Origin of the sequence: Cytobacillus sp. FSL K6-0265 (assembly GCF_038003465.1) — a bacterium.
GTDB lineage: Bacteria > Bacillota > Bacilli > Bacillales > Cytobacillaceae > Cytobacillus > Cytobacillus stercorigallinarum.
Genome location: NZ_JBBOPE010000001.1, coordinates 1,553,203 through 1,610,873 on the forward strand (window position 1 = coordinate 1,553,203; position 57,671 = coordinate 1,610,873).

Annotated in this window: 62 protein-coding genes, 1 tRNA gene and 1 other annotated feature (2 of these 64 only partly in view); of the genes, 43 read left to right on the forward strand and 20 right to left on the reverse strand. The window is 35.4% G+C overall.

The window, feature by feature from the left end; genetic code table 11:
- The 5 genes from MHH73_RS08025 to MHH73_RS08045 all read left to right on the forward strand — a co-directional run.
- Positions 1-973 carry the 3' portion of an ABC transporter ATP-binding protein gene (locus MHH73_RS08025; protein ID WP_341066043.1) on the forward strand. Its footprint begins 17 nt before the window's first position, so 973 of the gene's 990 nt are visible here — the last part of the coding sequence; the start codon falls outside the window, past its left edge; it ends in the stop codon at positions 971-973.
- Positions 974-998: 25 nt separating this feature from the next.
- Complete coding sequence (gene opp4A / locus MHH73_RS08030) at positions 999-2,717, forward strand: oligopeptide ABC transporter substrate-binding protein (RefSeq protein WP_341066046.1); 1,719 nt, start codon at positions 999-1,001, stop codon at positions 2,715-2,717.
- A gap of 38 nt (positions 2,718-2,755) precedes the next feature.
- Positions 2,756-3,721: an oligopeptide ABC transporter permease gene (opp4B, locus tag MHH73_RS08035; protein ID WP_191814894.1), complete on the forward strand. Its 966-nt coding sequence runs from the start codon at positions 2,756-2,758 to the stop codon at positions 3,719-3,721.
- Positions 3,722-3,730: 9 nt separating this feature from the next.
- Positions 3,731-4,645: an oligopeptide ABC transporter permease gene (gene opp4C, locus MHH73_RS08040; RefSeq protein ID WP_191814896.1), complete on the forward strand. Its 915-nt coding sequence runs from the start codon at positions 3,731-3,733 to the stop codon at positions 4,643-4,645.
- 364 nt (positions 4,646-5,009) lie between these two features.
- A complete protein-coding gene (locus MHH73_RS08045; RefSeq protein WP_341066050.1) occupies positions 5,010-5,756 on the forward strand; it encodes a YjbA family protein in 747 nt (248 codons plus the stop codon).
- A 41-nt stretch (positions 5,757-5,797) separates the two neighbouring features.
- Here the strand turns inward: MHH73_RS08045 and trpS are convergent, their stop codons facing one another.
- Positions 5,798-6,790 (reverse strand): tryptophan--tRNA ligase, encoded by a 993-nt coding sequence (gene trpS / locus MHH73_RS08050; RefSeq protein WP_341066051.1) that lies wholly within the window; start codon positions 6,788-6,790, stop codon positions 5,798-5,800.
- 62 nt (positions 6,791-6,852) lie between these two features.
- Positions 6,853-7,051, reverse strand: a binding site (T-box leader).
- 513 nt (positions 7,052-7,564) lie between these two features.
- On the opposite strand from trpS, the gene MHH73_RS08055 reads away from it, so the two are divergent.
- The 6 genes from MHH73_RS08055 (at position 7,565) to MHH73_RS08080 (ending at position 14,733) form a co-directional block, all read left to right on the forward strand.
- Positions 7,565-9,199, forward strand: a complete 1,635-nt coding sequence (locus MHH73_RS08055) for a peptide ABC transporter substrate-binding protein (protein ID WP_341066052.1) — start codon at positions 7,565-7,567, stop codon at positions 9,197-9,199.
- 174 nt (positions 9,200-9,373) lie between these two features.
- Entirely contained in the window at positions 9,374-10,306 is a 933-nt protein-coding gene (locus MHH73_RS08060) for an ABC transporter permease (RefSeq protein WP_341066053.1), read from the forward strand.
- 6 nt (positions 10,307-10,312) lie between these two features.
- Complete coding sequence (locus tag MHH73_RS08065) at positions 10,313-11,227, forward strand: ABC transporter permease (protein WP_341066055.1); 915 nt, start codon at positions 10,313-10,315, stop codon at positions 11,225-11,227.
- 11 nt (positions 11,228-11,238) lie between these two features.
- On the forward strand, positions 11,239-12,306 hold the full coding sequence (locus MHH73_RS08070; RefSeq protein WP_341066056.1) for an ABC transporter ATP-binding protein: 1,068 nt from the start codon (positions 11,239-11,241) through the stop codon (positions 12,304-12,306).
- Between the two features lie 3 nt (positions 12,307-12,309).
- Positions 12,310-13,245 (forward strand): ABC transporter ATP-binding protein, encoded by a 936-nt coding sequence (locus MHH73_RS08075; RefSeq protein ID WP_191814906.1) that lies wholly within the window; start codon positions 12,310-12,312, stop codon positions 13,243-13,245.
- A 273-nt stretch (positions 13,246-13,518) separates the two neighbouring features.
- Positions 13,519-14,733, forward strand: a complete 1,215-nt coding sequence (locus tag MHH73_RS08080) for a putative glycoside hydrolase (protein ID WP_445662518.1) — start codon at positions 13,519-13,521, stop codon at positions 14,731-14,733.
- A gap of 84 nt (positions 14,734-14,817) precedes the next feature.
- On the opposite strand, the gene MHH73_RS08085 is transcribed toward MHH73_RS08080, so the two are convergent.
- Positions 14,818-15,003, reverse strand: a complete 186-nt coding sequence (locus tag MHH73_RS08085; RefSeq protein WP_191814910.1) for a hypothetical protein — start codon at positions 15,001-15,003, stop codon at positions 14,818-14,820.
- A 245-nt stretch (positions 15,004-15,248) separates the two neighbouring features.
- Between MHH73_RS08085 and MHH73_RS08090 the strand changes: the two genes are divergently transcribed.
- From MHH73_RS08090 to pepF, 5 genes are all read left to right on the forward strand, one after another.
- Entirely contained in the window at positions 15,249-15,824 is a 576-nt protein-coding gene (locus MHH73_RS08090) for a GNAT family N-acetyltransferase (RefSeq protein ID WP_191814912.1), read from the forward strand.
- 562 nt (positions 15,825-16,386) lie between these two features.
- Positions 16,387-16,782: a transcriptional regulator SpxA gene (spxA, locus tag MHH73_RS08095; protein WP_095369795.1), complete on the forward strand. Its 396-nt coding sequence runs from the start codon at positions 16,387-16,389 to the stop codon at positions 16,780-16,782.
- Positions 16,783-17,502: 720 nt separating this feature from the next.
- Complete coding sequence (gene mecA, locus MHH73_RS08100) at positions 17,503-18,153, forward strand: adaptor protein MecA (protein WP_191814914.1); 651 nt, start codon at positions 17,503-17,505, stop codon at positions 18,151-18,153.
- A gap of 101 nt (positions 18,154-18,254) precedes the next feature.
- Positions 18,255-19,394, forward strand: coding sequence for a competence protein CoiA (locus MHH73_RS08105; protein ID WP_341066059.1), 1,140 nt, complete (start codon positions 18,255-18,257; stop codon positions 19,392-19,394).
- Positions 19,395-19,503: 109 nt separating this feature from the next.
- A complete protein-coding gene (gene pepF / locus MHH73_RS08110) occupies positions 19,504-21,327 on the forward strand; it encodes an oligoendopeptidase F (RefSeq protein ID WP_341066061.1) in 1,824 nt (607 codons plus the stop codon).
- Positions 21,328-21,997: 670 nt separating this feature from the next.
- On the opposite strand, the gene MHH73_RS08115 is transcribed toward pepF, so the two are convergent.
- The 4 genes from MHH73_RS08115 to MHH73_RS08130 form a co-directional block, all read right to left on the reverse strand.
- Positions 21,998-22,870 (reverse strand): ClpXP adapter SpxH family protein, encoded by an 873-nt coding sequence (locus tag MHH73_RS08115; protein ID WP_191814921.1) that lies wholly within the window; start codon positions 22,868-22,870, stop codon positions 21,998-22,000.
- A complete protein-coding gene (locus MHH73_RS08120; RefSeq protein WP_191814923.1) occupies positions 22,867-23,274 on the reverse strand; it encodes a globin domain-containing protein in 408 nt (135 codons plus the stop codon). The genes MHH73_RS08115 and MHH73_RS08120 overlap by 4 nt, the downstream gene beginning before the upstream one ends.
- Before the next feature lie 275 nt (positions 23,275-23,549).
- Positions 23,550-24,197 carry a lytic transglycosylase domain-containing protein gene (locus tag MHH73_RS08125; protein ID WP_341066065.1) on the reverse strand — a complete coding sequence of 216 codons (648 nt, stop codon included), beginning with the start codon at positions 24,195-24,197 and terminating at the stop codon, positions 23,550-23,552.
- A gap of 33 nt (positions 24,198-24,230) precedes the next feature.
- A complete protein-coding gene (locus MHH73_RS08130; protein WP_341066066.1) occupies positions 24,231-24,812 on the reverse strand; it encodes a CYTH domain-containing protein in 582 nt (193 codons plus the stop codon).
- A 163-nt stretch (positions 24,813-24,975) separates the two neighbouring features.
- Here MHH73_RS08130 and MHH73_RS08135 point away from each other — a divergent pair, with 163 nt between their 5' ends.
- The 4 genes from MHH73_RS08135 to MHH73_RS08150 all read left to right on the forward strand — a co-directional run bounded on the left by MHH73_RS08135 (position 24,976) and on the right by MHH73_RS08150 (position 28,159).
- A complete protein-coding gene (locus tag MHH73_RS08135; RefSeq protein WP_191814929.1) occupies positions 24,976-25,350 on the forward strand; it encodes a UPF0738 family protein in 375 nt (124 codons plus the stop codon).
- A gap of 112 nt (positions 25,351-25,462) precedes the next feature.
- Complete coding sequence (locus MHH73_RS08140) at positions 25,463-26,101, forward strand: GTP pyrophosphokinase (protein ID WP_191814931.1); 639 nt, start codon at positions 25,463-25,465, stop codon at positions 26,099-26,101.
- A gap of 28 nt (positions 26,102-26,129) precedes the next feature.
- A complete protein-coding gene (locus MHH73_RS08145; protein ID WP_095369785.1) occupies positions 26,130-26,924 on the forward strand; it encodes an NAD kinase in 795 nt (264 codons plus the stop codon).
- 347 nt (positions 26,925-27,271) lie between these two features.
- On the forward strand, positions 27,272-28,159 hold the full coding sequence (locus MHH73_RS08150) for an RluA family pseudouridine synthase (RefSeq protein ID WP_341066069.1): 888 nt from the start codon (positions 27,272-27,274) through the stop codon (positions 28,157-28,159).
- On the opposite strand, the gene prpE is transcribed toward MHH73_RS08150, so the two are convergent.
- Positions 28,156-28,890, reverse strand: coding sequence for a bis(5'-nucleosyl)-tetraphosphatase PrpE (gene prpE / locus MHH73_RS08155; RefSeq protein ID WP_341066071.1), 735 nt, complete (start codon positions 28,888-28,890; stop codon positions 28,156-28,158). The two genes, MHH73_RS08150 and prpE, sit on opposite strands and share 4 nt — an antisense overlap.
- 134 nt (positions 28,891-29,024) lie before the next feature.
- Here prpE and MHH73_RS08160 point away from each other — a divergent pair, with 134 nt between their 5' ends.
- The 3 genes from MHH73_RS08160 to MHH73_RS08170 all read left to right on the forward strand — a co-directional run bounded on the left by MHH73_RS08160 (position 29,025) and on the right by MHH73_RS08170 (position 32,796).
- A complete protein-coding gene (locus MHH73_RS08160) occupies positions 29,025-30,872 on the forward strand; it encodes a monovalent cation:proton antiporter family protein (protein ID WP_341066073.1) in 1,848 nt (615 codons plus the stop codon).
- 162 nt (positions 30,873-31,034) lie between these two features.
- On the forward strand, positions 31,035-31,808 hold the full coding sequence (gene fabI / locus MHH73_RS08165) for an enoyl-ACP reductase FabI (protein ID WP_191814942.1): 774 nt from the start codon (positions 31,035-31,037) through the stop codon (positions 31,806-31,808).
- Between the two features lie 514 nt (positions 31,809-32,322).
- A complete protein-coding gene (locus tag MHH73_RS08170; RefSeq protein WP_341066076.1) occupies positions 32,323-32,796 on the forward strand; it encodes a CotO family spore coat protein in 474 nt (157 codons plus the stop codon).
- A gap of 51 nt (positions 32,797-32,847) precedes the next feature.
- Here MHH73_RS08170 and MHH73_RS08175 read toward each other — a convergent pair whose 3' ends face one another.
- A complete protein-coding gene (locus MHH73_RS08175) occupies positions 32,848-33,384 on the reverse strand; it encodes a CotY/CotZ family spore coat protein (RefSeq protein WP_191814947.1) in 537 nt (178 codons plus the stop codon).
- A gap of 132 nt (positions 33,385-33,516) precedes the next feature.
- Here MHH73_RS08175 and MHH73_RS08180 point away from each other — a divergent pair, with 132 nt between their 5' ends.
- The 7 genes from MHH73_RS08180 (at position 33,517) to MHH73_RS08210 (ending at position 37,197) form a co-directional block, all read left to right on the forward strand.
- Entirely contained in the window at positions 33,517-33,873 is a 357-nt protein-coding gene (locus MHH73_RS08180) for a DUF1360 domain-containing protein (RefSeq protein WP_191814949.1), read from the forward strand.
- A gap of 316 nt (positions 33,874-34,189) precedes the next feature.
- Positions 34,190-34,657 carry a YhcN/YlaJ family sporulation lipoprotein gene (locus MHH73_RS08185; RefSeq protein WP_191814951.1) on the forward strand — a complete coding sequence of 156 codons (468 nt, stop codon included), beginning with the start codon at positions 34,190-34,192 and terminating at the stop codon, positions 34,655-34,657.
- Positions 34,658-34,670: 13 nt separating this feature from the next.
- The gene (gene spoVAC / locus MHH73_RS08190; RefSeq protein WP_191814953.1) at positions 34,671-35,144 is read left to right on the forward strand and encodes a stage V sporulation protein AC; all 474 of its coding nucleotides are present in this window, start codon (positions 34,671-34,673) and stop codon (positions 35,142-35,144) included.
- Positions 35,144-36,154, forward strand: coding sequence for a stage V sporulation protein AD (spoVAD, locus tag MHH73_RS08195; RefSeq protein WP_191814956.1), 1,011 nt, complete (start codon positions 35,144-35,146; stop codon positions 36,152-36,154). Before spoVAC ends, spoVAD begins: the two co-directional genes overlap by 1 nt.
- A gap of 18 nt (positions 36,155-36,172) precedes the next feature.
- Positions 36,173-36,529, forward strand: a complete 357-nt coding sequence (gene spoVAE, locus MHH73_RS08200) for a stage V sporulation protein AE (protein ID WP_095369774.1) — start codon at positions 36,173-36,175, stop codon at positions 36,527-36,529.
- Positions 36,530-36,632: 103 nt separating this feature from the next.
- Positions 36,633-36,788 carry a YjcZ family sporulation protein gene (locus MHH73_RS08205; RefSeq protein WP_191814958.1) on the forward strand — a complete coding sequence of 52 codons (156 nt, stop codon included), beginning with the start codon at positions 36,633-36,635 and terminating at the stop codon, positions 36,786-36,788.
- Positions 36,789-36,942: 154 nt separating this feature from the next.
- Positions 36,943-37,197, forward strand: coding sequence for a stage VI sporulation protein F (locus MHH73_RS08210; RefSeq protein WP_191814961.1), 255 nt, complete (start codon positions 36,943-36,945; stop codon positions 37,195-37,197).
- A gap of 73 nt (positions 37,198-37,270) precedes the next feature.
- Here MHH73_RS08210 and MHH73_RS08215 read toward each other — a convergent pair whose 3' ends face one another.
- A complete protein-coding gene (locus MHH73_RS08215) occupies positions 37,271-39,562 on the reverse strand; it encodes an ATP-dependent helicase (RefSeq protein WP_341066079.1) in 2,292 nt (763 codons plus the stop codon).
- A gap of 130 nt (positions 39,563-39,692) precedes the next feature.
- Between MHH73_RS08215 and MHH73_RS08220 the strand changes: the two genes are divergently transcribed.
- Positions 39,693-39,935, forward strand: a complete 243-nt coding sequence (locus MHH73_RS08220) for a hypothetical protein (protein WP_341066080.1) — start codon at positions 39,693-39,695, stop codon at positions 39,933-39,935.
- A 4-nt stretch (positions 39,936-39,939) separates the two neighbouring features.
- On the opposite strand, the gene MHH73_RS08225 is transcribed toward MHH73_RS08220, so the two are convergent.
- From MHH73_RS08225 to MHH73_RS08240, 4 genes are all read right to left on the reverse strand, one after another.
- The gene (locus MHH73_RS08225; RefSeq protein WP_341066082.1) at positions 39,940-40,617 is read right to left on the reverse strand and encodes a DUF421 domain-containing protein; all 678 of its coding nucleotides are present in this window, start codon (positions 40,615-40,617) and stop codon (positions 39,940-39,942) included.
- 153 nt (positions 40,618-40,770) lie between these two features.
- Positions 40,771-41,196, reverse strand: coding sequence for a GNAT family N-acetyltransferase (locus tag MHH73_RS08230; protein ID WP_341066084.1), 426 nt, complete (start codon positions 41,194-41,196; stop codon positions 40,771-40,773).
- 8 nt (positions 41,197-41,204) lie between these two features.
- Positions 41,205-41,714, reverse strand: a complete 510-nt coding sequence (locus MHH73_RS08235; protein ID WP_341066086.1) for a YjcG family protein — start codon at positions 41,712-41,714, stop codon at positions 41,205-41,207.
- A 142-nt stretch (positions 41,715-41,856) separates the two neighbouring features.
- Positions 41,857-42,579, reverse strand: coding sequence for an alpha/beta hydrolase (locus tag MHH73_RS08240; RefSeq protein WP_191814973.1), 723 nt, complete (start codon positions 42,577-42,579; stop codon positions 41,857-41,859).
- Between the two features lie 267 nt (positions 42,580-42,846).
- Between MHH73_RS08240 and MHH73_RS08245 the strand changes: the two genes are divergently transcribed.
- Positions 42,847-42,919, forward strand: a tRNA-Val gene (locus MHH73_RS08245).
- A 258-nt stretch (positions 42,920-43,177) separates the two neighbouring features.
- Here MHH73_RS08245 and MHH73_RS08250 read toward each other — a convergent pair.
- Positions 43,178-43,690: a DUF3231 family protein gene (locus tag MHH73_RS08250; protein ID WP_191815055.1), complete on the reverse strand. Its 513-nt coding sequence runs from the start codon at positions 43,688-43,690 to the stop codon at positions 43,178-43,180.
- Positions 43,691-44,071: 381 nt separating this feature from the next.
- Positions 44,072-44,395, reverse strand: coding sequence for a DUF378 domain-containing protein (locus tag MHH73_RS08255; RefSeq protein ID WP_191814975.1), 324 nt, complete (start codon positions 44,393-44,395; stop codon positions 44,072-44,074).
- Between the two features lie 184 nt (positions 44,396-44,579).
- On the opposite strand from MHH73_RS08255, the gene MHH73_RS08260 reads away from it, so the two are divergent.
- Entirely contained in the window at positions 44,580-44,771 is a 192-nt protein-coding gene (locus MHH73_RS08260; protein WP_341066088.1) for a hypothetical protein, read from the forward strand.
- Positions 44,772-45,060: 289 nt separating this feature from the next.
- On the opposite strand, the gene MHH73_RS08265 is transcribed toward MHH73_RS08260, so the two are convergent.
- On the reverse strand, positions 45,061-45,213 hold the full coding sequence (locus tag MHH73_RS08265) for a hypothetical protein (protein WP_191814979.1): 153 nt from the start codon (positions 45,211-45,213) through the stop codon (positions 45,061-45,063).
- Between the two features lie 143 nt (positions 45,214-45,356).
- Here MHH73_RS08265 and MHH73_RS08270 point away from each other — a divergent pair, with 143 nt between their 5' ends.
- Positions 45,357-45,929, forward strand: a complete 573-nt coding sequence (locus MHH73_RS08270) for a hypothetical protein (RefSeq protein ID WP_341066090.1) — start codon at positions 45,357-45,359, stop codon at positions 45,927-45,929.
- A gap of 286 nt (positions 45,930-46,215) precedes the next feature.
- Here MHH73_RS08270 and MHH73_RS08275 read toward each other — a convergent pair whose 3' ends face one another.
- Positions 46,216-46,404, reverse strand: a complete 189-nt coding sequence (locus MHH73_RS08275; protein WP_095369762.1) for an alpha/beta-type small acid-soluble spore protein — start codon at positions 46,402-46,404, stop codon at positions 46,216-46,218.
- Between the two features lie 251 nt (positions 46,405-46,655).
- Here MHH73_RS08275 and MHH73_RS08280 point away from each other — a divergent pair, with 251 nt between their 5' ends.
- The 7 genes from MHH73_RS08280 to MHH73_RS08310 all read left to right on the forward strand — a co-directional run bounded on the left by MHH73_RS08280 (position 46,656) and on the right by MHH73_RS08310 (position 53,205).
- Entirely contained in the window at positions 46,656-47,933 is a 1,278-nt protein-coding gene (locus MHH73_RS08280; RefSeq protein WP_341066092.1) for an ammonium transporter, read from the forward strand.
- Positions 47,934-47,986: 53 nt separating this feature from the next.
- Positions 47,987-48,964: a DUF294 nucleotidyltransferase-like domain-containing protein gene (locus MHH73_RS08285; protein ID WP_341066094.1), complete on the forward strand. Its 978-nt coding sequence runs from the start codon at positions 47,987-47,989 to the stop codon at positions 48,962-48,964.
- A complete protein-coding gene (locus tag MHH73_RS08290) occupies positions 48,964-49,683 on the forward strand; it encodes an exonuclease domain-containing protein (RefSeq protein ID WP_341066096.1) in 720 nt (239 codons plus the stop codon). Before MHH73_RS08285 ends, MHH73_RS08290 begins: the two co-directional genes overlap by 1 nt.
- Before the next feature lie 159 nt (positions 49,684-49,842).
- Entirely contained in the window at positions 49,843-50,787 is a 945-nt protein-coding gene (locus MHH73_RS08295) for an ABC transporter ATP-binding protein (RefSeq protein WP_341066097.1), read from the forward strand.
- Complete coding sequence (locus tag MHH73_RS08300; protein WP_191814989.1) at positions 50,738-51,472, forward strand: ABC transporter permease; 735 nt, start codon at positions 50,738-50,740, stop codon at positions 51,470-51,472. The genes MHH73_RS08295 and MHH73_RS08300 overlap by 50 nt, the downstream gene beginning before the upstream one ends.
- A 5-nt stretch (positions 51,473-51,477) precedes the next feature.
- Positions 51,478-52,599: a sensor histidine kinase gene (locus MHH73_RS08305; protein ID WP_341066100.1), complete on the forward strand. Its 1,122-nt coding sequence runs from the start codon at positions 51,478-51,480 to the stop codon at positions 52,597-52,599.
- A 3-nt stretch (positions 52,600-52,602) separates the two neighbouring features.
- Positions 52,603-53,205, forward strand: a complete 603-nt coding sequence (locus tag MHH73_RS08310) for a response regulator transcription factor (protein WP_191814993.1) — start codon at positions 52,603-52,605, stop codon at positions 53,203-53,205.
- Positions 53,206-53,209: 4 nt separating this feature from the next.
- Here MHH73_RS08310 and MHH73_RS08315 read toward each other — a convergent pair whose 3' ends face one another.
- Complete coding sequence (locus tag MHH73_RS08315) at positions 53,210-53,458, reverse strand: helix-turn-helix domain-containing protein (RefSeq protein ID WP_318245488.1); 249 nt, start codon at positions 53,456-53,458, stop codon at positions 53,210-53,212.
- A 209-nt stretch (positions 53,459-53,667) separates the two neighbouring features.
- Positions 53,668-55,098 (reverse strand): carbon starvation CstA family protein, encoded by a 1,431-nt coding sequence (locus MHH73_RS08320; RefSeq protein ID WP_341066101.1) that lies wholly within the window; start codon positions 55,096-55,098, stop codon positions 53,668-53,670.
- Positions 55,099-55,326: 228 nt separating this feature from the next.
- Here MHH73_RS08320 and MHH73_RS08325 point away from each other — a divergent pair, with 228 nt between their 5' ends.
- Complete coding sequence (locus tag MHH73_RS08325; protein ID WP_191814997.1) at positions 55,327-56,094, forward strand: protein-glutamine gamma-glutamyltransferase; 768 nt, start codon at positions 55,327-55,329, stop codon at positions 56,092-56,094.
- A gap of 95 nt (positions 56,095-56,189) precedes the next feature.
- Entirely contained in the window at positions 56,190-57,635 is a 1,446-nt protein-coding gene (locus MHH73_RS08330; protein ID WP_341066104.1) for a UDP-N-acetylmuramoyl-L-alanyl-D-glutamate--2,6-diaminopimelate ligase, read from the forward strand.
- A 3-nt stretch (positions 57,636-57,638) separates the two neighbouring features.
- Here the strand turns inward: MHH73_RS08330 and MHH73_RS08335 are convergent, their stop codons facing one another.
- A protein-coding gene (locus tag MHH73_RS08335; protein ID WP_341066105.1) for a glycerophosphodiester phosphodiesterase crosses the window boundary here: on the reverse strand, positions 57,639-57,671 show its final stretch. The gene runs 762 nt beyond the window's last position; only the last 33 of its 795 coding nucleotides appear in the window; the start codon falls outside the window, past its right edge; it ends in the stop codon at positions 57,639-57,641.

Below are 57,671 nucleotides of genomic sequence, written 5' to 3' on the forward strand. Positions count from 1 at the left end.
TGAGAAGCGAGAAGTGTTATTAGAAGTAGAAGATTTAAAAACATATTTCCCGATTAAAGCAGGTTTTTTTCAAAGAACGGTAGGACATGTTAAAGCTGTAGACGGCGTTAGTTTTCAAATACATAACGGCGAGACGTTTGGACTGGTTGGAGAATCGGGTTGCGGTAAATCAACGACAGGTCGAACGCTTTTAAAACTGATGAATCCAACTGATGGAAAAATTATTTTTGATGGACAAGATATTTCAAATATGAAAGGAAAGACATTAAGAGCAATCCGCAAAGACTTTCAAATGGTCTTCCAAGATCCTTATGCTTCACTTAATCCGATGCAAATGGTCGGGGACATCGTCTCAGAACCGCTCGTTAACTTTAGAGGGAAGTCAGTGAAGGAATTAAAAGAGGAAGTCATGGAACTACTCAATAAGGTCGGACTTCCGTCAGATGCTTATTATAAATATGCGCATGAATTCTCTGGTGGTCAAAGGCAAAGAATTGGCATTGCGCGGGCATTAGCCCTACGTCCTAAGCTGATTATTGCCGATGAACCTGTATCTGCACTTGATGTATCGGTGCAATCTCAAGTATTAAATCTCTTAAAAGAACTACAAAATGAATTTCAATTAACGTTTTTATTTATCGCTCATGATTTGAGTGTTGTTAAACATATGAGTGATCGAATTGCAGTCATGTATTTAGGTGGAATTGTAGAAGTAACTGATAAGAATAGTATTTTTGCAGAACCCCTTCACCCCTACACCCAAGCTTTAATCTCGGCTATCCCGGAGCCAGATCCGAGAAAGAAGAAACAGAGAATCATCTTAGAAGGTGATGTACCAAGTCCGGCTAATCCTCCAACGGGTTGTCCGTTTCATCCACGCTGTTCACATGCCATGAAAGAATGCATGGAAGTGAAACCGACTTTAAAGGAGGTGAAGGCTGGTCATAACGTAGCTTGTCATTTATATAACTAAAATAAAATCATTTAGGGGGAGAACAATGAAAAAGAAATCTTTTTGGTTAATTTCGTTTTTACTCGTATTCTCTATGTTTCTAGCAGCTTGTAATAGCGGGAACGAAACGAGTGGGAAGGAAGAAGGAGATAAAGAGGAAGCTAACACTGGTGAACCGGTTGAGGGCGGGAAAGTAACGTTAGCAGTAACAACTGCGCCTGAAGGGGTATTTGAGTATGCTTATTATCGGAGTGCAGTTGATGCACAAATCTTGGAATTTACCGGTGGTAGTATTTATCAAGTAAATGATGACCTTGAGTATGAACCAGATCTTGCTTCATGGGAAATTAGTGAGGATAAGTTAACATACACTTTCAAATTTAAGGAAGGTGTAAAATGGCATAATGGTGAAGAATTGACAGTAGAAGACTGGCAATTCGCATTAGAAACAATGGCTGATCCAGATTATGATGGCGAGCGTTTTAATTATGTAGAAGGCATTAAAGGCGCAAAAGCGAAAAAAGATGGGAAAGCAGACTCAATTGAGGGCATTAAAGTGATTGATGACTATACAATCGCAATTACATTTGAAGAAATGAAGCTAAACAACCTTGAGAATTTATGGTCCTATCCAATGCCTAAGAAGCATTATGAAGGTATAGCTGTAGCTGATTTAGGTGAATCAGAGCAAGTAAGAACAAATCCAGTAGGTCTTGGACCATTTAAAGTAAAAAGTGTGAAACCAGGTGAGTATGTAGAGTTAGAGAAATTCGCAGATTACTATCAGGGCGAACCAAAGTTAGATAGTGTCGTAGTAAAAGTGATTGATGCTTCCGTAGCAAATGGAGCACTTCAAAACGGCGAAGTAGATATTATGGAAGTGATTCCGAACCAAGTGGAAGAACTCGAAAAAATGGATCATATCACTGTTGAAGAGACAACGGGTGTTGGTTATTCATACATTGGTTTAAGATTTGGTCATCGAGATCAAGAAGCACGTACGAATAAAGATGATATTGATAAGTTTAAAAACAAAGACCTTCGCCATGCTCTTTTATATGCAATCGACCGTCAAGCAATGATTGATGCATTCTTGGCTGGTAAAGGTAAAGTATTTAATACGGTTATTCCATCCACTTTCTGGATAGCAGCAGACGAATCTGAGTTAAATCAATATGAGTATAATCCAGAAAAAGCAAAAGAATTACTAGCAGGAGCGGGTTATAAAGATGTAGATGGAGATGGGTTCGTGGAAGATCCAGATGGAGAACCATTTTCTATTTCCTTTGGGCATTATGCAGGAAATGCAACTTTTGAAGGACGTACACAAGCGATTATGCAATCATGGAATGATATCGGTGTGAAAACGGAATTAGCTACAGGATCATTAATCGAATTTAACCTATATAACGATATGAAAACAGAAGATGATGAAGCATTAGAAGCATTCTTTGGTTCTTGGAGCACAGGTACTGATCCAGATCCATCAGGTTTATGGGCAAATAATGCCGAATGGAACTTTGGTCGTTGGGTAAATGAAGAAAATGATAAATTATTAAACGAGGCTTTAAGTGAAAAAGCGTTTGATAAGGACTATCGTAAAGAAGTGTATGTAGAGTGGCAAAAATTATTTAATGAGGAATTACCAGCAATTCCATTATGGGAAAACTTAGATTTATATGGAATTAATAAACGCTTGCAAGGTGTTCATATAAATGCTGAAGGTTTCCAATCAAATACTCATGAATGGTATGTTACAGAATAAGCGTCACGCGAACTTTTAATTGATAAGGAGAATGGAACATGCTGCAATATTCACTTCGCAGAATATTAGGTATGATACCGTTGTTATTCCTTACTTCCATTGTGGTTTTTACCCTGGCAAAGTTTATGCCAGGGGACCCTTTTGGGGGTGAAATTGACCCATCAAATACAAATCCAGAATATATTGAAGAAATGAGAGAAAAACTGGGATACAATGACCCTATTCATATTCAATATATCAGATGGGTAACAAATTTCGTACAAGGAGACTTCGGACACTCGACAGCACATAAAATACCTGTCTTTGATTTAATTGTTGACCGTTTACCGAATACGATATTTTTGGCGATCGTATCACTGATAATTACATATATTTTTGCTTTTGCTATGGGGATGTACTCCGGTAGAAGGCCATACACATGGGGAGATAATCTAATTGCAGGTTACAACTATGTAGGACTAGCTATTCCTTCATTTGTTGCCGGAATCATAGCTATTTACTTTTTCTCCTTTCAATTAGGATGGTTTCCATTTGCAGGATCCGTTGAAGTTGGACTACAACCTGGTACTTGGGACTATTATATAAGTAGAATGCATCATGTACTCCTACCAGCCTTAATTCTTGGTCTCATGGGGACAGCTTCGTATACGCAGTTTTTACGAAATGATGTAATAGAAAACAGCCGTAAAGACTTTGTACGTACTGCTCGAGCAAAAGGCACAAGTGAATCCGCTATTTATAATAAACATATTTTACGGAATTCGATGATCCCATTAATCACTTTTTTAGGTTTTGATATTGCGACATTAATAGGTGGTGCGGTCATCACTGAAACAATTTTTACTTATCCAGGTATAGGTTTATTGTTTTTGGAATCAGTCGATAGACGAGATTATGCTGTATTAATGACGATTACCATGCTGCTTTCATTTTTAACGTTATTAGGTAACTTAATTGCGGATTTACTGTACGGCATTGTTGATCCGAGAATTAGGTTAGGATAGGGGGCAAATATGGTGAAAGCATCTTTAAATACAGACGGTCAAGTTTTAATAAAAAACAAGCAAAAGCAGTTCTCTCCTTGGAAATTAGCGCGGAAAAAATTTCTCAAGAATAAAATTGCAATGACTAGCTTATTTGTTTTCGTCTCATTTGTGCTGATTGCGGTTTTCGGCCCATTATTTACGACACATGATATAACACGAATCAATTTCATGTCGATGAATTTGCCACCTTCTGCGGAGCATTGGTTCGGAACAGATACGAATGGTAGAGATATCTTTACACGTATGGTATATGGAGCGAGAACATCACTTTTAATTGGTTTATCATGTATGACATTTATTATTGTTATCGGAACGATAGTCGGCGCAATTGCTGGATACAATGGTGGAAAGATTGATCAAATATTTATGAGAATAACTGACTTTGTACTAAACTTTCCATTTCTAGTCTTTGTAATTGTTCTTAATACAATCTTAGTGGGGAAAGTCTCTGGCGTTTGGACGCTGATATTAGTTATCAGTTTATTAAGCTGGGGTGGGGTTGCCCGGATCGTTCGCAGCCGATTTTTATCAGAAAAGGAAAATGAATATGTTTTAGCAGCGAAATCAATTGGAACAAGACCTATCAAGATTATTGGAAAGCATATCTTACCTAATGTAGCGTCGACAATCATTGTTCAAGCAACTTTAATGTTGGCAGTTACTATTGTGGCAGAAGCAGGTTTAAGTTTTTTAGGGTCTGGTGTCCCAGCTAATATACCAAGTTGGGGTAACATGCTTTTTGAAGCGCGTGATTCTGACGTATTAAGGAATAAAACTTGGATTTGGGTACCGCCCGCTGCAGCTATTACAATCACAATACTAGCAATTAATTTCATTGGAGAGGGCATTAAAGACGCTCTAAATCCTAAGTCTAGAAGGTAAAGGCTTAGCAGGTAAGTCTGAAAAAGAATGCAATTGACCTTTTAAGGTAATTGCATTCTTTTTTTTGGGGGAAAATCGATCATGTGATTCGTAATGAGTGTAAAGTTTATGGAATTTAGCTATTAACTATTTATTCTAAATTATATTAATATTTATCTTAATGAATAATAAATGAATATTATAACAATTACTTCCATTTAAAATACACTTTATATAGATTGAATAATTCTATATAAAGTACAAATTGCATTTTTGAATGAGATAGAAAAGAATAATAATGGATTAGATTGTAAAAGAAAGGAATAAAATCAGAGTTGTTTGCCCATACTTATTGACAAATAATCATGCGAGTGGGGGTTAGGAAATGTTATATCTTCATGATGTTTGGGTGAACTGGTTTGAAGGGGAAGAGAATGGTTACAATGTTTGTCAATTTCATGAATGGCGAAAAGATGATGCAGTTGAATTATTGGATCAAGTACCGCTACTAAGAATTACACCAGCACTATTTCATTATATTGAAAATGATCTATCTGAATTACCACAACAACTATTGAATGATGTGTATCAAAAAGCGTATTTAAGAAAAAATCATGAAAGAGTGCAATTAGATTATTGTTTTGTCATTACTGATGGGACAAACATTATGGCCGTTGATACAATAGGGTATCATATTCCAATTCGAAAGAGTAGACTGATACCAAGACAAGAACAACTTACATATGAAATGATTTCAAACCATGATGAAATGGAATATACTTTTGAACAAAAGCCGAGTCTAAAAAGTTTTCACATTCTTTCACCTGACCCAGAGTTAATGAAAGGGCTCACAAGAAAGGAAAGACAGCTTAAACAATTAATGTTTATGGCACTCGATCAACTTCATAGTTCAGAAAATGAGGCGGAAATTCGCTATTGGTTTACAGAATGGATGCCTGAAGAGTATAAAAGTATTCAATCAATGGGTTTCCATGATGCATGGATGAATTTATATGAAGATAGCAAGGTCGGCTGGTCTAAAAAACATGAAAGATTTTGTGAGAATATCATTAAAGGTCAACCGTTTTTTGAGAAGTTATGGGAAATGGAAAATGGTTCAAAGGTAAATTAACTCAGAAAGGGACGCTCAATTCATTTGAACGTCCCTGTTTTTTATTTCCTTTTTCTACCTAATCCCATAGCGTTTTCCATCTTTTTCACCATTTTACCTGCCACTTTGTTGGCATTGTCTGCTCCTGCATCTAATATCTCATCTAATTCTGCTGATTCCATGAGATGATGATATTTATCTTGAATAGGTTTTAAGTGGTCAATAATTACTGCTGCCAAATCCCCTTTGAAGTCACCGTATCCTTTTCCTTCATATTTATTTACGATATTTTCGATTGATTCGCCTGAGAATATCGAGTAAATCGTTAATAAATTGGAAACGCCAGGCTTATTCTCTTTATCAAAAGCGACGATGCCATCAGAATCGGTTACAGCGCTTTTAATTTTCTTCTCTATTTGTTTTGGTTCATCCAAAATAGAGATAAACCCTTTTTTATTTGCGTCAGACTTACTCATTTTTTTCGTTGGGTCTTGAAGTGACATTATTCGAGCGCCAACCTTTGGAATACTTACTTCTGGAATTGTAAAGATATCATTGTATTTCTTGTTGAATCTTTCTGCTAAATCTCTCGTTAATTCTAAATGCTGTTTTTGATCTTCTCCAACAGGGACAATATCTGTACCATATAATAGAATATCACCAGCCATTAATGGTGGGTAGGTTAATAAGCCGGCTGAGACAGCTTCTTTCCCAGCAGATTTATCTTTAAACTGAGTCATTCTTTCTAACTCACCGATATAAGAGATACATTGTAACATCCATGCTGCTTGTGCATGTGCAGGTACTTCAGATTGAACGAATAGAGTTGCTTTTTTTGGATCTAAGCCTACCGCAACATAGAGTGCTGCTAGACTACGGATATTGTTTCTTAGTTGTAAGCGATCTTGTGGAACAGTGATCGCGTGTTGATCAACGATACAAAAGTAGCAATCATATTCATTTTGTAACTCGACAAACTGTCTTAATGCCCCAATATAGTTTCCAATCGTTATTGTTCCACTGGGTTGAATACCAGAAAAAAGTGTTTTTTTCATCATAATCCTCCTATGTGCTATGAGAAATGAACATATAAAAAGACCACTCATCCCTAAAAAAATCTAGGGACGAATGGTCCGCGGTGCCACCCTAATTATTCACATATGTGAATCTCTTAAAGACAGATAACGTTAGTCTAACGTGAATCGATATATTCATGCTCAAAAAGTCCATTCGATTTAATAGGTTGCTTATTCTCACCTACCATAAGCTCTCTTAAAACCATCTTAAATGTACTACTCTTTTCTCACAGCAATTTGTATTATTTATTTGTAATCATAATATAATATATGTAGAAGTAAATCAAGTGAGCATTATAACAGCAAAAAAAAAATTATTTGTTATATACCAATTTAAACTTATGAAAACCCTTACATAACAATAATAATACACGTTTCGACATTTTTTTTGAAAAAATATAGATAATTTAGATTATTTAAAACGGGCTTGAAATAAACTTTTAAAGAAACTATAATAAAACCTACCAAACGACATCTTTACAAACAGATTACATTTTGTTCGTTTTCAGGTAGATGGAATGATGAAAAGGTGAGTTTATCGTAGTCTAATAGATACAAATTTTAATATTCAAGTGGAATTATCTGAATAGAGGGAATTTGTTCTATCGAAAATAAACTTACTTTCCTTTACATGCATAAAGGAATCAACTCTTTTTTTATCATAAATTGTTTGATTTTTTCATTAATCTACTCTATGTGAACAATTGTTATTTCTGTGAAGAATCGTTTGAATTAAAAATAGGGGGTTTCACCGTGAAAAAAAGATGGTCAATCTTTTTAAGTATGCTACTTTTAGCTAGCATGGTTTTAGCAGCCTGCGCTGGCGGAGGCGATGACAATGCAGATGGTGGCGATGGAGGTAGTGATGTACCTCAAGAATTAAAAGTGAATATTAATACTGAACCACCTTCACTACATCCTGGCTTAGCACAAGATTCAACTTCAGGTACAGTCTTGCGTCAAGTAATGGAAGGTTTAACGCGTATCGGTCAAGAGGATAAACCAGAAGCAGCGATGGCTGAAGATTGGGAAATTTCAGAGGATCAAAAAACATACACATTTAACATTCGTGAAGATGCACAATGGTCTAATGGCGACCCTGTAACTGCAGAAGACTTTGCTTATGCTTGGAAATGGGCATTAGATCCTGCAAACGAATCAGTATATGCTTACCAACTTTACTATATTGAAGGTGCAGAAGCAGCTAATACTGGAGATGGAAGCTTAGATGATGTTGGTGTAAAAGCAGTTGATGAGAAAACTCTAGAGGTTACTCTTGCTAACCCGACTCCATACTTCTTAGAACTAACGGCATTCTATACTTATTTACCTATTAACAGCAATATTGCCAAAGAAAATAAAGATTGGGCTACAGATGCTGGTGAAAACTATACAACAAACGGACCTTTCCATTTAGCGGAATGGGCTCACAGTGATCAAATCACTCTTGAAAAGAGCGATACTTACTGGGATAAAGATACTGTAAAATTAGACAAAATTGAAATGTACATGATTAATGATCCAAATACAGAATTATCTATGTTTGATAATGGTGAATTGAATTGGGCTGGTTCTCCAACAGGTACACTTCCTACAGATGCAATTCCAGCATTGAAGGATTCTGGAAGACTAACTACTCAACCAATCGCAGGTATTTACAATTATAAATTTAATACAAACGTAGAACCACTAGATAATGTGAATATCCGTAAGGCTTTAGCTTATGGTATCGACCGTCAATCATTGATTGATAACATTCTTCAGGCAGAACAACTTCCAGCAATGGCGATTGTCCCACCTACTATGTTCCCTGAAAGTGAAAAAGGGTACTTTGCAGACAATGATGTTGAAGCAGCAAAAGAATTTTTAGCTAAAGGCCTTGAAGAAATGGGATTAAGTGATGTTTCTGAGTTACCTGAATTGAAACTTTCTTATAACACAAATGAAGGCCACCAAAAAATTGCTCAAGCGGTTCAAGATATGTGGGTTGAAAATTTAGGTGTTAAAGTAACATTAGATAACTCTGAATGGAATGTATTCTTAGATACAGTTAAAAGTGAAGACTATCAAATCGCACGTATGGGCTGGTTAGGCGACTTTAACGACGCGATGAACTTCCTAGAAATGTACCGTGATGCTGATGGCGGTAATAACAATACGGGTTGGGAAGATCCAGAGTACCAAAAATTACTTGATCAGTCTCAAACTGAAACAGATCCGGAAAAACGTCAACAGATGTTAAAAGATGCAGAAGCAATTTTAATGGATGCAATGCCTGTTGCACCAATTTACTTCTACACAAACAGCTGGGTTAAAGATGAGAACTTAAAAGACGTTCAAGTTTCTGGTTTAGGTGATGTTCAATTTAAATGGGCACACTTTGAATAATTTGTATCTTTAAATGCAAGGTATATGGGATTATTCATCCTATATACCTTCGTTCTTGTAAGAAATGATTATCCTACTAGTGGAATTTCATACAAAAAATTCTAAACTATGATTATGACAATCTTAGATTAGTGCCCTTGAATTCAACTAAGTAATTATTGGAGGTGTTGGACAATGACGAAATATATTGGAAAACGTCTGTTATATATGATTCTTTCTTTATGGTTAATTGTAACAGCGACATTTTTCCTTATGCGCATTGCACCAGGGAACCCTTTTGCTTCTGAAAAGAATTTACCACCAGAAATACAAGCAAATTTAGAAGCACATTATGGCATGGACCAGCCATGGTATAAACAGTATTTTGATTATCTCGTAAACGTAGTAACTTGGGACTTTGGCCCATCTTTTAAATACAAAAGCCAATCGGTGAATGATTTAATCTCTGAAGGATTTCCTGTATCGTTTGTACTTGGTGCAGAAGCAATATTAATTGCATTAGCTTTTGGTGTTTTGTTTGGCGTTATCGCTGCTTTAAGACAAAATAAATGGCAAGATTATACAACGATGGCTGTTGCTGTTTTAGGTATATCTGTACCTTCATTTATTATGGCTGCTTTTTTACAGTATTTTCTAGCTATAAAATTACAAATATTCCCTGTTGCCCGTTGGGAATCATTTATGCACACCATATTGCCAGCTCTTGCACTTGCAGCAGGACCGATGGCATATATCGCAAGACTTACACGATCTAGTATGATCGAAGTATTAGCAAATGATTATATTAAAACTGCTAAAGCAAAAGGTTTAAGTGGTGGAGTAATTACAGTTAAGCACGCAATGAGAAATGCTCTTCTTCCGGTAGTTACTTATTTAGGCCCATTAACTGCGGGTGTTTTAACAGGTAGCTTTGTTATCGAGAAAATTTTCGGTATTCCAGGGTTAGGTTTCCACTTCGTAACAAGTATTACAAATCGTGATTATACAGTAATTATGGGTGTAACCGTGTTCTATAGTGTTCTATTACTATTAGCTATTCTCCTTGTAGACATTGCGTATGGAATCATCGACCCAAGGATTAAACTAGCTGGGAAGAAAGGAGAATAATCAATCATGCAAAGTGCGAATGATAAATTCAAAGTTGTCGGCACACATTTAGATGATGCTGAAAAGATTTCGAAGCCTAGTCTTTCTTATTGGAAAGATGTCTTCATTAGATTCCGAAAAAATAAGCTTGCTATGTTTGGTATAGTACTACTTATTATTCTCATCTTCATGGCAATCTTTGGACCATATATGACAGAATATGATTATGCATCAAATGATTTAGCGAATAAAAATCAGCCACCTTCTGCTGAGCATTGGTTCGGTACAGATGATCTTGGGCGAGATATGTTTGCCAGGACTTGGGAAGGTGCAAGAATTTCTATCTTTATTGGTGTTGCTGCTGCATTAATCGATTTATTTATCGGTGTTGCTTGGGGCGGAATTGCCGGATACAAAGGCGGTAGAACGGATGAAATAATGATGCGTGGAGCCGATGTATTATCTGGGATTCCTTATTTGTTACTAGTTATCTTGTTAATGGTTGTATTAGGACAAAGTCTAGGTACGATGATTATCGCCATGACGATAACCGGTTGGATAAATATGTCCCGGATTGTTAGGGGACAAGTATTAAGCTTGAAAAATCAAGAATTTGTTCTTGCTTCTAAAACTTTAGGTGCCAATACGACAAGAATTATGGGTAAACATTTAATTCCGAACTCAATGGGTCCAATTTTAGTTACAATGACATTAACAATTCCTTCTGCGATCTTCACAGAAGCTTATCTTGGATTCCTAGGATTAGGTTTAACACCACCTTTAGCGAGTTGGGGAACAATGGCCAATGATGGTTTACCAGCTTTAAGATATTACCCATGGCGTTTATTCTTCCCTGCGATCTTTATTTGTTTAACAATTTTTGCATTCAATGTAGTCGGTGACGGTCTACGTGACGCACTCGACCCAAGAAGCCGTAAATAAGGAGTGAGAACATGGAAAAAATTCTCGAAGTAAAAGATCTAAAAGTCTCATTCCAAACTTATGGAGGGACGGTACAAGCTGTTCGTGGTGTTAGCTTTGACCTTCATAAAGGTGAGACGTTAGCCATTGTTGGTGAATCAGGTTCTGGTAAAAGTGTCACTTCACAAACACTAATGAAACTAATTCCAATGCCTCCAGGGCAAATTACTGGTGGAGAAATTCTTTTCTATGGTGATGATATTGTACCTAAAACAGAAAAAGAAATGGAAAACATCCGAGGTAAAGATATTAGTATGATTTTCCAAGATCCAATGACTTCATTAAACCCAACAATGAAGGTTGGTAATCAAATTATGGAAGGTTTGATTAAGCATCAAGGGTTATCTAAAGCCGATGCTAAAAAACGAGCAATAAAATTATTAGAGCTAGTTGGTATACCAATGCCAGAAAAACGAGTAAATCAATATCCGCATGAATTTTCAGGTGGTATGAGACAGCGTGCAATGATAGCTATTGCCTTGGCTACGAATCCTAAACTACTGATTGCTGATGAACCTACAACCGCTCTTGATGTAACTATTCAAGCTCAAATTTTAGAGTTAATGAAAGAGTTACAAGCGAAAATGGAAACATCTATCATCTTTATCACTCATGATTTAGGCGTTGTTGCGAATGTAGCTGATCGTGTAGCTGTTATGTATGCTGGTCAAATCGTTGAAATTGGAACAGTAGATGAAATCTTTTATGATCCAAAGCACCCATATACGTGGGGACTGCTTGCTTCTATGCCAAGTGTCGATAATGATACAAAAGATGAATTAGCTGCCATTCCTGGGACACCACCGGATTTAACAAATCCGCCAATTGGTGATGCATTTGCTGCAAGAAACAAATATGCATTAGCCATTGATTACGAGGAAGAACCACCAATGTTCCAAATATCTGAAACGCATTTTGCGAAAACTTGGTTGTTACATCCTGATGCGCCTCATGTGGAACCACCTGAAGCCGTGAAGTTGCGTCAACGTCAAATGTCCTCCAATTTTGATAAACCAATCATTGTGAAGGAGGGTATTTAAGTTATGGCAGAAAAATTACTAGAAATAAAAAATCTAAAACAACATTTTAATGTTGGTAAATCAAATATGGTTAAAGCTGTTGATGGTATTACCTTTGATATTTACAAAGGTGAAACGCTTGGTCTAGTTGGTGAGTCAGGTTGTGGGAAATCCACCACTGGTAGAACAATCATCCGTCTATATAATGCAACGGATGGACAGGTCCTATTTAATGGCGAAAATGTTCACGGTAAAAAATCAAACAATCAACTAAAAGCATTTAACCGGAAAATGCAGATGATTTTCCAAGACCCTTATGCATCCTTAAATCCCCGTATGACGGTTGCGGACATTATTGCTGAAGGTATTGATATCCATGGGCTTGCAAAATCGAAAACAGAGCGTATGGAGCGCGTTTATGAGCTACTTGAAACCGTAGGCTTAAATAAAGAACATGCTAACCGTTATCCACATGAGTTCTCTGGTGGACAGAGACAGCGGATCGGTATTGCTAGAGCGTTAGCTGTAGAACCGGAATTCATTATTGCTGATGAACCAATTTCTGCTCTTGACGTTTCTATTCAGGCACAAGTTGTTAACTTAATGAAAAAGCTTCAGCGTGAAAAGGGGCTAACTTATTTATTCATTGCTCATGATTTGTCAATGGTTAAGTATATTAGTGATAGAATTGGAGTAATGTATTTTGGCAAGCTAGTTGAATTAACAACAGCGGAAGAGTTGTATAGCAATCCTCTTCACCCTTATACACAATCTCTATTATCTGCTATCCCTTTACCGGATCCAGAGTCAGAAAGAACTCGTCAACGAAAAACATATGACCCAGCTGTTCATCAATATAGTGCGGATGATAAGGTTGAAATGCGTGAAGTTCGTCCTGGTCATTTTGTTTACTGTTCTGAAAAAGAATTTGCACAATACCAAAAAGAATATAAAAGTTAACTTAAAAACGATCTCTTATTGAGGTCGTTTTTAAATTGATTGAACTTGCTTGAAATCTGCTCCTTCCTAAAGAATCAAAAAAAATATTAGTTATGAAAACTAAGAATATTATAAATATGTTTAGTGCTTTCACTCACTAAAATGTATGAATATAGTATACAATAGTTTGTATGAAATTACTATCGCAAAAATTAAAATATTTCTTATTATTACTAATTTCTTTTGCATTGTGTTTAACTTCTAGTAGAATAGGAGATAAGAAAAAGAAAATAAATGGATGAGGAGGGAAAAATAGTGAGGGTAATTAAAGTAGCATTTTTCTTACTATTATTAAGTGTAGTTCCACAATTAGACCATGCGAATGCTGAACAGCAAAGTTACCAGCTTCATGCACAGAAAGAATATGCTGGTTTTTTAATGGAATTACCTGAACAAATGAAACGGTTTACATACGATTCAGGCTACGACTTTACCTACCCAGATGCTATTAGAGGTATTTATGTGACTGGACCATCGGCAGGAGGAGCAAATTTTGAGCGGTTAACTAATTTTGTTGATGGGACAGAATTAAATGCGATGGTTATTGATATTAAGGACGATTGGGGAAACCTTACATACCAACCGGAAGATGATAGTAAATATAAAGAGATTGTTGAGCCATATATAAAAGATACGGAAAAGATGCTGTCGACATTAGAAGAAAAAGAGATTTACCCTATTGCGAGGGTCGTTGTTTTTAAGGATTCAACACTAGCTAAGTTAAAGCCGGAATGGTCGTATAAAGAAGGAAATAAAGTATGGACAAACGGAAGAGGAGAAGCTTTTGTTAATCCGTTTATGGAAGAAGTGTGGCAATATAATGTCGATATTGCTATAGAAGCAGCTAAAATGGGATTCCAGGAAATTCAATTTGATTATGTGCGTTTTCCTGAAGGTTTCGAGCATATGGCTGATTCATTGAAGTATAGTAAAGGAAAGTATACAAACGGTAAAGATGATGTTCAGTTAAGAGTAGATGCTGTTACAGATTTCGTTAAGTTTGCGAAAGAACAATTAGAGCCGTACGGTGTCAAAGTATCTGTTGATATTTTTGGTTACACCGCTACTTTACCAGAGGCACCTGGGATTGGCCAGAACTTCTCAAAAATCTCAGAACATGTTGATATCATTTCTTCTATGATTTATCCAAGCCACTGGGGACCTTACTTTGGGATTCAAAAACCAGATTTAGAACCGTACAAGCTTATTAAGGAGTATGCAAAGGTAGAGAATGCCAAAAGAGAAGAACTAGCTTCTCCGCCTATTTCTAGACCTTGGCTACAGGATTTTACCGCATCTTATTTAGGAGCTGGTAATTACAAGCCATATGGTAAACAAGAAATAGAAGATCAAATTAAAGCCTTAAATGAAGAAGGAATTGACGAATTTTTATTATGGAATGCTGGCAACCATTATACAGAAAATGTTGATTATACTCCAATAAACTAAAAAAAAGCAGCTGATATGCCTTTATCAGCTGCTTATTATTTGACACGAAGTGTGTATGCGTTATCATAGTATATAGGATGAGGATTATTTCTTCTTTCCGCCCACGTTTTTCCATCCGGTTTGCATAAACGCAGATTGGTCTACGAATTCGGATTTTTTCTTGCCACCGAAAAATTTTATTCCCAAGCTGTTTAATAATACACCTAAAAGGGAAGTTAAACTGAGTATGAGCAATGAAACGATAATTAAGTCTGAAAAGTAACCAATCATTGATAAACCTCCAATTTTCTTTTCGGAAAATTCAAGTTATTCTGATGATGTTCTATTTCTTATAATAAAGCATTTATTAAAGAATGAAAAGAATGAAAATCACAAATACTTTGAGATAGAACGTTCACAAACTTAGTTTATTTATACGTGAATGATGACTTATTTATACGATTTTCTTATACAAGAAGAGAAAGCTGGAAGTTTATCACGACTGGAACTATTAAAATAATAAAGGGGTTTGATCCATGCATTGGTATGAAAAGTTGAATCAGTACTTTCCTGTAGAAGAGATGAAGTCAAAAGAACATATGGAAACACTGTTAAAGGAGAGACCTGATATTTATCATAAAGATGAGGGTCCAATGCATGTGTTAATGTATGTGGAACTTGAAACTTTTGTTTTTATCGACTATTTATTTGTGTCCAAAGATTCAAGAGGACAAGGTTTAGGGCATAAATTAATTGATCAATTAAAGGAAAAAGGCAAACCAATTATACTAGAGGTTGAACCTGTTGATTATGAAGATACTGATACCGAAAAACGCTTAAAATTTTATAAAAGAGAAGGTTTTGAGCACGCTCAATCGATAGGTTACCGTCGTCGATCGCTTGCAACAAATGAAGTAAATGCAATGGAGATTTTATATTGGGCACCAAATAACGAAACGGAAGAAATGATTTTTGATGCAATGATAAAAACATATGAATTGATTCATACGTACAAGGATATCCAGTTCTATGGAGCATCGTATCAACCAGTAGATGAAGTCCTTACTTTTTCTGAGGATGACAATAATAATGATGTTTTAAAAGATATTTAATCTAAAGAAAATCTCGAACAATCTCATGTTGTTCGGGATTTCTTTTTATGTAAGGTGCGGCTCAATATCTTTTCCTTCATTTAATGCTTTTTCATTTAATGTCGATGATTGAGAATATAAATGTTTATTCTTTAAAAATAAAGGGTATTTATTTATTAGAGTTGTATAAGTAATATAGTAACAGTTTTCATTATTCTATAATTGAACAGTTTGTGAACAAATAAAAAAATCAAAATTACATGAAACCTTTTTTGAATCAAAACGTCTTATATTATAGATTCACTAAGGCAGAAGTTAATTGTTTAATTGGCAATAGGTGTATGAAAGAATGTAAAAATGTATATCATCTGTTCTACAGATGGTGTATAATAAAATAGAACAGCTTATTTAAATTAATTATAAATTACAACAATAGTTATAGCCTAGTGGATTATTCTCAATGAGAAAGTAAGCCTGTTCATTGAAAACGGGAAACAAGTGTAGCAATAGCAAGAATAGCATAATTAAACAATTACGACGAATAAAATATACTTTAAATTTCTAAGGAGTGTGAAATTGTAAAATGGTCACATTATACACTTCACCAAGTTGTACATCATGTAGAAAAGCAAAAGCATGGTTAGAGGCAAACGATATTGCATACAAAGAAAGAAATATTTTTTCAGAACCTTTAGCAATTGATGAAATTAAAGAAATCCTTCGTATGACAGAAGATGGAACAGATGAAATTATTTCAACACGTTCTAAAACTTTCCAAAAGTTGGATGTTAATCTTGAGACAATGCCTTTACAGGATTTATTTGAATTAATTAGAGATAATCCTGGTTTACTAAGAAGACCGATTATCTTAGATGAAAAAAGATTACAAGTCGGTTATAATGAAGATGAAATTCGACGTTTCCTTCCTAGAAAGGTTCGTACGTATCATCTACGTGAGGCTCAAAAGTTGGTTAACTAAAACCAATCTTGCTTTTCTTAATTTCTCATTTAACTTGAGTGTGCTTAAAAGATAACGAGCAAATCCTTTTATATGGATTTGCTCGTTTTTTTGTTCTATAAAACAATTTTGGGGTAATATCAGCAAAAGTCGTCTTATCCATCTTTACTGAGAAAAGCAAAGCATAGGTTAGGAGATTTACGCGCCCATCCAAAGTTTAAAGCATCAAAGATAGCCGACAAAAATTCTTTAGGCATTTCTGATACATAATGGGAAGAACGACATTTCTCTCCCCTGACTTTATTAATTGCTTAATAGAGTCGACCGATTTATTTTACAGTTATTCATACCCGATTTTTTCAAAAGGAAAGTACTGCGTTTTAATCACAAATCAGTTGTGAAAAAAAGCTTTTTCATCACCCTAAGCTTGTTTCTTGTAGGGGACAGGTTTTTTTGATAAAATACAAACACAATAAAGATATATTGTATTAGCGAATATAGGCATTCATTCGTTTTTTGCCAATTGCATTTTTGGGCATTCCCTTTACAACATATTTATCATAAAATATAACAAAAGGTAAAACATAATAGGTATATCTGTTTTTACACGTTATTTTCTCATTATTCTTGCTAGAATGACCATAAAAGAATAATTTTCTTGAAATAGGGTAAATGGTAGTAAAGCAGTACAAATTAGGGGTTATAATCCCTTCACAAAAAGCAAGAAGGGAGAGTTGCTAAGTGGAAATCGAGAGAATTAACGAAAACACGGTGAAGTTTTATATCTCGTATATTGATATTGAGGAAAGAGGCTTTGATCGTGATGAAATATGGTACAACCGAGAAAGAAGTGAAGAACTTTTTTGGGATATGATGGATGAGGTTCATACAGAAGAAGATTTTGTGATGGAAGGTCCATTATGGATTCAAGTTCAAGCACTTGATAAAGGATTAGAAATCTTAGTAACGAAGGCGCAGTTATCTAAAGACGGACAAAAGTTAGAACTTCCTGTTTCTGATGAAAAAATGAAGGATTTTGCTGTAGATGAAAGAGTAGAAGCTATGCTTGATCAATTGCAGGAAAATGAAGAAGAGGAAGTGGAAGAAAAATTAGATTTCGTTATTGCTTTTCGAGACTTTGAGGATATCATTTCATTATCCAAGCGAGTGGAACTAGGAAATGTTCATACGCAACTGCGTTCATACAAGAATAACTATTATTTAATCGTCGAATTTCCTGAGGAACAATTCGAAGAGGATGAAATTGATAATATTCTAAGTATACTACTTGAATATGGTCATGAAACAGATACGACCATTCACGTCATTTCTGAATATGGAAAGGTAATTATCGCTGAAAATGCTTTAATTGAACTTAAAAAATATTTTTAATAAAAATCCGATTTCTTTAAGAAGTCGGTCTTTTCTTTTTATGCAGGAAAAAAGAATGAGAGGTGAGAAGTTAGTAATGTATAGAAAGGATGTGAGCCGACATGTTAAAGGCAATAACGAATGAGGGTGAGCTTATTTCTGCTCAAGATGTTCATAAATATAAGGAAAAGTCTTTTTATTGTCCAGAATGTAAGGAAGTTGTCATTTTGAAGAATGGCATCTTCAAAAAGTCTCACTTTGCTCATAAACCGCAAAGTCAATGCTTTGAATCATACGAAAAAGAGTCAGAAGTCCACTTAAAAGGGAAATTATTGTTATACGCTTTATTAAAAAAGCACTATAGAAATGTTGAGATTGAGAAATACTTCGCTAACATCGATCAAAGAGCGGATATCAGCTTTGAACATAACGGAGGTGTTTATGCTATTGAGTTTCAATGTTCAACCATTCCTACAAAAATAGTTCATAAGCGCACAAATGGCTATATCAAGGCTGGAATAAAACCATTGTGGATATTATCCCACAAACAACTCCATACTATAGGAAATCATTTATTTTCTTTAACCGCTTTTCATTATGCTTTTCTTCAAAAAACTTCCGCAAATAAATTAATCATCCCTTTTTTAAACGTTGATACTGAAAGTTTGTACATACTTTATCATCTCCTCCCAATTACCACGAGAAAGACTTTTGCCCTTCTAGCCCTGAAACCACTTCGTTCGAATACTTTGTACGAATTATTGAATCCACCGAATAATAAAATGAACTTTTCTTTCTGGTTGCAAGAAAGGGAAAATATAAAAAGATATGGAAACCTTAAATATAGCTCGTTTTCTAAACGATTTAAAGAAGAAATCTACCGTTGCGGCTTTCATATCGAAAACCTTCCAGACTTTTGTGGTCTTCCGGTAAAGGGAGGTGCTAAACTAAGTACTTCACCAATTCAGTGGCAAACATTTATTTTTATAGATATATTACGCCATGAAGAAGTATTTTCCCTAGAAAACGTCTATGATTCGGTGCAATATCGCTTGGAACGGAAAGATATTCGTATTAGAGTAGAGGTACCTATAGCCCTCAAAAAAGTAATTGATAATTATTTACTTCTTTTAAACACTATAAATGTAATAGAGGAGATCGATGGTACTAAATATCAAATAAGGACTTCTAATAGGAAGAATAGAAAAATAAGTAAAGAAGAAGGGGAAATGATTATGAAAATGGCATTAAAAGAATATTGAAGTATTTTAAATGAATGGGTGAAACATAATACTGAACAATTACTTTCATTTGATGTAAGATAGTAACATATAGTAATTTTTAACATAATGAATGTAGGAGGAAAACAATATGGCTAACGATTCTACAGTTAAGAAACTACCAACAAGAAATGAGGTGCCAGTGGAAGAAACTTGGCGTCTTGAAGATATTTTTGCAAGTGACGATGATTGGACTAAAGAATTTAATGAAGTAAAAGAGTTATCTACAGAAGCAGGCAAGTATAAAGGGACATTACATGAAAGTGCCGAGGCTCTTTATGATGTTTTACAATATCAAGATCATTTACTCTCTCGAATTGTGAAGCTCTTTACATATGCAAGAATGAGATATGATCAAGATACAACAAATGCAACTTATCAAAGTTTAGATGATAAAATCAAAGGGTTGTATTCAGTGGTTGCAAGTGAACTTGCTTTCATAGTGCCAGAAATTCTTGCCATTGATGAAGGGAAGTTAGCTCAATATATGGCTGAGAAAGATGAATTAAAACTATATGAACATGCGCTTGAAGAAATCAATCTTCAACGTCCTCATGTACTTACAGCAGAAAAAGAAGCCTTACTTGCACAAGCCTCAGAAGTAATGGATGCATCGAGTAATACTTTTGGTATGTTAAATAATGCTGATTTAACTTTCCCAGCGATTAAAAATGAAGATGGAGAAGAAGTAGAAGTCACACACGGTAGATTCATCAACTTCCTAGAGAGTGATGATCAACGTGTACGTCGAGATGCTTTTCATGCAATGTATACAACTTATGGCCAATTTCGGAATACATTCGCTAGTACGTTAAGTGGAAATGTGAAAAGAAATAACTTCAATGCAAAGGTACGGAACTATCAATCAGCTCGACATGCCGCCTTATCCGCCAACAATATTCCAGAATCAGTTTATGATCAATTGGTAAGTACGATTAATGATCATCTTTACTTACTTCATCGCTATGTGAAACTACGGAAAAAAGTTTTACAATTAGATGAATTGCACATGTACGATCTATACACACCTTTAGTCAAAGATGTAAAAATGGCGACTACTTATGATGAAGCGAAAAAACTAATGATTGAAGGGTTAGCGCCTTTAGGTGAGGAATATCGCAGTATTTTGGAAGAGGGATTACAGAATCGCTGGGTAGATGTTTCGGAGAATAAAGGAAAGAGAAGTGGTGCCTATTCTTCCGGTGCTTATGGTACAAATCCTTATATCCTTCTTAATTGGCAAGATAATATCAATAACCTTTTCACTTTAACACATGAATTTGGTCATTCAGTTCATAGTTATTACACACGGAAGTCACAACCATATGCTTATGGTGATTATTCCATTTTTGTGGCTGAAGTAGCCTCAACTTGTAATGAAGCGTTATTAAATGATCATTTATTAAAAACCATTGATGATGATAAAAAACGTTTATTTCTACTAAATCATTTCTTAGAAGGGTTTAGAGGAACGGTATTCCGTCAAACGATGTTTGCGGAATTTGAGCATGAGATTCACCAAATGGCTCAAAATAACGAGGCTTTAACAGCAGATGCCCTTACTGAGAAGTATTATGAACTGAACAAGAAATACTTTGGCGGTGAGGATATCATTATTGATAAAGAAATCGGTTTAGAGTGGTCAAGAATTCCTCACTTCTATTACGATTATTACGTGTACCAATATGCTACTGGTTACAGTGCTGCAACAGCATTAAGTGAGCAAATTTTAAAAGAAGGAAAACCAGCAGTTGATCGCTTTATTGGTTTCCTAAAAGCAGGTAGTTCCGATTACCCGATAGAAGTGCTCAAAAAAGCGGGTGTGGATATGACAAGTTCAGAACCGATTAAGGCAGCATGCAAAGTATTTGAGGAAAAGTTAAATGAGATGGAACAATTGTTAGAAACGATTTAAATTAATTATCAAGTAGCCTAAATCAAAAGATTTAGGCTGCTTACTCATTCAGAAAACAAACAAATAGTACTACAAGAAAGACAAGATATTTTTCTAATGATAAAGGAAGTTCACTATAGTGATAGAGAATTTGACAATAATGTGAAATGGTACACAAACTATTGCGAGCTTAAAAAAGCCATGGTATATTTATATTGTGAAGTTAATCACAAACAAACAATTTACCCCTTTGTTTGATCGTGAAAAATTTCTCCCATCCCCTTTGTTAAATATATTTACATGAAAAACCCTACGCCTCATGAGAGAGTGTAGGGTTTTTTACTGTCTGGATTGAAAGTTGGATTGATTCTTGAATGAAGGACGTATTCATTAAATGATTAGGATCCTGCTCTCCCAAACTTTTTATCCTATCAGGTTAGATAGTATGGAAATGCACTTTCTCATTAAAAGCAGAGTGCTTTGCCTTTTACAAACCTCTTTAAAATCAGGCAGCTTACCATAGTCAGAAGTTACGTTGCACATCCTTGAGAAGTAAATGGTATAAGTAAGTCAATTGCTCAAAGGTAAGGAAGACGCTTTATGCCGCAATTGTGACTGTAAGATAGCAGGGATAGATGGATAGATGAGGGTTTTTATCAGGGCATAAAAAAAGACTGATGATAAACATCAATCAGTCGAGTGACTTCCAAAAAGCTCCGTGCTTTGCGGGTACTTGCTCAACAACTTGCTTCAGTTGGAGCTTTTTCATTTCTTTATTTACTTCTTGCTCAGTCATATTATAGACGACTGCTATTTCTGAAGTAGCGACAAGTTTATAATGTTTAATAAACAGCTCTATGTCCGGTAATGGAGAAGGTTCGAGTTTATATGGAACCATTTCCTTTAATATTTGTTCATACACATCAAAGCTGTACTGCCCTGTAATTTTTATGCCTTCATCTTCAATGTTTTCATTGAAGAACACCATCGTTGGAATTTCTTCTACATCCATCTCAGCTGTAATCTTTACATCACATTGAAATGCTTTTGCAGCACTTTCGGAATGTATATCTGTCACAAATTCAACAACGTCTAAGCCAATTTGGTTGGCGCATTCTTTTAAAACTTCAAAATCTGATACATTTTTCTTTTCGAGAAACAACTTTTCTTGTAGTTTTCTCAAAAAACGAATGCCGGCTTTTCTGCCCTGTAGTTCGGCTGCCTTAATAGCAATGGAGGCTAACTGAGGGGATAGTACCGGATTTTCGTACCAAACAGATCCGTCACATGACATCCCTGATCGACTAGCGGTTTTCTCCCACTGTTCAACTAATTGGTCGTAGTTTTGCCTCTTGCCTCTATTTAAAGCATTTAGCTTCCCACTTATTACATGCTTGAGAGAAAAATACCGGCCATATTCTACGGACAGTTTTTTAATAATCGGTTCTAAACTCCAACATTCTGGGCATAGCGGGTCAATAAACATATAGATTTCTAACGGTTTATTTTCACTGCCATGACAATGTGGTGAGACAGATTTACTTTCAAATTCTTCATGATTCATTTGTCATCACCCTCTAATTCATCTTTTTCAGGTGTATTTACCATATGTTGTGCTGTGAGAGTTAGTCTCTCAAGAAATCCTTCTTTCAAGCGTATATCCAATTCGACTTCATTCATTGCATCCTCCATACAAGAAAGCCATGCCTTTGCACGCGTCATTGTGATGGCAAAAGGTAGGTGACGTGCTCTCAGCATCGGGTGGCCGTGTTCTGAGGTATATAATGGCGGACCGCCTAAAAATTGTGTCAGAAACTGCTTTTGTTTTCTAATTGTTTCAGTTAAATCGTCAGGAAAGATTGGGACGAGCTCAGGATGTTGTCCAACCCGTTTATAAAATGCTTCAACTAGTTGGTGAAGTTTTTCCTCACCTAACGCGTCGAACGGAGTATTGATATTCTCGACCATTGTAATAGAACCCCTTTAAACAAAAGTATGTTAATAAAAGCGATGATCATGTCATCAGCTAGACATAATTCCTTCATGTTTTGATATTATTTTATCAATGTAACGGTTATATCTCAAACAAATAGCTTTGTGCCACGAATTAATATTAAGAATACAGGTGTTTTCAGTTCTATTATATGGGGCATATCTCTTGAAAAACAAGTACGGAGGATTATCCTTGAGGTGGGATTTCTTAAATTAAAAAAGTAGTGACTAAAAGGAAGTCACTACGATACTTAGACAAATTGTTTTTGATTTAGTAAATTCTCTGTTACTTTTTGTACATAGTTTTGTGTTTCTTTAAATGGCGGAATACCATTATACTTATCAACATTACCGGGACCAGCATTATATGCTGCAAGGGCAAGGTCGGTATTATTTCCATATCGATCAAGCATTTGTCTTAAATATTTTGTACCTGCCATTACATTTTGTGTGGCATCAAATCTGTCAGTCACACCAAGCCACTTAGCTGTTTCAGGCATTAATTGCATCAAACCACTCGCACCTGCTGAGCTAACTGCATTTGGATTGAAATTGGACTCTTGTTGAATAACCGCTGTAATTAATTCAGTTGGTACGTTATAGGCGGATGCAGCCTGTTGAATGATATCTTGAATGGATTGATCACTATTCTCTTCTTTAAACTTCGTAAGCTGTACAGGAGGAAGAGAAACGGGAGAAGAAGTGAGCATTGTTTCAGCGATCGTTTGTATTGCTCCTATCTTCTGTGAAAAATCACTAGAAGTATCATTCATACTAGCGGTAATTGTGTTTGATAATAATTGTGAAAAATCAGTTGTATTGCTGTTTTGCGTTGTATTTGGAAGAAAGGTTTGTAAGCTTTGCATTTGCATTAATAGTTTCAGCTGATCAATATTCATTATGACTCTCCTCGTATGTCCTTGTTAATCATCTCATCTTCTTTTCTGAACTTCCCGAAATAATCTTTTCACTTTGTTCTCTGTTTTTCTTATCGGTATGTTCATCTCTTTTAATAGTTTTTTAAAGGAATTTAAGCCATTTTCCCTATTCGAAACCTCATATTCTAATTCATAATCCATCTTATCTAAATATTCACTATAATCTAGGACAATTAAACCGTTATCATCATTTTTTTCGGCACGGCTTGTTAATAAAGAACCAAATAATTCAAACGTCTCTTCAGGGAAATGAAGATCACTTTTAAGTGAAGATAAATATTGCTTGTCGATGTACCCTTGATTTATGATATGCTTTGCTTCTTCCGGTTGAAGATCATGGTTTGTTTCTAATAATCCATCTGAGTGAGGTTGTTTTAATGTAAGTTCGAATTGATTATTCTTTTCTCTAATTCTGAGCGCACACCCGACGTTTTTTAAAAAGAAAGTTGGTGTATCAAAATAATAATTGATTTGTGTGAAGAAATCTTCGTCTTCTATATGAAGCTGCTTTTTTAATTGAGCAAATTCTTGTTCTGTGAGCATGTTTTTGAATTCAATTTCTATATTTTGTGACATGATTAATCCTTCCTATTCTCTCGACTATATGTATAATCAAATTAGAGATAATACATGATTGCTTATACTTATATTTATTATGGCGCTGTATCACATAATCTGCAATGTTCTTTGAGATTTTTTCCCCTTCTATGGTAAAATGTAAGAGTTTGGAGGTAAAAAAATGAATAAAAAAGTAGAAGTACAAAGTGCGTTATGGAATGATGAAGGAAAGGAATTATTATTAGAAATTGACTCAACTTTATCTGTGAAGGATTTTGAGCCGAGAGAACAGATGCTAGTAGATTCCGACCATTTATCATTTATATACATAACAGAAAAAAATGATGATTATACATATATCATGTTACATGAATCATTATGGCAACAATTAAAGCAATCATTGGTTGTTAATGGTGAAGTGTATTTGTATGATGGAAAAGAAAAACTTAAATTACCTTTATTTCATGAAGAGTTACAATATCTTATTGAAAATATACGGGGTAATAGTAATTATGGAGATGAAATGGTTGAGAAAGTCGAGGCTATGTTTGAATAACTTCTCTACGAATGAAGTGTAATCATGTACCTAAGTTTCTTTCGTCGCTTTATTGCAAAAATTTCTAACTAATCATGTTAGAGAAATGAACTTACATAAGGGTGGTGCATGTATGAAGCATTGGGATCAATTTTTAGGGCCGTATAAACAAGCTGTTGAAGAGTTAAAAGTGAAACTAAAAGGGATGAGAAGTCAGTTTGATTTTGTCCCAGAGCATTCTCCAATTGAATTTGTGACTGGAAGAGTAAAACCTATTGCTAGTATATTAGATAAAGCCAACGAAAAAGGCATACCTCTTAATAGGTTGGATGTAGAAATGCAAGACATCGCTGGTATGAGAATGATGTGTCAATTTGTTGATGATATCATGAAGGTAGTAGAATTGTTACGCATGAGAAATGACTTTGAAGTCGTGGAAGAAAGAGATTATATTTCTCATGAAAAAGCAAGTGGTTACCGCTCCTACCATGTAGTTATTGCTTATCCTGTACAAACCATTCATGGGGAGAAAAAGATATTGGCGGAAATTCAAATTAGAACGTTAGCGATGAATTTTTGGGCTACGGTTGAGCATTCATTAAATTATAAATATAAAGGCCAATTCCCATCTGATATTCAAATGAGATTACAAAGAGCCGCTGAAGCAGCATTTAGATTAGATGAAGAAATGTCATCGATTCGAGGAGAAATTCAAGATGCACAAGCATTTTTTTCACAAAATAAAGAAAAGCAGCAAAAGAATAAGTCATAGAATCAAAAATTAGAGGAGCTACTAAAAAATGAGATTTGCGATTACGTCTAAAGGTGATACGAAATCGAATACATTGATGCATAAGATGAGATCGTACTTACTTGATTTTGATCTAGTTTATGATGAAGAACAACCAGATATAGTCATTTCTGTTGGTGGCGATGGAACTTTATTGTACGCATTTCACAGATATAGCAGCCGCCTTGATAAAACAGCTTTCGTTGGTGTCCATACGGGCCACTTAGGATTCTATGCTGATTGGGTACCTGATGAAATTGAAAAGCTTGTGATCGCTATAGCAAAAACTCCTTTCCAAGTGGTGGAATATCCCCTTCTTGAAGTGATTGTCCGCTATTTAAATGGTGGCAAAGAAACAAGATATTTGGCTTTGAACGAGTCCACGGTTAAAGCTGTGAACGGTACTTTTGTGATGGATGTAGAGATTCGGGGTCAACATTTTGAAAGGTTTAGAGGAGACGGCTTATGTTTATCCACGCCTTCAGGGAGTACAGCTTATAATAAGGCGTTAGGTGGTGCGATCTTACATCCATCATTGCCTGCCATTCAATTAGCTGAAATGGCATCGATTAATAATAAAGTGTTTAGAACGGTTGGTTCACCATTGGTTTTACCAGCACATCATGCATGTCTCTTAAAACCTGTGAATGAACCAGATTTTAAGATTACGATCGATCATTTATCATTATTGCATAAAGATGTAAAATCAATTCAATACCGTGTAGCTGATGAAAAAATTCGCTTTGCTAGATTCAGACCATTTCCATTTTGGAAAAGAGTACATGATTCATTTGTTGCCGATTAACTGCGTGACTTTGGATGATATTGATGCTAGTTGAAAGAAATCCGAACAATCATTCTAATTCTGTCAAAGGGTTCGAATATGTTCGGATTTTTCATTCTGTAAATGCAAAAAAAGAATACGTCCAGCTATCCCCGAGCAAAAATAGAAAAAGTTACTAATTACCTAGCTTCCAAAGGTTTGATTAAAGATCATGGGATGATACTTAAAAAATATTTGCACACTTACCTCTGCAATTTTTTTAAAAAAGAAGCAAGATAATGAAGCCTACTGTTTTTCAGCTCAATTTTACTTGCATCCCAATGTTGCTGTCTTTGGTTGAATGAACTTCGTTTATAAGGAGATATAGAATGTTTACTTTACAATGGCAAATTGATTCACTTGCTACACCAGTTAATATTAGATCATTCCTTTCCCAGCAAAATATTTCTAAAACCGCTTTAACAGATATAAAATTTGCTGGAGGTTTTATAAAGGTGAATAGAGTTGAACAAAATGTGCGGTATATGCTAAATAACGGCGATGTATTAGAAGTTGGTTTTCCACCTGAGAAAAGAAGTGAAGGTTTGCTTCCTGAAAATATTCCTCTCTCGATTCTTTACGAAGACGATTCACTATTAATCGTTGTGAAGCCAGCAGGTATGAGCACCATTCCATCTCGAGAACATCCAGATGGAAGTTTAGCGAATGCTTTATTAGGTTATTATGACCAGCAAGGAATAGTTTCCACTATTCATATTGTTACAAGACTGGACAGAGAGACGTCAGGTATAGTGTTAATTGCCAAGCATCGTCATGTTCATCACCTTTTAAGTCAACAACAGCAAAATAATGGAGTCAAAAGGAAATATAAAGCTTTTGTTTGTGGTCTAATGGCAACAAAGGAAGGGTGGATAGAAGAACCAATTGGCAGAAAACCTGATAGCATTATCGAAAGAATGGTTAGCCCGAATGGCAAATATGCAGCGACTTATTTTAAACAACTATCCCAGCAAAAAGAAAGACAATTCACTGAGTTAGAATTGTCTTTAAAAACGGGCAGAACCCATCAAATTCGAGTGCATCTTTCTCATATCGGCTTTCCTTTAATCGGAGATCATTTATATGGTGGTTCGACTAAATGGTTGCGAAGGCAAGCTTTGCATTGTTTTTCTCTATCTTTTACCCATCCAATATCAAAGGAATTCCTTAGCTTTTCAATTCCCTATCCTGAAGATATGCAAGCATTATTAAATTAATCAAAGCAAGTAAATTTCCCCTCTTGGAAGGGAAGGGAAGAGGAAACAGATACAGTCTTTAATTCAGGGTACTTAAGAGCAGTTAATTTGTTACCAAAAACTGCTCCAGTATCAATATTATATGTTTGATTGATCTTACGCACTTCTATCACAGGTGTATGGCCGTAAACAATTAATGTTTGTCCGGTATAATGTTGTGCCCAGTCTCTTCTAATTGGAGATCCATCAGGATGTTTCTCTCCAGTAATATCACCATAAAGAGCAAATGTTTTTACTTTTTTATCGTTTTTACCAATCCACTCTTCCTTCATTCCTGCATGTACTAATAATAGTCTTTCTTCATCTAGTAAATAATAAAGAGGAGATTGTTCGTATAACTCAATAAACTTTCTAAGGATATCTTTTCTTTCTTTATTATTTAAGCTTTGTAATTCCGCTACTGTCGTTTCTAAACCGTGAGTCGTCTTTACAGGATTTCCTAATGCATAACGATATAATTTATTGCAATGATTGCCAGGAACATAGTAGGCACGACGATTTTTTATTAATTGATATACGGTTTGAATGACTTTTAATGATTGTGGACCACGATCAGTTAAATCACCGATAAATGCGAGCTGCCTATCTTCTCTTAAAGGAATGCCGGAATGCCAGTCATAGCCTAGCTGGATGGTGAGATCCTTAAACTCTTTAAAACAACCATGTATATCTCCAATAATATCTAGTTTCATTTGCTGTCCCTCACTTTTATAGTAGTTTGAATCATTTAGGTATGAAAGGTATACAATTCTTATCGTTTGCATTTTTATTTTTCATATGTTTAGATTTTATTTCGACTAATTTTACTAAAAAGGAGTGACATAGAATGGAACATGGGAATTCAGTCGCCTCACTTGTAATTGTTATCGTGATTGCATTCTTAGTACCGATTATACTACATCGTTTAAAAATCAACTTTATCCCTGTTGTAGTAGCAGAAATACTAGCAGGATTAATTATTGGGAAAAGTGGATTTAATATTGTACAAGAGGATATGTGGCTTGAAACTTTATCGACATTAGGGTTTATATTCTTAATGTTTCTAAGTGGGCTTGAAATAGATTTTTCAGCATTTTCATCGAAAAAGAAAAAGCTACGATTGGGAAATGGCAAACCTGAACCAAATGCATTTCTCACTGCGAGCATTATTTTCGCCGGAATTTTTATCGTGTCATTAGTTTTATCGTATGTATTTGTTTTAGTAGGCTTTATCGATAATGTGTTTCTAATGACGTTAATTATATCAACAATCTCACTTGGTGTTGTTGTTCCTACGTTAAAAGAAGGGAACATCATGAATACTAATATCGGGCAAATCATCTTGCTTGTAGCAGTTATTGCCGATTTAGCAACGATGATTCTACTCGCTGTATTTGTTTCAGTTAATGATGGCGGAGAAGGGAATACATGGTTATTATTATTCCTATTTATCGCTGGCGTGATCCTATACTTTATAGGAAGAAGATATAAAAATAATAACTTCATACAGTCGCTATCAACAGGAACCATTCAAATTGGCACGAGGGCTGTTTTTGCACTCATTATTTTCTTAGTAGCTGTTTCGGAATCTGTTGGAGCGGAAAATATCTTAGGGGCATTTTTAGCAGGTGTGCTTGTGTCTTTATTGGCACCAAACCAAGAACTTGTTCATAAACTAGATTCGTTTGGATACGGCTTTCTAATCCCGATTTTCTTTGTAATGGTAGGCGTAGATTTAGATATTTGGTCACTTTTTGCTGAGCCAATGTTATTAGCGTTTATTCCGTTATTATTATTGGCATTGCTCATATCTAAATTAATCCCGGTATTTTACATGAAGAAATGGTATGATATGAAAACGGTTGTTGCGTCAGGGTTTATTTTAACTTCCACGCTTTCATTAGTCATTGCTGCTGCGACTATTGGTCAAAGAATGGGTATGATTTCTGAAGAAATGGGTGGGATGTTGATATTGGTAGCTGTTATCAGTAGTATCTTTACACCTATTGTCTTTAAGAAATTATTTCCAAAAGAAACGGTCAAAGAGAAGAAGATTAAAGTATCCTTTATTGGTGCAAACCAGATTACAATGCCGTTATCAAATGAGTTAGCTTCTGATATGTACGAAACGAGTGTATATCATACCGTTCAGCAAAAAGAGGAACCATTTATTACACCAGCCTTTGAGTTGAATGAACTTCCTGCTTTTTCAATGGAAGCGATAAAAGAAACAGAAATTTTGCAAGCTGATGTTGTTGTAATTACAACTGGAGATGAGGATATCAACCTTGAACTGGCAGAAGCACTGAAAGAATCAGGAATTAATCGTGTAATCTGTCGCTTAGAAAACCCCATTCTAGAAGAAAAGGCAATAGCAGCTGGTATTGAATCTTTTTCAAGTATGTTGTCAACGAAAACCTTATTACGAGCGTTGATCGCTTCTCCAAGTGTTGTGGAGATAATTGAAAATCAAGAAACAACATTATATGATGTGACATTACGAAATTCAAAATTTGATGGAATGACGATCAGACGATTTCCATTTGCCGGTGATGTGATATTTGTTCGTATCTTAAGGGGGCAAGAAACTATTATACCCCACGGTGATACAGAGCTTTTATTAAATGATCGCTTAATCGTCACCGGTTCTCGGGAATATGTGGAAGAGTTAAAGTGGGAATTAGAGCTTAACTAAAAGGAGTAGTTATTTCAAGGTGCGAATAGATTCTATGACAGAGTCTATTCGTATTTTTTTATATCTTCTTTCCCGTCACATTCCTATTGAAAAGTAAATATTTTTCATGTAATATTAGTACTAGGTACTAATAACTTGTATAAATTATAGGGGGATTATAATATGACGATCTCATTAAAAGGGAAAACTTACGTTGTGATGGGCGTAGCGAATAAACGTAGTATTGCCTGGGGAATAGCAAGGTCACTACATACAGCAGGTGCAAATCTCATTTTCACATATGCTGGTGAAAGATTAGAGAAAAGTGTCCGAGATTTAGTCAGTACCCTTGAAGGTGCGGAGGACTCACTTGTAATACCTTGTGATGTGACAAATGATGAAGATGTAGAAAGTTGTTTTAAACAAATTAAAGAGGCAGTTGGAGAAATTAATGGAATTGCTCACTGTATCGCATTTGCCAATAAAGAAGAGCTTCAAGGGGAGTATATGAATACATCTAGGGATGGCTTCTTATTAGCGCATAATATTAGTTCGTATTCCTTAACTGCTGTTGCTAAAGCAGCAAGACCATTAATGGTTGAAGGAAGTAGCATTGTTACCATGACTTACCTTGGTGGTGAAAGAGCAATTAAAAACTATAATGTCATGGGAGTAGCAAAAGCTTCTCTTGATGCAAGTGTAAAATATTTAGCAGTTGATTTAGGAAAAGAGAATATTCGCATCAACTCTATCTCTGCTGGTCCAATTCGTACTTTGTCAGCTAAAGGTATTGGTGAATTCAATTCAATTTTGAAAGAAATCGAAGAAAATGCACCATTACAAAGAACAACAACGCCTGAGGAAGTCGGAGATACAGCTGTGTTCTTATTTAGCGACATGTCAAGAGGCATTACAGGAGAAAATATCCACGTCGATTCTGGTTATCATATTCGCTAAATTTTTAAACGGACGTAACAAATAAGAGCTAGCTTTTTTAAAAGTTCGCATTTTGCGCACATTACTCGTTGATTTTAGGACGAGTGATGTGCGCATTTTTATTTTTCCTAATATCCTCCAATGCTCTGATCGCGGTTCGTATCGATGATTTTGTGAGTGACCTTTTTCGAAGCACTCATTAGAGATTCCGCCAATTAAGTGAAATGTAAAACCATTGGCATGGTCCTTATCCGAAATGCTTCGCAAATCCATATTGCTTAACTATCATCCTGCTTTTATACATATGCTATCCTTTGGATTCCCTCCAGCTGTTAGCAACATCGATACAAGAAACTTTACAATAAGAAGAAATAAGACAATCAGGGATATGAATATAAATTTATTGTAGTAGTGTTTCTCAGATAGAAGTCTTCTTTCGAGTATATCCTTTCAGTGGTTAAAATGAACGCCCATTTTTATTTCACATATAATATGTTGGAGCTTCGAATTTATTGAAGAGGGACGGGTGAAAGACATGGATACACAAAATAAAAAAAAGAAGCCTTTATTATATGTACAACAATCTAATCTTCCTTCTCCTTCGACGTCAATGCAGTCAACTTATTCCAGTAAAAATGAAGTGGAGAAAGAAGAAAATGAAGTTATCACAAATGCTTCTATAGATGAAAAAGGTATGGTGGAGGAAAAAGGAGAAGATGTACAGCAAGTTTTGGAGGAATACGAGGAAAGTCATTCAGAAAGCGAGCAAGGTTTTAAACGCGTGAAAAGTTTTAAGGATATGAATGTACAGGAAAGGATTGATTATCTCCTTCATTTTCCAAAGCAGTTACCGCCTGTACCTTGCCTATTTATAAGTGATGATAAGCATATTAGGGGATTTATTGAGTTAAAACAAGGCAATGAGTTAATGATTAAAACGTTAAGCGGCAGTATGCAAACCATTCATATTCAGAGTATAAAATCGATAAAAATGGTCGGTTTTAGGTAAGTTGACTGTAAATAAAGAGCCAGTCGAGTGAACGACTGGCTTTTATAATCATTAGTCTTCGAAATATTCAACACAATTATCAATTGGTAAATAAATATCTTGAATACATTGAACTGCACAGAAGCAATCCAAATCTACAGAGATACAGTTTTCACTAGAACGGAAACCATCTACTTTGCAGATTTTAGATAAATCAATGCAGCAGCCTTCTGTAATATCAGCAGTTTCAAAGCAACCAGGATCTGTTTCAGTAACTGGTTCTAAGACTCTTAGAGTAGCACATGAATTATCGAATATCTCTTCTACTCTAAAGAAAATTGACGTACAAGAGCAATCATCAACATTTGTCAAAAAAGCGTGGAATGGTGAACCATCAGCTGTGCTTAACGTAAATACGCGCGTGTTAGGGCGTCTGATTTTTTTCTTTTTACCTCTCTTTGGAGAGATCGCGCCGATTGGTTCTAAGAAACAATTTGAACCGCAATCACAATCATCATCTTCGCGAACTTGATCTTGTATATCTCTTATCGCACGTACGACTTCAGCTACACAGCTGCCGTATTTATTATCCTTTTTGTTACAACCCATATTCTTTTCCTCCTTATTTCATTCTTTGATCTACATTAATAACATATTGATGAAACAGGCTATGGGTTACGGACAAACGCCTTATTTTTTAAAAAAATAGGCATATTTTTTAGGTGAAGGGTGGAGATAAGAATGGATCTTACCTTTTTTGAATTTCTTTTACTCTCATTTGCTTCTTTCCGTCTAACAAGACTAATTGTTTATGATCAAATCACTGAATTTATAAGAAGACCATTTATGTTAGAAGTTGATGAAGAGGATGAACAAGGGAATATAGAGACTTATATCATTCCAAAAAATAAAGGGGTAGCTGGCTTTTTTGGTAAGCTCCTTAGTTGTTATTGGTGCACGGGGATATGGAGTGCAGTAATTATATATGTAATGTATGCATATTTCCCTACAATCGGTGTGTTGTTAGTGGTGATTTTGTCAATTAGCGCCGTAGCGGCAATTATTGAAGGGGCAATTCAAAAAATGATTATTCAATAAAAAATTGGGCTATTGCATTATACGAGCTCTCCATCATTTGAATATGTTAAAGATAAAAGGCATATATGATGAAGGAGGGTATGGAAGGTGAACAAAAAAATATATACAAATAAAGAAGCTTTTAAAAAGAGAATTGCAGAAACAGGGGGAAGTAAAAAATCCTCCGGTTGTGGTTGTGGGAAGAAAAAGAAGAAAAGCAATTAATATAAAAAGACGAGCCATTCATAAAAGGTTCGTCTTTTGTTTTTTTTTGGATAAGAAATCAACTTTTAGAGAGAATAAACAAATAATGAAAAAGATAAGGAAGGGACAAGAAATGCCAAAATACTTGCTACTACTTATAAGTTTATTTTTGATCGCAGGGTGTAGTAAACATGATTCTGATGAAGCGCCGTTATCACTTGTTAAACCAACAAATCCTACCCCATCATTAATACATAGTGAATCACGGTCAACCGATGAAGACATGCTGCAAAGTATAGAAGAAGATATTGAAAAACAGAAAGAATTATATGATGCAGCAATTGTAAAGAATGATGATACCGTTTTAGTTGCTTACAAAGTTAGACATTTACAAAGATTTCACATGAAAAAAATTGAGAAAGATGTTAAAGGAAAATTAGAAGACAAATATCCTGATGTTAAATTTATTGTTTCCAGTGATTTTAAAATTTTTCTTGAAGTTGTCGAATTGCATGAACAACTGAAGAATCCACAATTCAGTGCCAAGGAAGCCCAAAAAAAGTTCGATAAAATAGTTAAGTTGAAAAAAGAATTAACATAGGAAGGTGAGAAGGATGTGTGCAAAACCAAAAAAAACGCCTGACCAAGAGCAATATGATCAATTAGAAAAAAAATATGAAACGAAGCGACCAGTTTTGAAAAATTGTCTTCGGGCATTTTGGGTTGGAGGATTATTTTGCTTAGTAGGACAAGCGATTTCCTATTTTTATATCTATTTCTTTAATTTCACCGAGCAAACAGCGAGTAATCCTACTGTAGCCACGATGATATTTATTGCGATGCTCCTGACTGGATTTGGTGTTTATGACAGACTTGGGCAATTTGCAGGAGCGGGTAGTGCTGTGCCAGTAACTGGTTTTGGAAATGCGGTTATTTCTGCAGCAATTGAACATCGCACCGAAGGATTTGTTCTCGGTGTCGGTTCAAATATGTTTAAACTCGCAGGTTCGGTTCTCCTGTTTGGCGTATTCTCAGCTTTTGTCGTTGCATTAATCAAAACTATTTTAATTTATATGGGGGTAATCTAATGCTAAAGGGGAAGCAATCCTGGGTTTTTAGTCAACGTCCAGCAATTATTGCTACCGGTGTGACTGGAGGACCTTTTGAAGCCAATGGGAACTTAGCTGATGATTTTGATCTCCTCCATGATGATTTATGGATGGGAGAAGATTCATATGAAAAAGCACATCGTGTACTAATGGAAGGTGCTAGTCGAACAGCATTAAGAAAAGGGGAAATGGAAAAAAAAGATGTGCAATTTTTTCTAAGTGGAGATTTAATTAATCAGATAACCCCAACGAGTCTTAGTGCAAGAGCGTTGGAAATACCTTACTTCGGTTTGTTTGGCGCATGTTCCACATCAATGGAAGGATTAGCGCTTGGTTCATTTATGATTAATTATGGTGGAGCAAATGCAGTTATAACTGGAGCAGCGAGTCATAATGCTGCTGTTGAAAAGCAATTTCGCTACCCTACAGAGTATGGCGGGCAAAAGCCACCAACTGCACAATGGACAGTTACAGGTGCGGGTGCAGCACTTCTCGTTCAAAATAATGGAGGAAATGATCCAGTTACGACAGCTGCAACAATCGGTAAGGTTGTTGACATGGGGATCACTGATCCATTTAATATGGGCGGGGCGATGGCTCCTGCGGCCGCAGATACAATTTATAATCATTTTCAAGATTTACAAATTGAACCTTCTTATTATGACTTAATTGTTACTGGAGATTTAGGGAAAATTGGTCGTGTAACTACATTGGAATTATTAAAGAATAAGGGGCTTATCATCCCAGATGAACAGTTCCAAGATTGTGGCATACTTATTTATAAAGAAGATCAGCCCGTTCAATCAGGCGGTAGCGGTGCAGGTTGTTCTGCATCCGTTTTATATGGACATTTATTAAATAGAATGAAAAGAGGAGAGTTAAAAAAGATCTTAATGGTCGCTACAGGAGCGCTATTATCTCCGCTGACGGTGCAACAAAAAGAATCGATTCCTTGTATTGCACATGCAGTAGCGATTGAAATGCCATAAAGTTAGGAGGATAAATAAATGCTGCCAATGTTTTTTTGGGCTTTTGTTGTCGGAGGCTTATTTTGTGTAATTGGCCAAATTTGTTTTGATGTATTTAAACTGACACCAGGTCATACTTTAAGTGCACTGGTTGTATTAGGAGCGATATTGGATGGAGTAGGACTTTACGAGCCATTATTGGATTTTGCTGGTGCGGGTGCGTCTGTGCCTATTACGAGTTTCGGTAATTCACTTGTGCACGGGGCATTACAAGAAGCAGAACAGCATGGATTAATTGGCGTACTAACAGGTATGTTTGAAGTTACGAGCTCAGGTATTTCATCTGCCATCTTGTTTGCTTTTATTGGCGCCCTTATTTTCAAACCAAAAGGATAAGCCTGATTTCGGTGAATTAAAGGCCAAGCGGGTACATGCCCAAACATTCTCACAAACCATACATAATGTATAAAGACAAATACATTAGTGAGGTGAAATTCATATGGGCTTTGGAGTTGGAGGCTATGGCACAAATTGTGGTTGTGGCGGATATGGCGGCTACGGATATGGTGGTGGCGGTGGCTATGCTGGAGGTACTTTCGTTTTAATTGTTGTCCTCTTCATTTTATTAGTCATTGTTGGTGCTAGTTTCTGCTAATTGTCTTTTGATTTTTGAAGAGATGTGTAATCGCGCATCTCTTCTTTTTTATATGGATAAAAATCATCAGCAAGATAAAAGAACAGATTTTTATCACGTTTTTAATTGGGCGACATAAGATAAATGGAGTTCAAGAAGGAGCGTGAGGTAGCGGATGGATAATCATTTTTTTAAGAATATCGAGAAAAAAACAGGCGTGAATATGAAGGATGTATTCGATTTAGCGAGCTCGTTACAAAATGCGAATTTTAAAGATGAAGACACGGTTCGTGGCGTCATTCGCAGAGTGTCTGAAATCGCCAACAAACCAGTATCTCAAGAAATGGAAGATAAAATTGTCGATTCTATTGTTAAAGATGGTAAGTCATTAGACTTTAATACAATAAACAAAATGATTAATAAAAAATAATGAGAGTCTAATAAGCAAATTTTTTATCAAACAATGATAGCCTGCGTGAGAGGATACACACGCAGGCTTGTTTTTATTTACTTAATGCTTTATTTCTGATAGGGGGAAGAAAACGTGATGGATAGGCTTTTTTCCCTTTTCTGTGTTGTAAGAGTGATATATGTAACTGTTCTTTGGCCCTTGTCATTGCTACATATAATAATCTTCGTTCTTCTTCTAAACTTTGATCTATTCCTGAACGATATTCTTCAAGTGCATAATCGTGGGGAAGGCTACCATCGACTACACTTAAGAGATAGACAAAGGGATACTCTAATCCTTTGGCTTTATGAATGGTGCTAAAGGTTACAGCGTTCTCAATCGTTTTACTTAATTGCTTCATTTCTTTGATTTTTGCACGCATATGATCAGCATACTCAATGAACTCAAGTATCGTAGAAAACTTTTTAGCAATTAATTTTAGTTCTTTTAAATCCTCTGAACCTTTATCCATTTTGTTGCCTTCATTGCCACGCTTTTTAATGAAATCTTGTATTTGTAGTTCTTTTTCAATTTTTTCAAGTGCTAAAAAAGGTGATAATTGTTTAATGGCTTTAATTGTTGTCACTGTTTTCTTGGCTTTGCTTTGTTGGAACGCATATTTGCTTTGTACCATAGATAAACATTCAAGTAAGCTGCAATCTTGTAAGATACTGTTTGCTTTCATATCTTGCAAATGTGATTGCGCTAAAAAAAGGGCAGGTAAGGCATCCTTAAGAGCCTGGGTATCATCTTCATTAATCGCTAATCTTAAAAAACTAAGCAGTGTCCGAATAATAAAGCGATCATAAAATGATTCGGCATCTTGTTCTATCTTAAAAGGAATATTAGACCTGGTAAACCGTTCAAATAGGGCACGACTCGTTGAATGTGTTCGATAAAGGATGGCAAAATCATTAGGTTCGTGACCTTGTCTTATTTTTTCTTGAATATCTGTTAAAATCATCAAAGCTTCTTCTTCTTCATCGTAAGGGTAGAAGAGTGTAGGGTAAGCCTCGCTTTTAAATTGCGCGACCATGTTTTTTGCTTTTCTTCTTTTGTTTTTTTTGATCACTTGACTGGCATAAGCAGTGATCTCGTGACTAGAGCGATAATTTTGTTGTAATGTAATTTGGAAACTGTCCTCAAACATCTGTTCAAACTCGGTTAAATAAGATGGATCACTCCCTCTAAAAGCATAAATAGATTGATCATCATCACCAACTGCACAAATATGCTCACTTTCAGGTGCTAGCATTCTAAGTAATTCAAATTGAACTTTATTTACATCTTGGAATTCATCAATTAAGATATATTTAAATCGCTTTTGATACTGTGCTAATATTTGCGGATTATTTTTAAACAGCTCATAACAGCTACTGAGCATATCATCAAAATCAAAGGTATTCAATCGCTGTTTCTCTTCTTCATAGGCTTGATACATTTGCTGTACCTTTTCCTCCCATGAATCATTCGCCCTTACATCTTTTGGGGATAGTAACGAGTTTTTCCAAAAACTAATTAACTGTAATGCCATATCAAAAGGGAAGTCCTTTTCATCAATTTGTAGGGTCCTTGCTGATTGTTTGATCATTTGTTCCTTCTGCCAGTTCTTTAAAAGGTAACGGTGGTCCCATTTCTGATTATTATAGTCATGAAAAGAAAGAATACGATAGAAAATGCTATGAAAAGTCCCACAGACCATTTGATTAATATGCTTTGCTGTAACATATGGATAGGTTTTTATCCGTTGTTTCATTTCGTTTGCTGCCTTCGCTGTAAAGGTAACGAGTAGAACAGAACGGGGATCAACTTGATATTCATGGAATAAATAAGCCGTTTTCCCTGTTAACACGCGTGTTTTACCACTTCCGGCTCCTGCGAGAACAAGTAATGGACCATCACAATACGTAACAGCTTTTTTCTGATCATGATCAAATGAAATACCGTGTTCTTCAAGTGTTTGAAGATAACCCTCTGCAGGACTAGTTTGTGAAACAGTATATTCTGTAAACGGTGGTAGATTTTCAATCTGTACAGCCGTTTTAAAAGGCTCTTCGACTTCTTCAAGAATGGACCGCCCTTGAGGTAAACGAAAGCCATTGACTTCTTTTTCGATCGTTTTCTCTTTTGCTTTCGGAATGACTTCGTCCACATATTCGCAATCGTTTTCGTTGCTATGATAAAAATTTGGTTCATCCTGAATACCTAAATAAAATAAAACATTCTCACCGCAGTGGGTACAATAAAGGTTCCCGCGTTTTCCTTCTTCATGTATTAGTTGATAGTCTGAACGTTTCAGTGTATGTATTTGAATTATTTCTTGCTTTAATCGTGCACTTTTCATCATTTAGTCTCATAACTTAAAAAATTTACTGCATAAAATTAATCATAACAAAGATTTTCGTGCTAAAAAAGAATAAATATGTTTGATATTAATTGAAAAGGGTTAGTAGTAAAGGGAAGGAGGCAGTGTAATGATTTATCCAATCTCAACCGTTCAAACAGCGTACCAGCAATATGTGGAGCGAATGCTTATGAATCGAAATCGCTCAATGACTTATAGAAATATTGAAAGGGTAGAACCATACCAGAGACAAACAGAATTCAATCATTTATATAAGGGCAATAGAAAAAACCATTTATCCTCTTCTTTGAAAGAAAGAGAAACAAATGGTAAACAAGGTATAAAAGGAAGATACATTGATTATTACGTATAATATTTCAGTAAGTCTGAATATGTAACCCGTCTTCTTTTTCCCAGTCAGCATATAGAATTTCCTTCACATTCGTATAACCTTTCTTTTTTAATTTTTCATCCAGTAATTTGACATCCCAACCGAGAATGTTGAGGTTTTCATAAACAATCTCACCATCTAAAATGATATTAATTGGCACCTTAATTGTCGGATATTTTAATTGTAAGTCCTCAATAGTTGGCGTTGTGTATTCAGGCTTTTTTAATGCAGTAATTGTACCATTTGTCTCTAAAAAGGCAAATTCGCATTGTCTTATCGAGAAAATATCTTTTGCTCTTAATAATTCCTGCAACTGGTTGAGGTCTAAATGATTCTTTTTCAATTGCCCATATTCAATTTTTCCTTTACGAATCACAATGGAAGGACCGCCTTCTAATAGTTTTCTTGTTCTTCTGAATTTCTGTGTGATTTTTTCTGTAGTAAGAATTAAAATGGTCCAAAGAAGAACAGAGAAGAGCATTTGCCTAATCCCTGTATTTTCATCATAAAGTGCATTTCCTACTAGTTCTCCTAAAACGATGGCAGAAATGAAGTCAAAAGGAGTGATTTGGGATATTTGCGACTTTCCAAGAATCTTGGTCATGATGAAAAGTGCGATAAATCCAACAATGAGAACGAAAGTAATATGTATATATTCATGCATGGGATACACTCCTCTTAAACAAATTTACTTTGACCTTGTTATTGTGTGCTCTTCACCATTTTTTATGATTAAAAAGTCGAGAGGATTTTTATTAATTACACACTTTTCCATTGTTTATGAAAACAAAAAAGAGATGCCGAGAGCACCTCTTTTTTATTTAAGTATTTTTTTCATTGTTCGGTGAGGGATTCCTGCATCGAGAAATTCCTCAGAGACAACTTCATACCCAATTCGTTCATAAAATGGAATGGCATGTGTTTGTGCGTGAAGTTTTAAAGCAGGTACACCTTTTTTCATAGCAAAGGCTTCGATGGCGTGCATAATTTCTTTTCCTGCTCCTGTTTTTCTTGCATTCTCTTTGACGCAAATGCGTTCTACTTTTCCATAACCATCTACAATTCTAAAACGCCCAGCACCACTTGGTTCATCACCTTTATAAAGTACAAAGTGTGTGGCTTCGTCTTCAAATTGATCAATCTCTTCTTCTAATGGGACATTTTGTTCGTCGACAAAAACTTCTTTTCTTACTTCATAAGCGTCTTGAAGCTCTTTCTCGTTTTCTACTATTTTAACGTTCATGTTGTTCATTATCCCTTTCCAAGGCGGAATGTTTCATGCACACTCCAAGATCCGTTTTCTAATTGATATAATAAGTGGAATCGATCAACCGTTTCTTCGTGTTCTACATCAAGCATTTTTAGTGAACCATAAACATCAGAATGCTCATCATCAGAAAGTTTTTGTCCAATTGTAATATGGGGGACAAAGGCATATTCTGATTTTTCTCCTACTGTTTGTTCATTGATTTTTTCATGCAACAGTTGAAGTTCTTCTGTTGGGTTAATCTTTAAGTAAATAACGTTATTAACAGGTTGGAATGAACTCACTTTTTTGACGTTCATGTGAAAAGGTTGTTGAACTTTTGCAATTGCATTCAAAGCATCAGTTGTTTGTTTTATTTCTTCTTCTGTAGCTTCAAACGATTTTAATGTTACATGTGGAGGAATCAATGCATAGTGAGGGTCATATCTTTTCCGATAAGAGTTCGCCAAGTCTTGAATTTTTTTTGACGGAAAAATAACGATTCCATATTTCATAGTTCTACCTCCAAAATAAAATATTTTAAAGAACATGTCTTATTTTATTATTATAACAAATTTTCAAAAATCATCATATATTAACGAATTTAAATAGAAGAAAAAGACAGTTTGACTAAGAAGTAGCCAAACTGCTGTTTCATTAAAGCATTTGCTTTAGTGCACGTTTTAAATCTGGTTGCCAATATGTCCACGTATGATCGCCTTCAAATTCATCATAAAAATAAGGGAAACCTTTTTCCTTTATTAATTGTGAAAGTTCTCGATTTGGTGTAAGGAAATCTTGTTCCTTACCGTCAGTTGTTTTGACTGTTGTTTCACCCGTACCAATAACATGATATATATTTAACAGATGAGTATCTTTAAAGGATTTGACTTCTTCCATGACTTTTTCATTCGCTAAAGGCGATTGTAAAATGACTGTCCCAAAAGTATTAGGGTATTGCAGAGCAGTTAATAGAGATACAGTCGCTCCTAAAGAGTCGCCGATTAATGCTCGTCCCATTCCCATTTGGTAGGTTGGATATTTTTCGTCTAGATAAGGTACAAGCTCATGAGCCAAGAATCTGATATAAGCAGCATTTTGTTCACCATCTGGATGATATTTACGACGGCGATCTTGTACATTTTTATATGGAATACCAATGATTATTGTATTTTCCATTTCTTTTGCATCAAGCAACTCATCAGCTGTTCTGCCGATTCGTCCTAATTGAAAATAATCTTTGCCATCTTGAGCAATTAAAATATTATATTTATATAGTGGTGAATAATTGCCCGGTAAGTACACAAGTATTTCTAAATCTTCCCCTAGTACCTCACTTTTAAAAGTAAAGTCCGTGATTGTCCCTTTTGCTGTGTTCATAAAATAGAACTCCTTTGTTAAATTAATAATCCTTTATGGGGTTATATTATCATACTGTGTATGAAACTTCATATAGTAAGTCTTCATTTTCTTAATGATGAAAGATTCACTCAATTAAGTATGTATGTCTATTTTTTCACTACTATTATATGTAAAGAACATTATAATTATAAAACTTCATGAAATGGAATAAATACCAAAAAATCAATTGACAGAAATCCGCTGAAATAGTATATTTATAAATGTCTTTAACATATATACATAAACGATTCCGTAGCTCAGCTGGGAGAGCGCTACCTTGACAGGGTAGAGGTCGCTGGTTCGAACCCAGTCGGAATCATACTGAAAGCCTTGATATATCAAGGCTTTTTTTTTTGTCTAAATCTCGATGAATAAATACGGAATATAATAAAAAGGATGAAATAAAACGCAAACAGGATGCAATAGAAACAAACGAAGCATTAGTAATTAGAAAAAGAGCCTTTAGACTTTTCATGGTAGAAGTAAGATGAGGTATCAGTCAGGTTAAATTGCGCGTGTAAAGTAAGTCTCATTGTAAGTTAGTAAAAAAAGCACCTCGTTTCGAGGCGCCTATAAATTATGATTCTGTTCCTTTGTTGATGTGTAAAGGAGGTGGGATTAACCATCCTTTTTCCTTATTTAATTTTAACATTTTGGCACCAAACTGGGCTTTATTCATATGGAACTGACCATACATCATTGCGACATCTTCTCTGATGGATTGGCCAATTGCTTGACTACATGCAACCAATCCAGCTGCAGTATCAGCAGAGATTGCAGCACTGATCTCTGGATCAGTAGATCTAGCACCAACAGGAATATCATTTAAGTCTGCATTAGGACGGGCAGGTGGTGCAGGTGGTAACCCGATTCCATTGCTTTTTAAAAGCTCTTCTAATTGTTGGTTCTCAGCATGTAACCCTTTAATTGCTTCTTCTATTAGCTTTTTTAAGTCATCATCGCCAGCGTGATTCAACAGTGTTTCATAACCAGATATCATTCCATTATTTGTAGAAAGGTTGGTGAATAGTCCATATACTTCACCATAATGTAAAGGTTCATCTTTTGGATTACCGCTTAAAATACCCATAATTGCACTCCCTATCTTATTAAGTTTCATGATTTTCTCCTTATGTAAGGATTGTCCACGATAGATAGTTTGTGTTTGAAAGATAAAAAATATTCATCAGTAAAAAAATCTCGTTTGGCGTTTCTATTAGTTTTAGGTAATGGCATAAGAAGAAGCAAAGCTCGCGATGTAAATCATAAAAAATAGAAAGCAGTATTGGCGGTTTATGATTGGGGCTACCCTTTCAAAGGTGGTAAAGGGTGTTTTTTATCTGATGTTTTGGAAGTTGGGATTGTGATTTTAAAGGGGGATGGGTTTATGATGTATTCTTCAATAGACATAATAAAGAAAGCCTCGATAAACAAGGCTTCCTAATCTGTTTTAATGTCGAACTTTTTATATTTATTGATCTCGATCTTCTCTGTCTTCTTCTTTTATATCAGATAAATCATTTTCCTCAGCGAATTCTGTAGAGTAACTCACTTGTCTTCCATCAATAACACGATTATCGACGTCTCTGTCTTCTTCTTCTGTCATTGGTGCAAAGAGAAGAGTTAGGCAAATAAGCCCGCTAATTCCGACCAATGTATAAACGATACGAGAAAGGATGGCTTCTTGGCCTCCGAAAATTGATGCAACTAAATCAAATTGGAATAATCCAATAAGTCCCCAGTTTATGGCGCCAATAATAATTAGCGCTAAAGCAATGCGTTGTAATGTTTTCATTGTAAAAGCTCCTTATTTTAAATTTTATTACATCTATATTTTTTGGTATTAGGGCATTTTTATTCATAAGGACATTTGTGTCTATTTGATATTTTTAACTAATTATGGTAATATTAGAATAATCAGAAAATAATTGATAACAATTGTCCCCTTTTTAACTATATTAATAAAGAGGTGATATAGAATGTGGTGGTTTCTTATCTTGATCTTTTCGCTTCTAGGATTTGGTCTCGCGATTGACTGGATAGCGAAGAAGAAAGGTTTAACAAAATTTGACCCTGAAGAGAATGAAAAAAATGTCCCAGGTTCACAACGTATTTATACGGAGAATTATTTACAGCAAATACGGAATCAAGACGATCAAGGTCTTCATTAAAATAATTGAGAGGCTGTCCACAAAAACAGCCTCTTTTTTTGTGGAGATGATTAATCGTGAAAATATTTACAGATTCCTGGTGTGGGTCGGATATTGGTTAGTGGCATGGTTTTATTCAGTTGTTAAAGTTAAGTAATTGGAAAGACGAAATAACAACAGACATTTTTAAAAGTGATGTTCGAAATTAGTCGATGTTGATATCAAGTAAAAAGTGACACGAAAATAAAAGAGATCGGAATAACCTTTTTGGTGAGTCTTCTAGCTTATGAGGACTCACCTATTGGACCTTTTAATTTGATTGCTCATCCATCACTGTACTTAACTTCCCTTTGACTTCAGAAATTAAGCTGATTTGAATAATATTAAAAATAATAGATACCGCCATACTTCCAATAAAGAAACCGAGTAGGGTTTTTAACTTTCCATTGATTATTTTCATCATGTATTTGCCACTCCTTCCGTTATTATTAGGTATTTTTAGCTTTTATTTGTAAATTATGTATGTCGATAAAGCGATGAGCGATGAATAAAAAACCATCTCTTGAAACATATTGAGAGTAGGCTAATTGTGAAGGAGGTAAAATGATGAGTAAGGAGGAATATCTAACTGCACTACATATAGATAGTCAACAATTTCAGCAGTTGCTAACTGATTATTGGAAGTCATATTCTGACTATACGCATTGGCAATTTTGGATGGTACTCTTTCTCTTTATTGCTCCTTTAGTGTTCTTATATTTTTTTATTGATCGAAAAAGAATATTTGAGGTGTTTTTCTACGGGTATACAGTGAATATGTTATGGACCTTTATCGATACAATGTTATTGCGAAAAGGTTTGTTTATTCATAATTACTTTCTCATTCCTTCATTACCAAGTGCAACGAATATGACGACCTCTTTACTTCCGGTTGTTTTTTTATTTGTTTATCAATATTGTACAAATAGACAAAGAAATTTTTACTTATATACAATTATTGTGAGTGCGATTATCGCATTTGGTTTTGCAACGATTGAAGAGAAGGTAGGCTTCGTTAGTTTTTATGGTAGTATGAATCAGGTCTATATATTTTTGATTGATATTGGCATATGTTTTACTTCATATTGGTTCACCATATTTTTTCTTAGAATGAAAGAAAATGCTTTTGCCAATAAATAATTGGTTATGCGCAATTGGGTGAGAGATATTTAAAAGAAAAGGTCTTTATCGTAAATGACATGACGATAAAGACCTTTTTCAATTACCTGGAGGGGAGGAGATTAGCGAGGATTATCACAAGATGAAGAATGTACATGAGAAGTGGAAAGCTGTAAGAATGCGGACAAGGACGTAATCAACAAAAAATAGCGAGGAAGTGAATCGAATGATCGTTCACTTCCTCGCTTTAAACCTAATGGGGACATTTTCCATGCCTTCAACTAGGATATTTCCTTATACTGAATGGCTATTTTTGATTACGGAGTTGTTGTTCACCTAAAGCAACCAGTCGTTTGGTCATTTCCCCGCCGACTGATCCGTTAGCGCGTGCAGTGGTTTCTGCGCCAAGTTGTACACCAAATTCTTGAGCTATTTCTTCTTTCATTTGATTTAAGACTTGACCTGATTCGGGAACGACTAATTTATTTCTGCTCATTGAACAAATCACTCCTTCGTCATTTTGAGCAAACGGAACATTGCTCTTTTATAAGGTTTCCTAATGTAAGGGCTATCATTCATATGGGTAAAAACTAACAGGTAAAAAGATGAGTAAATTTTCTAAAAAATATAAAATTGAGCATTGACTTATGAGAATTTTACGATAAAATAAAAAATAACTTAATTGATGTTATATAATCTTACACCAAAAGGTTAAGTAAATTGACGTGAAAATGGGGGAGAAATAATATGGATGAAATATTTTATCTGAACAGTGTGTGGACAATGATTGCTGCAATTTTAGTTATTTTTATGATTGGTGGATTTATTTTACTTGAAGCAGGTTCTACCCGAATGAAAAATGCAGGTCATATTACAGGAAAAACGATCTTTACCGTTGGATTAACATTCCTTGTTTTCTGGGCTGTCGGTTATGGATTTATATTTGGAGGAAACGCGAATTTCTTTGTTGGAATGACGGATTTCTTCTATTCAGGCACTGAAAGTGGTGAATCAGGTTTATCTGATACGGTCTTCTTTGTATTCCAAAGTGCCTTTGCTGCTATTGCTGTTTGTATCGCCTTAGGCGGTTTTGCTGAAAGAGCGAAGTTCCCAGTCTATGTTGTTTTCACTATTTTATTCTCTGCTGTTATTTACCCGGTTGTTGCCCATTGGATTTGGGGTGGAGGCTGGTTAGCGGGACATGAGAAGCAAGATTTCGCAGGCTCAACAGTTGTTCATTTAACAGGTGCAATGGCTGCCTTAGCTGCAACTATTTTATTAAAGCCTCGTATCGGGAAGTTCAATAAAGATGGTTCTAGTAACAATATTGCAGGACATAACCAAGTCTATACTTCATTAGCTGTGCTTATACTTTGGGTAGGATGGTTTGGGTTTAATGCAGGAAGTACGACATCAGTCGATGGTGCATTTTTTGGATTTGTTGCCTTAAACACGAATTTAGCTGCAGCGATGGGTGCGGTTGCCGCATTAGCTATCTCTTGGGTCGTTCTTGGTAAGTCAGATATTGTGACAACATTAAATGGTGCGCTTGCAGGTTTAGTTGCCATTACGGCATCTTGTGCCTTCGTTGAACCTTGGGCTGCTGTTATTATTGGTTTAGTTGCCGGACTTTTAGTATTCTTTAGTGTAAAGTTCTTTGATAAAATGAAAATTGATGATCCGATCTTCGCATTATCTGTTCATGGTGCAGCTGGAATATGGGGTACTATATCTACAGGGTTCTTTGCAACACCTGAATTAGCAGAGCAGGTAACGGGTCAAGCTGGATTATTCTATGGTGGCGGATTCAGCCAATTAGGTGTTCAAGCGTTAGGAGTTGTAACATCAGGACTTTATGCCTTTGTTGCTTCATTTGTCATCCTCTTCGTAATGAAAAAAGTAATGAATGGTCTCCGTGTTAGTGAAGAAGAAGAAGTAATGGGCTTAGACATGAGTGAACATGGTAGCTATGGTTATCCTGAAGAGTTTATGTCAAGTGAGAAACAAACGAAATTAACATCATAAAGTGAAGCCTCCTTTAATGGGAGGCTTTTACCCTCTGTAAGGAAGTGTTGTTTTTGCCGGCGGATTTTGAGACATACGAAGAAATTAGACATTGGCGAAATTATGAATTAACGATGAACAAGTTTAATCAAGGGCAATTAAACAATTTTCATGATGAAGTAATGAAAGCTACGTTTCATTATGCTGTGAAAAGATTAGGGGAAAAACCACCCAGTCGATTTGCTTGGTTCATAACAGGTAGCGGTGGAAGAGAAGAACAAGGTTATATAAGTGATCAAGATCATGGCATCATATATGAAGAAAAAGAGGCCACCTTACAAAGATATTATCAGCAGTTAGGCAAAGAATTATCCGATGGGCTCAACATTGTTGGCTACCCATACTGTGACGGTAATATTATGAGTAGTAACCCCCTTTGGTGTCAGTCCCAACATGAGTGGTATGAGCAACTAGAGTCATGGCTGGATGAAAAATCTTGGGCAACCATGAGGCATTTGCAAATTTTCTTTGATGCAAGAGTTTTAGTGGGAGAAAACGAATACATTAATGATTTAAAGAGAAGTGTTCATAAGGCAGTTCAAAAAACTCCTTATTATTTAAAAAGACTCTTAGATAATATCCAGCATATAAAAAGCTCTATTGGGCCGTTGGGGCAAATATTAACGGAAAATCACGGATCACATAAAGGGGAAATCAATATAAAGTACGCAGCATTTTTACCTTTCGTTAATGGTATTCGATTACTTTCTATAAAGGAGGGAATAGTTGAAAGTTCCACTTTGTTACGGTTAGAAAGATTAATGCGTAAAGATCTTTATAAACACGCATTATTACCGTATCATAATGATTTTCAACAGTTACTCATATTGCGGCATTCGCTACTTACCCATGTGTCAACCTATGAGGGTGGCCATTACTTAAATGTGAGAAAATTGAGCAAGGAAGAAAAAAGTAAGATTAAGGTGATTTTAAAAAATGGTAGAAGACTTCATCAATATGTAGAAGATGTAATTGAGCAGGAAGTGAAATAATGGCTTTTGAACCTTTTTTTCAATTTGTACGAAAGTTAAATCATACTAGGTTTGGTGGGCTTCAGACACAGGATTCTAAATCAATGGCTTTCATGAGACAGCTTCAAAAAGATTTAGATCAAGATCGATTGGTGCAAACGTCATTAGATCAAATGAGTGCCGTCGTTGTCGATATAGAAACAACTGGGTTTAGTCCAAATAATGGTGATCAAATACTTTCTATTGGAGCTGTCAAAATCATAAATGGAAACATTGATCATGACAATTGCTTTTACTCATTAATACAATATGAAAATGATTTACCTTCATCAATAAAGGATTTAACGGGACTGAAGGAAGAGGAGTTAAAAAAGGCGTCACCTTTAGCAGAGGTGTTAATGGATTTTTTGAAATATACTGAGAGTTTACCTTTTATTGCTCATCATTCAAACCATGAAAAGCGTTTTTTTCAGCATGCTTTTTGGCAGCTCTATCGAACATCATTTAAACATCGCGTTTTCGACACCTCCTTTTTATACCGTATCCTTGATACAGTGGATCACTCTGTTAGACTAGAGGTGTTATGTGAAAAAAATCAGATAGAAGTCAAACATCGGCATCATGCTTTAGGCGATGCCTTATTAACAGCAAAACTTTGGGTATGCTATGTTGAAAAAGTGAAAGAAAAGGGCTGTTTTACAATGCAGGATGTTTATGAGAAGTTAGCTCGGTTACCATAAATAAGAATATCTAAAGGGAATGCCACAGATGATTGAACTGTGGTATTTTTTATGGAAAAGATTTTATTTAAGATGACATTTGTCATAAGAAGAAGTGACATTACACACTAAACGTACAAGTTAACCACCTCTTATAATTTGAGTAAGGAGTTGGTGTGTATGGAAACAATCATTGCTACGAATCATTTGAGTAAAAGGTATAAGAATCTATGGGCAGTTAACGATGTATCTTTTGAAGTTAACAAAGGAGAGTTATTAGCTGTCTTAGGTAAGAATGGAGCTGGAAAATCAACAATCTTGCTTATGTTATTAGGATTAGTTAAACCAACATTAGGAAATATACTGATTTTAAATAAGCAACCCCAAGAGCGAGCGGTGAAAGAAAAAATTGGCGTGATGCTCCAAGAGGTCAGTGTCATTGATGCATTGTCTGTAAAGGAAGTATTACTGATGTTTAGTAGTTATTATGAAAATCCTTTGCGTTTAGAAGAGGTATTGGAAATTACAGGTATCCCTATAGAAATGCTAAAGAAAAGAGCTTATAAGCTCTCCGGCGGTCAAAAGAGAAGGTTGAATTTTGCATTAGCTATATTAAGTAATCCCCAAATCGTTTTCTTAGATGAGCCAACTGTTGGAATGGATAGTACGGTAAGGAAAAAATTTTGGCAAGCGATACAATTCTTAAATGATGAAGGTAAAACGGTTATTTTCACCACTCATTATTTACAAGAAGCCGATGATGTTGCCAAGAGAATTATGTTATTTAATCAAGGCAAGGTGATAGCAGATGGTTCACCTTTACAATTAAAAAGTCACTTATCGGATGGGGCTATCTCGTTTACATCCGATCAGGTTGATATCAGCTTGCTACAAACATTTTCTCATGTAATAAGTGCGAAAATAACTAATCAACGGATTGTTTTAACAACCACTTCCACTGATGCGCTTTTGGGGGAGTTATTTGAAAAAAAGGTCGTTATGCGAGACATTCATTTACATCGGGCACGACTTGAAGATGCGTTTGAATCATTAACAGTAGAAGGGGGATCAGTGAATGAAAGCCTGGTTGATGCAAACGAAAGTAGAAGTATTACGGATATTTAGAAATCCTTATTTTGTTTTTTGGTCTTTATTTATGCCCATCGTTTTTTATTTTGTTTTTACAAATATATTTAATACTGGAATGGGAGATAGCTGGAACAGTCGGTTCTTAATGTCCATTACTTGTTTTAGTGTGATGGGTACGAGTATTTTGACGTTGGGCATTCGGCTAGTAGAAGAAAAGGCACATGGTTGGTCCAATTTTATGAGAACAACCCCGCTTAGTTCAAGTGTTTATTTCTCAGCAAAAATGGTGGGGCAAACAATGATTCATATTTGTTCTGTGATCATTATTTTTGTTGTAGGTGCGGTGATAAATGGAGTCAGTTTGAGCGTTTGGCAATGGCTGACAAGTGCTTTATGGATATTAATTGGTGCTTTGCCATTTCTCGCTATTGGAACGATTATTGGGGCGATGAACAAGGTGGAGACAGCTGCTGGAATCAGTAATTTCTTTTATATGGTTCTAGCTTTTATGGGTGGTTTATTTATGCCAATAGAAGTGTTGCCATCTATTTTCAAGACTATTGCTAAAGCAATCCCCTCTTATCATTATGGAGCGGGTGTATGGGAGATTACAGAAGGCGGCACCCCTTCTTTGCTGAATATTGCTGTTTTAACAGGATATTTCCTTCTATTTGTAGTATTAAGTATATATATTAGAAGAAAGCAAGAAGTGGTGGTGTAGGCTTTTTGGGGTATAAGTTTAAGTTATTTCCTGTCAAATATGGTTTACTCCCATATGTTTATTTGGTCTATTTAATGTTTCCGATTATTGTTTTAATAAATGAAACAGGGATAAAGGCAGTGGTTGGATGGATGCTTTTATGCCTTTTTTTTCTATCTTATAGGAAACTTTACTTTGATCCACCGATGAGTATTTATATGGGTTGGTTAATCATACAATTTATCATTATTATTATTTTTACTTATTTTTATCAACCTTCACTAGTATTGCTTGGGTTCTATTGTGCAAATTTCATCGGATGGCTGCGTAACTCTAAGATGTTTGCTATTAGTATGATTTTATTTGTCTTCTCTTCAGTATTTCCTATTATTTTACAATATGAAATGTTGAGCGAACACTTTTATCTTGTCGTAATGGTTGTTGTTATGTTTTTATCTCCTTTTGGTATTCACTCCATGTCGACGAAGATGGAGTTAGAAGAAAAATTAAATGAAGCAAACGAACAGATTGAAGTTTTAATTAAAAGAGAAGAGAGAATGAGAATTGCTCGGGATTTGCATGATACTCTCGGGCATACATTATCTTATATAACATTAAAATCTCAACTCGTAGCAAAAATGACTAAGCATCAAGCAGATCCACAAATTGTCACCAAAGAGGTAAAAGAAATTGAACGGACTTCACGCAATGCCTTAAAGCAAGTCAGAGAGTTAGTGGCAGACATGCGTATATTAACAATTGCTGAAACGATTAGTGATTGCAAAGGGATATTAAATTCAGCCAATATTACGCTAGAGGTAACAGGACTGACTAGATGTGACAATATTACATCAATGACGCAAAATATAATTAGTATGTGTATAAAAGAAGGCGTAACTAATATCGTTAAACATTCTCGGGCTACCCATTGTGTAATTGGATTTTCGCAAAATAATCTGGGGATAGAGGTAACTATTCGCGACAATGGAGTCGGGTTTAATCGAGAAACGAAATTAGGGAATGGCTTAAAAGGTATGTCTGAACGTCTAGAGTTTGTTGAAGGTAGTTTAAACTTTTTTCATTATGACAGGGGGCTATCTGTGAATGTATTCATTCCAATTGTAGAAAGAAAGTTCGGAGGTACTTAAATAATGATAAGAGTTTTAATAGCTGAAGATCAGCAGATGTTAAGAGGAGCGCTAAGTACATTATTAAACTATGAAGTAGATATAGAAGTCATAGCGCAAGCGAATAATGGAAAAGAAGCAATAGAATTAATTCATCAGTTGTCACCAGATGTCTGCTTATTAGATATTGAAATGCCTATAAAGAGTGGCTTGGATTTAGCGGAGGAAATGTTTGAAGCAGGGTCTGTGTGTAAAGTGATTATCTTAACAACGTTTGCTAGAACAGGCTATTTTGAACGGGCAATAGGAGCAGGTGTTCACGGATACTTGTTAAAAGATGGACCGAGTGAAGAACTAGCTGAAGCCATTAGGCGAGTGATGAATGGTCAGAAAATGTTTTCTCCGGAGTTGGTATTTAATCATATAAAACAAGACAACCCACTCACTTCCAGGGAAAAGGAAGTGTTGAAGCTTGTTGCATCGGGTTTAACTTCAAAGGAGGTTTCGGCGCACCTTTATTTATCTGCGGGAACGGTGCGCAATTATATGTCAGAAATCATTAATAAGTTAGAGGCAAAGAATAGGATTGAAGCAATAACTAAAGCCAAAGAGAAAGGTTGGATATAGTGGTTTACATAAAAGGTGGAACGCCTTTGCTAAATTCAGTGATCAATGTGGAAATTGATTGTAATTGTTGATCATCTAAGTCAAATGCTGTCTTGACTTTATTTTCTAAATCTGATGTGACTCGTCTTTTACCAACTTCAACAAGCGCGATGAGGGAGAAGCTGCAGCTCACAATTCTTGCGAAGTCTCGTTGCGTCATATTATAACTTTTTCTAATAAATTTAATCATATCTTTATTCATATTTTTACTCAAATTCGTCACCTACTATAATTGCAAATTTAAAATCACGCTCTCTATAAAATTAGCACTTTTTTACGCTGTTTGTCAAAGTATATTGTTGACAAATTACCTATGACCTGTTAGCAATTATGTTTTTTAAATAGGTACTTGTCTTCTGGGACTCCGTATAAAAACAGATTGGGAATACACATTCTTCCCAATCTGTTTTCTTTTTAAAAAACTTAAGCAATCTTTATGTCTTTTGTTTTTGGTTTACGAGTTTCAATTATTTTCTTAATGTAGATAGCAAGTACGATGATTGTTAAAACAGTCCCAATGGTTAAAGAGATTGGATACGACAATTGGAATCCTTCTGGTGCATAGAATATATAGGTTGCAGACACGGCTGTCATAAAGATAGCTGGTATACCTGTAATAAAGTGTTGTTTTTCTGTCTTCATTAGGAAACTTGTTGCTGTCCATAACATAATAGTTGCAGTTAATTGGTTTGTCCAACCAACATATCTCCATAAGAAGGAATAATCAATCGTTGCTAAAAGGAAAGTAGGAACACTCACTAAAGCCGTCACAAGGAATACTTGTCCAGTGCCTTTAAAACTTAAATATTTCGAAATGACTTCAGAAAGAATCATTCTAGAAGACCTTAAAGCTGTATCTCCCGTTGTAACTGGTAAGATAATTACACATAGTATTGCTAGTATACCACCAACAGTACCTAATAGAGAGATAGAAATTTCATTAACAACGCCTGCAGGGCCGCCAAGAGTTAAAGCTTCCTGCAAACCGCCAGTTCCACCGAAAAATGTCATTCCTGCTGCTGCCCAGATGAGGGCAATAATACCTTCTCCAATCATAGCTCCGTAAAACACTTTTCTACCATCAGATTCCTTTTTTAATGTTTTAGATACAATTGGGCTTTGGGTAGCATGAAATCCAGAAATGGCACCACATGAAATGGTAACCATTAATAATGGCCAAATTGGCAGTTCCCCTGGATGTAAGTTATTTAAAGTTAAATTAGGAATAGGTTGACCATTAAATAATAAAGCTACAGAGATGGCTATAGCCATAAAAATCAAAACAGCACCTAGTATGGGATAAATTCGACCAATGATCTTGTTAATAGGTAAAACGGCAACAAGGACAAAATAAGCAAATACCAGAACCAAAGACACTGTGAAATTAAGAGGTGTGATGGAAGAAATTAGTTGAGCAGGACTCGCTGTGAAAGCAGCTGCTACTAATATCATTAAGATAATGGATAAAATATTAACAAAAACTTGCATCCCAGTACCTAAATATCGACCTACAAGGTTTGGAAATTGCTCTCCTTTATGTTTAAGTGATAACATGCCAGAAAAGTAATCATGGACAGCACCAGCAAAGATACTACCAACGACAATCCATATGAATGCCACTGGCCCGTAAAGAGCACCCATTAATGCACCGAAAATGGGTCCAGTACCAGCAATATTTAAAAGTTGAATTAGACTTCCTTTCCACCAACTCATAGGTACAAAATCCATTCCGTCTGCTTGTGTTAATGCTGGGGTCTTTCTGCTATCATCGATTCCAAATACCTTTTCAACTATTTTCGAATAAAAAATATAACCTAAAATAAGTAAAGCAATTGCTACGAGAAATGTTGCCATATGTAGTGCCCCCCCCTGATGTAATATATTTCTGAAACTTTGGAATATATGATGTATTGTAAGTGCTTTTTTGCTGTAAAGCAATACTTTTTCAGAAAAATGTTATTTTTATATAATTTTCTAATAGATGAACTTATTCTTGGCTATTATGAACCTCTGAACGTGGCAGAACATAATTTGGTATTATATGTTGTCAGAAGAAAATTAAATAAAGGGAGGTAAGTGTTTATGACCATTATTATTCAGTCACAGGAGAAGCCCCCTATTCATTCTTTTAGTCCTATACAACAAGATATTTATAGAGCGCTTGATTCTTCTCCACAGCCATTTTATTATGATTCTGCTTTTGTTTTAGAATTTGAGCTATTATTAAGAGAAAAGTTGATTCAAGCCGCTTACCAGTTACATGAAAGTAAAGCAGAGTTCGCTCCATTTGACGTATCGAGATTTAATCCCCAAATATGGACCAAAACAAAGTACGGTTACGTTTTAAAGCCATATATATTACCCTCGGACGCGATTAGGGATGTTTTTCAAAATAGCCACTTATATGCATTTGAATGTTCTACAGCAATTGTATTATTATTTTATAAATCAGTATTGGATTCGATTTCCATTAGTCGATTTAATACGTTATTTCAAGGTCTTTTAGTTTGGGATTGGAATTATGATCAAGACTTAGGTATAGATACACGGATAGGAAGAGATTTCATCCCAGGGGATGTTGTTTATTTTTATAATCCTGATTTCCAACACCCAATATGGACGGGAGAAAATGCAGTTTATTTAGGTAATGACCGCTACTTTGGACACGGAGTAGGGTTGGAAAGTGAGAGAGGGATGATAGAAGCGTTGAATACTTTAAGAAAGCCAGGAGCGACACAGGATGCTTATCTCATTTCCCAACATAGTCGCTTGAGTTATAAATACCTTTCACAATTTGCACGTAGAGCCCCGCAACAGGATTATCATTCCTCTATAATGCAATTACTTTAATATTACTACTTAATATGTCTAACAAAGGCATATTTTTTTTGTTCGTGGGCATACAAAAAATAGTAACTTAATGGTGCTTATAAGGAGTTTTCTATATGAAATTATTTGATGTCTTTCATTTGTTACAAACGGATTTAAAGGAAATGGATCATGAAATCGAAGTGAGTGGGTTAACATCTGATTCGAGGAAAGTAAAACAAGGATATTTATTTATTGCTATTGCCGGTTTTGAAAATGATGGGCATAAATATATAGAAGAAGCGATCAAAAATGGGGCGATTGCTGTGATAGGTGAAAAGCGATTATTGCTCTCTGTTCCGTATATTCAAGTTCGGAATTCTCGGAAAACATTGGGCAAATTAGCAAGTATATTTTATTCACATCCTAGCAAAAAACATCGCCTAATCGGTATAACGGGTACAAATGGTAAAACAACAACGGCCTATCTCATCCACCATCTCCTGAAGGAGGCAGGGTTTTCTTGTGGAATGATCGGCACGGTAGAAAATAAAATTAATAACCATACAAAAAAAGCTAAAAATACAACTCCAGACGCTGTAGAAATACAATCTTTATTAGACGAAAGTATGGATGATTTTATCATACTAGAAATTTCATCCCATGCACTTCATCAACATCGTACAGAAGGCTTACAGCTTGATATCGCTGTTTTTACAAATTTAACTCATGATCATATGGATTACCATCATACGATTGAAGAGTATTATAACGAGAAAAAGAAAATCTTTTCTTTACTTAAAGAAGAAGGCGTTGGATTAGTAAACATTGAGGATACATGGGGAGAGAAAATAGCCCGTGAGCAGGTACATCATAAAATAAAAACAATTGGTACAGCTGGGGATTATGACTTGCAGCTCACAGTTAAAGATGCAAGATACCAGTTGAAATTAACAAGTGTAGAAAGCGAGAGTATAGTAGCAGAATCACCATTACCGGGGAAGCATAATCTTTATAATACCGCTATCGCTATTGCTGCCTGTTTAGAAGCTGGGATCTCAAAAGAGGTCATAACACAAGGATTAAAGAATTTTAGGGGAGTGCCTGGTAGATGGGAGAAATTTCATAATAGAAAAGGGGCAGTGTTTATTATTGATTATGCTCATACAGAAGATGCGCTACGCTACCTTTTGCAAACAGCTAAGGAAAATAGCGCGAAAAAAATATATATGGTTTTTGGATTTCGAGGGAAAAGGGATAAAAGCAAGCGAGTGAAGATGGTGAAAGTTGCATCTACTTATTGTCAGCAGTTTATCCTTACATCAGATGATATAAATGGGGAGAGCAAATCGGTTGTAGAAGAAGAATTGTATCACTTAATACCCCCATATAATAATGGGGAAGTCATGATGGATCGCACATTGGCCATCAAGACAATGTGGGAAAAAGGAGGAAGTGGTGATTGGGTATTTATTATTGGGAAGGGGAGTGAGAATTACCAAGATATTTTTCACCTTCAAACGAAAAATGATATTGAAACAATACATTATTTAATTGAATGTGAAAAAGATGAAGGATGTTAATATTTACTCCTTACTTTTAGCTAATAATTGTAAATG

Coding starts and splice junctions, on each gene's coding strand:
- MHH73_RS08310 (WP_191814993.1), top strand. CDS start 52,603: ATGATAAGAGTTTTAATAGCTGAAGATCAGCAGATGTTAAGAGGAGCG.
- MHH73_RS08115 (WP_191814921.1), bottom strand. CDS start 22,870: ATGAATCATGAAGAATTTGAAAGTAAATCTGTCTCACCACATTGTCAT.
- MHH73_RS08320 (WP_341066101.1), bottom strand. CDS start 55,098: ATGGCAACATTTCTCGTAGCAATTGCTTTACTTATTTTAGGTTATATT.
- MHH73_RS08180 (WP_191814949.1), top strand. CDS start 33,517: ATGGATCTTACCTTTTTTGAATTTCTTTTACTCTCATTTGCTTCTTTC.
- MHH73_RS08215 (WP_341066079.1), bottom strand. CDS start 39,562: ATGAAAAGTGCACGATTAAAGCAAGAAATAATTCAAATACATACACTG.
- MHH73_RS08045 (WP_341066050.1), top strand. CDS start 5,010: ATGTTATATCTTCATGATGTTTGGGTGAACTGGTTTGAAGGGGAAGAG.
- MHH73_RS08080 (WP_445662518.1), top strand. CDS start 13,519: ATGGATGAGGAGGGAAAAATAGTGAGGGTAATTAAAGTAGCATTTTTC.
- MHH73_RS08060 (WP_341066053.1), top strand. CDS start 9,374: ATGACGAAATATATTGGAAAACGTCTGTTATATATGATTCTTTCTTTA.
- MHH73_RS08230 (WP_341066084.1), bottom strand. CDS start 41,196: ATGAACGTTAAAATAGTAGAAAACGAGAAAGAGCTTCAAGACGCTTAT.
- MHH73_RS08275 (WP_095369762.1), bottom strand. CDS start 46,404: ATGAGCAGAAATAAATTAGTCGTTCCCGAATCAGGTCAAGTCTTAAAT.
- MHH73_RS08120 (WP_191814923.1), bottom strand. CDS start 23,274: ATGGTCGAGAATATCAATACTCCGTTCGACGCGTTAGGTGAGGAAAAA.
- fabI (WP_191814942.1), top strand. CDS start 31,035: ATGACGATCTCATTAAAAGGGAAAACTTACGTTGTGATGGGCGTAGCG.
- MHH73_RS08240 (WP_191814973.1), bottom strand. CDS start 42,579: ATGAACACAGCAAAAGGGACAATCACGGACTTTACTTTTAAAAGTGAG.
- MHH73_RS08070 (WP_341066056.1), top strand. CDS start 11,239: ATGGAAAAAATTCTCGAAGTAAAAGATCTAAAAGTCTCATTCCAAACT.
- MHH73_RS08330 (WP_341066104.1), top strand. CDS start 56,190: ATGAAATTATTTGATGTCTTTCATTTGTTACAAACGGATTTAAAGGAA.
- opp4C (WP_191814896.1), top strand. CDS start 3,731: ATGGTGAAAGCATCTTTAAATACAGACGGTCAAGTTTTAATAAAAAAC.
- MHH73_RS08160 (WP_341066073.1), top strand. CDS start 29,025: ATGGAACATGGGAATTCAGTCGCCTCACTTGTAATTGTTATCGTGATT.
- MHH73_RS08255 (WP_191814975.1), bottom strand. CDS start 44,395: ATGAAAACATTACAACGCATTGCTTTAGCGCTAATTATTATTGGCGCC.
- MHH73_RS08130 (WP_341066066.1), bottom strand. CDS start 24,812: ATGTCACAAAATATAGAAATTGAATTCAAAAACATGCTCACAGAACAA.
- MHH73_RS08185 (WP_191814951.1), top strand. CDS start 34,190: ATGCCAAAATACTTGCTACTACTTATAAGTTTATTTTTGATCGCAGGG.
- MHH73_RS08085 (WP_191814910.1), bottom strand. CDS start 15,003: ATGATTGGTTACTTTTCAGACTTAATTATCGTTTCATTGCTCATACTC.
- MHH73_RS08325 (WP_191814997.1), top strand. CDS start 55,327: ATGACCATTATTATTCAGTCACAGGAGAAGCCCCCTATTCATTCTTTT.
- MHH73_RS08145 (WP_095369785.1), top strand. CDS start 26,130: ATGAGATTTGCGATTACGTCTAAAGGTGATACGAAATCGAATACATTG.
- MHH73_RS08250 (WP_191815055.1), bottom strand. CDS start 43,690: ATGGGTATTTTAAGCGGTAATCCAAAAGATGAACCTTTACATTATGGT.
- pepF (WP_341066061.1), top strand. CDS start 19,504: ATGGCTAACGATTCTACAGTTAAGAAACTACCAACAAGAAATGAGGTG.
- MHH73_RS08270 (WP_341066090.1), top strand. CDS start 45,357: ATGAGTAAGGAGGAATATCTAACTGCACTACATATAGATAGTCAACAA.
- opp4B (WP_191814894.1), top strand. CDS start 2,756: ATGCTGCAATATTCACTTCGCAGAATATTAGGTATGATACCGTTGTTA.
- MHH73_RS08075 (WP_191814906.1), top strand. CDS start 12,310: ATGGCAGAAAAATTACTAGAAATAAAAAATCTAAAACAACATTTTAAT.
- MHH73_RS08170 (WP_341066076.1), top strand. CDS start 32,323: ATGGATACACAAAATAAAAAAAAGAAGCCTTTATTATATGTACAACAA.
- MHH73_RS08210 (WP_191814961.1), top strand. CDS start 36,943: ATGGATAATCATTTTTTTAAGAATATCGAGAAAAAAACAGGCGTGAAT.
- MHH73_RS08065 (WP_341066055.1), top strand. CDS start 10,313: ATGCAAAGTGCGAATGATAAATTCAAAGTTGTCGGCACACATTTAGAT.
- spoVAD (WP_191814956.1), top strand. CDS start 35,144: ATGCTAAAGGGGAAGCAATCCTGGGTTTTTAGTCAACGTCCAGCAATT.
- MHH73_RS08295 (WP_341066097.1), top strand. CDS start 49,843: ATGGAAACAATCATTGCTACGAATCATTTGAGTAAAAGGTATAAGAAT.
- MHH73_RS08125 (WP_341066065.1), bottom strand. CDS start 24,197: ATGAATATTGATCAGCTGAAACTATTAATGCAAATGCAAAGCTTACAA.
- MHH73_RS08235 (WP_341066086.1), bottom strand. CDS start 41,714: ATGAAATATGGAATCGTTATTTTTCCGTCAAAAAAAATTCAAGACTTG.
- spoVAE (WP_095369774.1), top strand. CDS start 36,173: ATGCTGCCAATGTTTTTTTGGGCTTTTGTTGTCGGAGGCTTATTTTGT.
- MHH73_RS08105 (WP_341066059.1), top strand. CDS start 18,255: ATGTTAAAGGCAATAACGAATGAGGGTGAGCTTATTTCTGCTCAAGAT.
- MHH73_RS08300 (WP_191814989.1), top strand. CDS start 50,738: ATGAAAGCCTGGTTGATGCAAACGAAAGTAGAAGTATTACGGATATTT.
- opp4A (WP_341066046.1), top strand. CDS start 999: ATGAAAAAGAAATCTTTTTGGTTAATTTCGTTTTTACTCGTATTCTCT.
- MHH73_RS08175 (WP_191814947.1), bottom strand. CDS start 33,384: ATGGGTTGTAACAAAAAGGATAATAAATACGGCAGCTGTGTAGCTGAA.
- MHH73_RS08205 (WP_191814958.1), top strand. CDS start 36,633: ATGGGCTTTGGAGTTGGAGGCTATGGCACAAATTGTGGTTGTGGCGGA.
- MHH73_RS08090 (WP_191814912.1), top strand. CDS start 15,249: ATGCATTGGTATGAAAAGTTGAATCAGTACTTTCCTGTAGAAGAGATG.
- prpE (WP_341066071.1), bottom strand. CDS start 28,890: ATGAAACTAGATATTATTGGAGATATACATGGTTGTTTTAAAGAGTTT.
- MHH73_RS08220 (WP_341066080.1), top strand. CDS start 39,693: ATGATTTATCCAATCTCAACCGTTCAAACAGCGTACCAGCAATATGTG.
- MHH73_RS08135 (WP_191814929.1), top strand. CDS start 24,976: ATGAATAAAAAAGTAGAAGTACAAAGTGCGTTATGGAATGATGAAGGA.
- trpS (WP_341066051.1), bottom strand. CDS start 6,790: ATGAAAAAAACACTTTTTTCTGGTATTCAACCCAGTGGAACAATAACG.
- MHH73_RS08150 (WP_341066069.1), top strand. CDS start 27,272: ATGTTTACTTTACAATGGCAAATTGATTCACTTGCTACACCAGTTAAT.
- MHH73_RS08140 (WP_191814931.1), top strand. CDS start 25,463: ATGAAGCATTGGGATCAATTTTTAGGGCCGTATAAACAAGCTGTTGAA.
- MHH73_RS08265 (WP_191814979.1), bottom strand. CDS start 45,213: ATGATGAAAATAATCAATGGAAAGTTAAAAACCCTACTCGGTTTCTTT.
- MHH73_RS08260 (WP_341066088.1), top strand. CDS start 44,580: ATGTGGTGGTTTCTTATCTTGATCTTTTCGCTTCTAGGATTTGGTCTC.
- spoVAC (WP_191814953.1), top strand. CDS start 34,671: ATGTGTGCAAAACCAAAAAAAACGCCTGACCAAGAGCAATATGATCAA.
- spxA (WP_095369795.1), top strand. CDS start 16,387: ATGGTCACATTATACACTTCACCAAGTTGTACATCATGTAGAAAAGCA.
- MHH73_RS08225 (WP_341066082.1), bottom strand. CDS start 40,617: ATGCATGAATATATACATATTACTTTCGTTCTCATTGTTGGATTTATC.
- MHH73_RS08290 (WP_341066096.1), top strand. CDS start 48,964: ATGGCTTTTGAACCTTTTTTTCAATTTGTACGAAAGTTAAATCATACT.
- MHH73_RS08280 (WP_341066092.1), top strand. CDS start 46,656: ATGGATGAAATATTTTATCTGAACAGTGTGTGGACAATGATTGCTGCA.